The sequence below is a fragment of the Streptomyces toyocaensis genome, assembly GCF_000725125.1.
In the GTDB taxonomy this organism is placed as follows: Bacteria; Actinomycetota; Actinomycetes; order Streptomycetales; family Streptomycetaceae; genus Streptomyces; species Streptomyces toyocaensis.
In genome coordinates this window covers 57,041-113,445 of record NZ_JFCB01000001.1, presented here as the reverse complement: position 1 = coordinate 113,445, position 56,405 = coordinate 57,041, and the positions used below count along the sequence as shown (strand labels likewise).

General features: G+C 73.3%; 50 protein-coding genes and 2 pseudogenes (2 of these 52 running past the window's edge). 28 read left to right on the top strand and 24 right to left on the bottom strand.

Going from position 1 to position 56,405, the window contains the following annotated elements; all coding sequences use genetic code 11:
• A protein-coding gene (locus BU52_RS00495) for an AlkA N-terminal domain-containing protein (protein ID WP_235216229.1) crosses the window boundary here: on the bottom strand, positions 1–766 show its 5' portion. Its footprint begins 677 nt before the window's first position; only the first 766 of its 1,443 coding nucleotides appear in the window; the start codon lies at positions 764–766; its stop codon lies off the left edge, out of view.
• Between the two features lie 9 nt (positions 767–775).
• Positions 776–1,873 carry a ribosome small subunit-dependent GTPase A gene (gene rsgA / locus BU52_RS00490; RefSeq protein WP_037926035.1) on the bottom strand — a complete coding sequence of 366 codons (1,098 nt, stop codon included), beginning with the start codon at positions 1,871–1,873 and terminating at the stop codon, positions 776–778.
• Positions 1,874–2,688: 815 nt separating this feature from the next.
• Here rsgA and BU52_RS00485 point away from each other — a divergent pair.
• Positions 2,689–6,030, top strand: a complete 3,342-nt coding sequence (locus BU52_RS00485; protein WP_167343488.1) for an NACHT domain-containing protein — start codon at positions 2,689–2,691, stop codon at positions 6,028–6,030.
• A 289-nt stretch (positions 6,031–6,319) separates the two neighbouring features.
• Here BU52_RS00485 and BU52_RS00480 read toward each other — a convergent pair whose 3' ends face one another.
• Together BU52_RS00480 and BU52_RS00475 are read right to left on the bottom strand one after the other, a co-directional pair.
• Positions 6,320–7,822, bottom strand: a complete 1,503-nt coding sequence (locus tag BU52_RS00480; protein ID WP_037926031.1) for a cellulose-binding domain-containing protein — start codon at positions 7,820–7,822, stop codon at positions 6,320–6,322.
• Between the two features lie 216 nt (positions 7,823–8,038).
• Positions 8,039–9,361 carry a radical SAM protein gene (locus BU52_RS00475; RefSeq protein WP_037926029.1) on the bottom strand — a complete coding sequence of 441 codons (1,323 nt, stop codon included), beginning with the start codon at positions 9,359–9,361 and terminating at the stop codon, positions 8,039–8,041.
• A 153-nt stretch (positions 9,362–9,514) separates the two neighbouring features.
• On the opposite strand from BU52_RS00475, the gene BU52_RS00470 reads away from it, so the two are divergent.
• Both BU52_RS00470 and BU52_RS00465 read left to right on the top strand, forming a co-directional pair.
• Entirely contained in the window at positions 9,515–10,768 is a 1,254-nt protein-coding gene (locus tag BU52_RS00470; protein WP_037926026.1) for an FAD-binding protein, read from the top strand.
• A 139-nt stretch (positions 10,769–10,907) separates the two neighbouring features.
• Positions 10,908–11,504 carry a TetR/AcrR family transcriptional regulator gene (locus BU52_RS00465; RefSeq protein ID WP_037926021.1) on the top strand — a complete coding sequence of 199 codons (597 nt, stop codon included), beginning with the start codon at positions 10,908–10,910 and terminating at the stop codon, positions 11,502–11,504.
• On the opposite strand, the gene BU52_RS00460 is transcribed toward BU52_RS00465, so the two are convergent.
• The 6 genes from BU52_RS00460 to BU52_RS00435 form a co-directional block, all read right to left on the bottom strand.
• A complete protein-coding gene (locus BU52_RS00460; protein WP_037926018.1) occupies positions 11,449–12,243 on the bottom strand; it encodes an isocitrate lyase/PEP mutase family protein in 795 nt (264 codons plus the stop codon). The genes BU52_RS00465 and BU52_RS00460 overlap by 56 nt on opposite strands.
• The gene (locus BU52_RS00455) at positions 12,240–12,701 is read right to left on the bottom strand and encodes a hypothetical protein (protein ID WP_037926017.1); all 462 of its coding nucleotides are present in this window, start codon (positions 12,699–12,701) and stop codon (positions 12,240–12,242) included. The genes BU52_RS00460 and BU52_RS00455 overlap by 4 nt, the downstream gene beginning before the upstream one ends.
• A 423-nt stretch (positions 12,702–13,124) precedes the next feature.
• Positions 13,125–13,952, bottom strand: coding sequence for a class II glutamine amidotransferase (locus BU52_RS00450; RefSeq protein WP_037927678.1), 828 nt, complete (start codon positions 13,950–13,952; stop codon positions 13,125–13,127).
• 266 nt (positions 13,953–14,218) lie between these two features.
• Entirely contained in the window at positions 14,219–14,656 is a 438-nt protein-coding gene (locus tag BU52_RS00445) for a DUF7144 family membrane protein (RefSeq protein WP_037926016.1), read from the bottom strand.
• A 28-nt stretch (positions 14,657–14,684) separates the two neighbouring features.
• A complete protein-coding gene (locus BU52_RS00440) occupies positions 14,685–15,155 on the bottom strand; it encodes an SHOCT domain-containing protein (protein ID WP_037926013.1) in 471 nt (156 codons plus the stop codon).
• A gap of 112 nt (positions 15,156–15,267) precedes the next feature.
• Positions 15,268–15,927, bottom strand: coding sequence for an HdeD family acid-resistance protein (locus tag BU52_RS00435; protein WP_037926010.1), 660 nt, complete (start codon positions 15,925–15,927; stop codon positions 15,268–15,270).
• 178 nt (positions 15,928–16,105) lie between these two features.
• Here BU52_RS00435 and BU52_RS00430 point away from each other — a divergent pair, with 178 nt between their 5' ends.
• Positions 16,106–17,509 (top strand): DUF2252 domain-containing protein, encoded by a 1,404-nt coding sequence (locus tag BU52_RS00430; protein ID WP_037926004.1) that lies wholly within the window; start codon positions 16,106–16,108, stop codon positions 17,507–17,509.
• A gap of 15 nt (positions 17,510–17,524) precedes the next feature.
• On the opposite strand, the gene BU52_RS00425 is transcribed toward BU52_RS00430, so the two are convergent.
• The 3 genes from BU52_RS00425 to BU52_RS00415 form a co-directional block, all read right to left on the bottom strand.
• Positions 17,525–17,722 (bottom strand): hypothetical protein, encoded by a 198-nt coding sequence (locus BU52_RS00425; RefSeq protein ID WP_037926000.1) that lies wholly within the window; start codon positions 17,720–17,722, stop codon positions 17,525–17,527.
• Between the two features lie 128 nt (positions 17,723–17,850).
• A complete protein-coding gene (locus tag BU52_RS00420) occupies positions 17,851–18,378 on the bottom strand; it encodes a hypothetical protein (RefSeq protein ID WP_037925997.1) in 528 nt (175 codons plus the stop codon).
• A 147-nt stretch (positions 18,379–18,525) separates the two neighbouring features.
• A complete protein-coding gene (locus BU52_RS00415) occupies positions 18,526–21,183 on the bottom strand; it encodes a LuxR C-terminal-related transcriptional regulator (RefSeq protein ID WP_037925995.1) in 2,658 nt (885 codons plus the stop codon).
• Between the two features lie 97 nt (positions 21,184–21,280).
• On the opposite strand from BU52_RS00415, the gene mmuM reads away from it, so the two are divergent.
• Positions 21,281–22,195: a homocysteine S-methyltransferase gene (gene mmuM / locus BU52_RS00410; RefSeq protein WP_037925993.1), complete on the top strand. Its 915-nt coding sequence runs from the start codon at positions 21,281–21,283 to the stop codon at positions 22,193–22,195.
• A gap of 95 nt (positions 22,196–22,290) precedes the next feature.
• Here mmuM and BU52_RS32665 read toward each other — a convergent pair whose 3' ends face one another.
• The gene (locus tag BU52_RS32665) at positions 22,291–24,783 is read right to left on the bottom strand and encodes a SpoIIE family protein phosphatase (protein WP_051857773.1); all 2,493 of its coding nucleotides are present in this window, start codon (positions 24,781–24,783) and stop codon (positions 22,291–22,293) included.
• A gap of 342 nt (positions 24,784–25,125) precedes the next feature.
• Between BU52_RS32665 and BU52_RS00400 the strand changes: the two genes are divergently transcribed.
• The gene (locus BU52_RS00400) at positions 25,126–27,552 is read left to right on the top strand and encodes a SpoIIE family protein phosphatase (protein WP_037925991.1); all 2,427 of its coding nucleotides are present in this window, start codon (positions 25,126–25,128) and stop codon (positions 27,550–27,552) included.
• A 69-nt stretch (positions 27,553–27,621) separates the two neighbouring features.
• On the opposite strand, the pseudogene BU52_RS36075 reads toward BU52_RS00400, so the two are convergent.
• Both BU52_RS36075 and BU52_RS00395 read right to left on the bottom strand, forming a co-directional pair.
• A pseudogene (locus tag BU52_RS36075) lies at positions 27,622–27,702 on the bottom strand (ATP-binding protein); the annotation flags it as partial.
• Between the two features lie 116 nt (positions 27,703–27,818).
• Positions 27,819–28,397 (bottom strand): TetR/AcrR family transcriptional regulator, encoded by a 579-nt coding sequence (locus BU52_RS00395; RefSeq protein ID WP_037927670.1) that lies wholly within the window; start codon positions 28,395–28,397, stop codon positions 27,819–27,821.
• 90 nt (positions 28,398–28,487) lie between these two features.
• Here BU52_RS00395 and BU52_RS00390 point away from each other — a divergent pair, with 90 nt between their 5' ends.
• The 3 genes and pseudogenes from BU52_RS00390 to BU52_RS36070 all read left to right on the top strand — a co-directional run.
• Complete coding sequence (locus tag BU52_RS00390; RefSeq protein WP_037925989.1) at positions 28,488–28,904, top strand: nuclear transport factor 2 family protein; 417 nt, start codon at positions 28,488–28,490, stop codon at positions 28,902–28,904.
• Positions 28,905–28,906: 2 nt separating this feature from the next.
• Positions 28,907–29,116, top strand: coding sequence for a heavy-metal-associated domain-containing protein (locus BU52_RS00385; RefSeq protein WP_235216227.1), 210 nt, complete (start codon positions 28,907–28,909; stop codon positions 29,114–29,116).
• Positions 29,117–29,156: 40 nt separating this feature from the next.
• A pseudogene (locus BU52_RS36070) lies at positions 29,157–29,421 on the top strand (DNA alkylation repair protein); the annotation flags it as partial.
• Positions 29,422–29,424: 3 nt separating this feature from the next.
• On the opposite strand, the gene BU52_RS00380 reads toward BU52_RS36070, so the two are convergent.
• Positions 29,425–30,969, bottom strand: a complete 1,545-nt coding sequence (locus BU52_RS00380; protein WP_037925983.1) for a carboxylesterase/lipase family protein — start codon at positions 30,967–30,969, stop codon at positions 29,425–29,427.
• Positions 30,970–31,487: 518 nt separating this feature from the next.
• On the opposite strand from BU52_RS00380, the gene BU52_RS00375 reads away from it, so the two are divergent.
• Positions 31,488–32,714, top strand: a complete 1,227-nt coding sequence (locus tag BU52_RS00375) for an MFS transporter (RefSeq protein WP_037925974.1) — start codon at positions 31,488–31,490, stop codon at positions 32,712–32,714.
• 20 nt (positions 32,715–32,734) lie between these two features.
• On the opposite strand, the gene BU52_RS00370 is transcribed toward BU52_RS00375, so the two are convergent.
• Positions 32,735–34,312, bottom strand: a complete 1,578-nt coding sequence (locus BU52_RS00370) for an erythromycin esterase family protein (RefSeq protein ID WP_235216226.1) — start codon at positions 34,310–34,312, stop codon at positions 32,735–32,737.
• Between the two features lie 85 nt (positions 34,313–34,397).
• A complete protein-coding gene (locus BU52_RS00365; protein WP_037925972.1) occupies positions 34,398–34,736 on the bottom strand; it encodes a YciI family protein in 339 nt (112 codons plus the stop codon).
• A 552-nt stretch (positions 34,737–35,288) separates the two neighbouring features.
• On the opposite strand from BU52_RS00365, the gene BU52_RS00360 reads away from it, so the two are divergent.
• Complete coding sequence (locus BU52_RS00360; protein WP_037925970.1) at positions 35,289–35,690, top strand: VOC family protein; 402 nt, start codon at positions 35,289–35,291, stop codon at positions 35,688–35,690.
• Here the strand turns inward: BU52_RS00360 and BU52_RS00355 are convergent.
• Both BU52_RS00355 and BU52_RS00350 read right to left on the bottom strand, forming a co-directional pair.
• Positions 35,673–36,359, bottom strand: a complete 687-nt coding sequence (locus BU52_RS00355) for a helix-turn-helix domain-containing protein (RefSeq protein ID WP_037925968.1) — start codon at positions 36,357–36,359, stop codon at positions 35,673–35,675. The two genes, BU52_RS00360 and BU52_RS00355, sit on opposite strands and share 18 nt — an antisense overlap.
• Before the next feature lie 10 nt (positions 36,360–36,369).
• Entirely contained in the window at positions 36,370–37,305 is a 936-nt protein-coding gene (locus tag BU52_RS00350) for an AraC family transcriptional regulator (RefSeq protein ID WP_037925966.1), read from the bottom strand.
• Positions 37,306–37,386: 81 nt separating this feature from the next.
• On the opposite strand from BU52_RS00350, the gene BU52_RS00345 reads away from it, so the two are divergent.
• Positions 37,387–38,232 carry an NmrA family NAD(P)-binding protein gene (locus tag BU52_RS00345; RefSeq protein ID WP_037925961.1) on the top strand — a complete coding sequence of 282 codons (846 nt, stop codon included), beginning with the start codon at positions 37,387–37,389 and terminating at the stop codon, positions 38,230–38,232.
• A 33-nt stretch (positions 38,233–38,265) separates the two neighbouring features.
• Here BU52_RS00345 and BU52_RS00340 read toward each other — a convergent pair whose 3' ends face one another.
• Positions 38,266–39,408, bottom strand: coding sequence for a YihY/virulence factor BrkB family protein (locus tag BU52_RS00340; protein ID WP_037925958.1), 1,143 nt, complete (start codon positions 39,406–39,408; stop codon positions 38,266–38,268).
• A gap of 89 nt (positions 39,409–39,497) precedes the next feature.
• Between BU52_RS00340 and BU52_RS00335 the strand changes: the two genes are divergently transcribed.
• The 15 genes from BU52_RS00335 to BU52_RS00270 all read left to right on the top strand — a co-directional run bounded on the left by BU52_RS00335 (position 39,498) and on the right by BU52_RS00270 (position 54,436).
• Complete coding sequence (locus BU52_RS00335) at positions 39,498–41,132, top strand: acyl-CoA dehydrogenase family protein (protein WP_037925956.1); 1,635 nt, start codon at positions 39,498–39,500, stop codon at positions 41,130–41,132.
• A gap of 354 nt (positions 41,133–41,486) precedes the next feature.
• Complete coding sequence (locus BU52_RS00330) at positions 41,487–42,761, top strand: GAF domain-containing protein (protein ID WP_078903093.1); 1,275 nt, start codon at positions 41,487–41,489, stop codon at positions 42,759–42,761.
• Positions 42,762–42,958: 197 nt separating this feature from the next.
• Positions 42,959–44,230, top strand: a complete 1,272-nt coding sequence (locus BU52_RS00325; RefSeq protein ID WP_037925953.1) for a hypothetical protein — start codon at positions 42,959–42,961, stop codon at positions 44,228–44,230.
• 72 nt (positions 44,231–44,302) lie between these two features.
• Positions 44,303–44,875, top strand: a complete 573-nt coding sequence (locus BU52_RS00320) for a GNAT family N-acetyltransferase (protein ID WP_037925950.1) — start codon at positions 44,303–44,305, stop codon at positions 44,873–44,875.
• 127 nt (positions 44,876–45,002) lie between these two features.
• Entirely contained in the window at positions 45,003–45,086 is an 84-nt protein-coding gene (locus tag BU52_RS37065; RefSeq protein WP_310887545.1) for a putative leader peptide, read from the top strand.
• Between the two features lie 128 nt (positions 45,087–45,214).
• Positions 45,215–46,930, top strand: coding sequence for a nitrite/sulfite reductase (locus BU52_RS00315; protein WP_037925942.1), 1,716 nt, complete (start codon positions 45,215–45,217; stop codon positions 46,928–46,930).
• A complete protein-coding gene (locus BU52_RS36065) occupies positions 46,927–47,106 on the top strand; it encodes a hypothetical protein (protein WP_078903049.1) in 180 nt (59 codons plus the stop codon). Before BU52_RS00315 ends, BU52_RS36065 begins: the two co-directional genes overlap by 4 nt.
• Complete coding sequence (locus BU52_RS00310) at positions 47,103–47,813, top strand: phosphoadenylyl-sulfate reductase (protein WP_037925939.1); 711 nt, start codon at positions 47,103–47,105, stop codon at positions 47,811–47,813. Before BU52_RS36065 ends, BU52_RS00310 begins: the two co-directional genes overlap by 4 nt.
• A 35-nt stretch (positions 47,814–47,848) precedes the next feature.
• A complete protein-coding gene (gene cysC, locus BU52_RS00305; RefSeq protein ID WP_037927665.1) occupies positions 47,849–48,385 on the top strand; it encodes an adenylyl-sulfate kinase in 537 nt (178 codons plus the stop codon).
• On the top strand, positions 48,382–49,317 hold the full coding sequence (gene cysD, locus BU52_RS00300) for a sulfate adenylyltransferase subunit CysD (RefSeq protein ID WP_037925937.1): 936 nt from the start codon (positions 48,382–48,384) through the stop codon (positions 49,315–49,317). The genes cysC and cysD overlap by 4 nt, the downstream gene beginning before the upstream one ends.
• A 2-nt stretch (positions 49,318–49,319) precedes the next feature.
• Positions 49,320–50,654, top strand: a complete 1,335-nt coding sequence (locus BU52_RS00295) for a sulfate adenylyltransferase subunit 1 (RefSeq protein ID WP_037925936.1) — start codon at positions 49,320–49,322, stop codon at positions 50,652–50,654.
• A gap of 224 nt (positions 50,655–50,878) precedes the next feature.
• A complete protein-coding gene (locus tag BU52_RS00285; RefSeq protein ID WP_037925929.1) occupies positions 50,879–51,982 on the top strand; it encodes an aliphatic sulfonate ABC transporter substrate-binding protein in 1,104 nt (367 codons plus the stop codon).
• Positions 51,983–52,018: 36 nt separating this feature from the next.
• The gene (locus BU52_RS00280; RefSeq protein ID WP_037925926.1) at positions 52,019–52,807 is read left to right on the top strand and encodes an ABC transporter ATP-binding protein; all 789 of its coding nucleotides are present in this window, start codon (positions 52,019–52,021) and stop codon (positions 52,805–52,807) included.
• Entirely contained in the window at positions 52,794–53,690 is an 897-nt protein-coding gene (locus BU52_RS00275) for an ABC transporter permease (protein ID WP_037925923.1), read from the top strand. Before BU52_RS00280 ends, BU52_RS00275 begins: the two co-directional genes overlap by 14 nt.
• 8 nt (positions 53,691–53,698) lie before the next feature.
• Positions 53,699–54,436: a sirohydrochlorin chelatase gene (locus tag BU52_RS00270; protein ID WP_037925921.1), complete on the top strand. Its 738-nt coding sequence runs from the start codon at positions 53,699–53,701 to the stop codon at positions 54,434–54,436.
• A 51-nt stretch (positions 54,437–54,487) separates the two neighbouring features.
• Here the strand turns inward: BU52_RS00270 and BU52_RS00265 are convergent, their stop codons facing one another.
• Together BU52_RS00265 and BU52_RS00260 are read right to left on the bottom strand one after the other, a co-directional pair.
• The gene (locus BU52_RS00265) at positions 54,488–55,105 is read right to left on the bottom strand and encodes a mycothiol-dependent nitroreductase Rv2466c family protein (RefSeq protein WP_037925918.1); all 618 of its coding nucleotides are present in this window, start codon (positions 55,103–55,105) and stop codon (positions 54,488–54,490) included.
• Between the two features lie 92 nt (positions 55,106–55,197).
• Positions 55,198–55,746: a DUF1697 domain-containing protein gene (locus tag BU52_RS00260; RefSeq protein WP_037925916.1), complete on the bottom strand. Its 549-nt coding sequence runs from the start codon at positions 55,744–55,746 to the stop codon at positions 55,198–55,200.
• Between the two features lie 374 nt (positions 55,747–56,120).
• Here BU52_RS00260 and BU52_RS00255 point away from each other — a divergent pair, with 374 nt between their 5' ends.
• Positions 56,121–56,405, top strand: the beginning of a protein-coding gene (locus BU52_RS00255) for an MMPL family transporter (RefSeq protein ID WP_037925913.1). The gene runs 1,965 nt beyond the window's last position; 285 of the gene's 2,250 nt are visible here — the first part of the coding sequence; the start codon lies at positions 56,121–56,123; its stop codon lies off the right edge, out of view.

The window sequence follows — 56,405 nt, the reverse complement described above, 5'->3', positions numbered from 1 at the left end:
GGCTGCCGGGGGTTCCGCTCATCTCCTCGACGCCGGGGACGGCCTCGCGCTCCAGCACGTCGAAGACGGGCCCCGCCTGGTAGGGGCCCCGGTGGGCGAGCCGCAGGGGGATCCCGGCGGACGGTGTGCCGGCCCGTGCGGCGGTCCGCCCGCCCCGGGGCGCCGAGGCGCGCAGGCCACTGGGGGTGGTGGCGTACACGGCCCGCACGGTGTCGTTGAACTGCCGGACGCTGGCGAATCCGGAGGCGAAAGCGATCTCGGTGACGGGCAGGCCGGTGGTCTGCAGCAGCACCCGTGCGGCGTGCGCCCGCTGGGCCCGGGCGAGGGCGACGGGCCCGGCGCCGAGTTCGGCGGTGAGCTGGCGCTGCACCTGGCGGGCGCTGTAACCGAGCCGTGCGGCGAGTCCGGCGACGCCCTCGCGGTCGACGACGCCGTCGGCAATCATCCGCATGGCCCGGCCCACGACGTCGGCCCGCACGTTCCACTCGGCCGAGCCGGGCACGGCGTCCGGGCGGCACCGCCGGCAGGCCCGGAACCCGGAGCCCTGCGCGGCGGCCGCGGTCGGGAAGAACCGCACGTTGTGCCGCTTCGGGGTGACGGCGGGGCAGCTGGGCCGGCAGTAGATGCCGGTCGTTGCCACGGCGAAGAAGAACGCCCCGTCGAACCGGGCGTCCCGGCTGCGCACCGCCTCGTACCTGCTGTCCTCGTCCATCACACCGTCCAGTCTCCGCCACCCGGGGAGCCCCGGCTGGCGGAAATCGGACATGGCGGTGCGCTAGCGCAGGCGGCCCCGCTTGGCCTCCATCGCGGCCCTGCCGATCGCGTGCTTGCGCTTCCAGTCCTTGCGGATCTCGGCACGCAGGCGCGCGTCGGTCTTGGCGACGATGTACTGGTTCTCCCGGAGCAGCTTGCGGTAGCTCTCCAGGCGGCGCTGCGGCAGCTCACCGGTCTCCACGGCTTCGAGGACGGCGCATCCCGGCTCGCTCTCGTGGGCGCAGTCGTGGAACCGGCAGCCCTCGGCGAGTTCCTCGATCTCGGGGAACACCTGGCCGACGCCGGTTCCGGCGTCCCACAGGCCGACGCCCCGCAGTCCCGGGGTGTCGATGAGGACTCCCCCGCCGGGCAGCGCCAGCAGGTTGCGGGTGGTCGTGGTGTGGCGGCCCTTGCCGTCGACGTCCCGGGTGGCCCGTACGTCCATGACGTCCTCGCCGAGGAGCGCGTTGGCCAGGGTGGACTTGCCGGCGCCGGACTGACCGAGCAGCACCGACGTACCGCCGGAGACCAGCGCGGTGAGGACGTCCAGTCCGTCCCCGTCGACCGCGCTCACGGTGAGCACCGGAACGCCCGGTGCGCTGGTCTCCACGTCCTGGACCAGGTGCGCCCTGGTCACCGCGTCCGGCACGAGGTCGGCCTTGGTGAGCACGACCACGGGCTGCGCCCCGGACTCCCAGGCGAGCGCCAGAAATCGCTCGATCCGGGCCAGGTCGACCTCGACGGCGAGCGAGACGGCGACCACGGCGTGGTCGACGTTGGCGGCGAGGATCTGCCCCTCGGACCGCTTGGAGGAGGTGGAGCGCACGAACGCGGTGCGGCGCGGCAGGCAGGCGCGGACGTAGCGGGGGTTGCCGCCGGCTTCGACGGCGACCCAGTCGCCCGTGCACACCACCCGCAGCGGGTCGTGCGGGGTGACGAAGGCGGTGTCGGCGCGCAGGACCCCGTCGGCGGTGACGACGTCGCACTGGCCCCGGTCGACCCGGAGGACGCGCCCCGGCAGCAGCCCGTGCGCGTCGTGGGGGGCGAACGCGTCCGCCCATGCGTCGTCCCAGCCGTACGGGGCGAGCGCGGAGGAAGTGGCAGGAGAGAGGTGACTCAAGGGGGTGACCCTTCAGGTGGGTGGCCCCGGCGGCCGCGCGTACGCAGGCGCGTACGCGGGCGGAGAAGGAGAGGTCAGCCGGTGGCCAGGGAGGTGGACGTGACGGATTCGCGCATGCGGGCAGCGCCCAGCTCAACGACAGTCATCGGTCAACACCTCCCACTCCTCGCTCGAATCGGCACCATCGACGGCCGGCGACCCCGGTCGCCGAACACCGCAGACACACACTAGGGGTACCGCCGGCCCCGGTGCCACCGCTTTTCTCCTCACCGGCCGGAAGGTGGGCGGGGAGTGGAGCACCCCCGCCTGAGTGGCACGATCCGTCGGCCCTGACGACTATGGAAGGCAGAGGGCGCTTGCGCCGGCTTCTGCGTCCGGGGCCGAGACGAAAGGCCGCGACCGGGCGGTCGCGTCGCGGCACGCCGACCGCCCGGGAAGTTCCCCAGACGAGCAAGCGGAGGGGCTCTATGAGGAGCAGCATCCGGCCTCCGAGGTTCAAGCTGGTCACGGGAGAGAAACAGGAGGAAGGCCCGTTCCACCGGCAATGGGCCCATCTGAAGCGTCCGTTCGTCTCCGGTTTCTGGCACGTCCGCGCACGGATGCTCCTCAAGAGGGGCGTCACGGAGCCGAAGAGGTGGCGGAGCCGTCGCCTCAGCCTGAACCTTGGGCTGATCGTGCTCACCGTGATTCTTCTGCTCTGGTTGACCAGGGCGGTGTGGGCGTTGGTCGCCACCTCCCTGACATCGCCGACAACGCCTGGTCAGGCGGCTCCGCTCCCGGGGTGGAAGGGGCCGGGGGGATTCGACCCCGACCGGGTGTGCAGCACCATCGGAATGTCCTGCGGTGCCGTCACCGGTGTGGTGACGCCGCTGGTGGTGCTGGCGGCGTCGACGATGCTGTTCCTGGTCTGGAGGGTGATGCTGATCCGCAGGTACTGCCGGCACGAGGTCAAGCGCCACCCCGCACGCTACGTTCCGACGGCGGGCAGCCTTCTGGGAGAGGTCGTGGGCCGCGACCGGCTCTGCACCGCGATCATGAACAACCTGCGGGACAACGCCATTCGCCGCCCCCATGTCGTGGTCGGAGAAGTGGGAACCGGCAAGACCGCGGTACTGGTCAGACTCGCCCAGAAGCTGGCGGAGAAGAGGGCTGTCCCCATTCCGGTCCGACTGCGCGACGCACAGAGGGAACTGGACTTCTCGGAACTGGCACGGACGCGCTTCGAGGAGATCGTCAAACCGAAGGCCCGGTCCAGTGGCGAGGTCGACCGCATCTGGCGTTGGCTCCGGCAGCGTCAGGACCGGATCGTGGTGCTCGCCGACGGTCTGGAGGAGGCGCTGAACCACGAGGAGGTGAGGGGAGAACGTGACAACCTGATCCGTAACGCCATCCGGAAAGCGGGCGAGGAAGGCCTCCCCCTGGTCATCGCCTCCCGGCCGCACGATCCGCTGCGGGCCGTGCAGGCGGCCATCACGGAGCTGGAGCCACTGAACGCGGAGGCCGCGCTCGAATACATCTCCGCCAACGGGACCTGGCGTCAGGACATCCCCGTCCTTGACGAGATCGTCGAGGTCGCGCGCATGGCGGACTCTCCTCTGTACATGCGTGTCGCGAGGGACCTGCACGAACACGAGCTCCTGCAGAGCCTGTGGCAGGGCTTCGACAGTGACGCACGGGGGGACAGCTGGGACCTGCGCGCGGGTCTCCTCGACCAATGGGTGGAGGCCCTGGCCGAGGGCACGGTGCACCCGGAGCTGCCGCTCAACGAGGGGACGAGGAGGGCGGTGATCGCCCATGTGTCCGCGCTCGCCTGCATAGGCCTCGCCTCGGACCGTGCCGACATCGCCCTCGCGGAGCTCGATCCCACGGCTGCCGGCGCCGTCGACGCCCGGCCGGACGGTCTGTCATCACCGCAGCCGCATGAGAGGCGATGGAACGACCTCGTCGCCGCGGAGCTGGACCGGCACATCCAGGAACTCCTGTGGGTACCGCACTGCTTCTCCGGCACGGCGGAGTGCCTGGAGGGGCCGTCGATGGACGTCCAGCTGGCAGCGACCTGGGGAACCCGCATGGGTCTCCTCCAGGAGACCGGACGATCGGTTCGCTTCCAGCACAGTGTTCTTCAGGCCTACCTCGGCTCCCGCTATCTGCACTCGATCGTCGAAGCGGCACTGCCGGTGCCGGAATCCGCCGGTGGGCGCATGCGGCACGCCTCCGCCCACCTCGCGTCCCAAGGCAGTGCCGGGACACTGGTGGAGTCGTACTGGGACTCCAGGGCCATCCGTGAGGCCGTACGTCTCGGCGGCCGGGAACTGCTCATCGCGCTGACCCTCTACTCCCGTTCGGCGCGCCGTCGTTGCGGGTGCTCCGACGGCCAGGTGCAGCGGGACTGTCCGGTCGCTCTGATGCGCGAACTCCTGGTCGACGAGGCGCGGAAGCTGCTCGGGGACGCCGATGCCGCGGAGCAGTTGGCTGCGCGGCGCAGCCGCCAACTCCGCGACCAGCTCCATCTCGCCGAACACGGAAGCCCCAGGGCGAGGGCCATGGAGCTCTACGGCACCGCCGTGGAGATCGACAGTGTCGACGCCGTCCCTCAGCACGAGAAGGTGACGAAGGTGCTGTGCCATGACTGGCTGCGGCTGAGCCGGGGAGAGGACGCGGCCAGACTGCGCGAGGCGAAGCTCTCCGCCGTCGTGAAGTGCGGGGCGGCCGCGCGCCGCGTGGGGCGCTCCGGCCGTCGGGTCGACTACACGCGGCTCATGGAGATCTGCCGAAAGGAGCCCGATGACCAGGTGCGGGTGGCCATCGCCCAGGAGGTCGGAAGCGGGGGGCAGCAGGCCTACGCCTCCCTTGCCGACCAGCTTCGCCGGCTGCCCAGTGCGGTGAAGGTGAAACGGGCGGCGAACGAGCCGGAGAGCGACGGCCTCGACGGCCGGCCTCGGGGGTTCTCCGCCCGTTCCGGGTGTCCAGGTGACGACGGGCGCGACACGGACCAGGGCCGAGCCCGGTACGACCGCATCCGGGTCGAGGACGAAACGCTGGGGGAACTCCAGGAGTGGCGCGGTGAGACCGCCCAGGCCTCGCTCCTTCCCCTGCTCGCTCTCTCGTCGGGACGGGCCGACCACGCCCACAGCCCTCTGAACGACTTGCAGAAGTGGATCGACGTGGCCATCGGGGAGGAACGGGGCCGCAACCGGCTGTTGGTGTCGGGCCATCACACGGAGCTCGGTATGGCGCTGGCCCAGGGTTTCAAGTACGCCGCGAACCGCCGGCCTCTCAAGAGTGCGGGAACGGACGTCGTCCGGGACAGCTTGAAGGAGAAGGCGCGGAACATGCTGAACCGCACGTCGTTCTGGTACACGCGGCTGACACTCGTCCAGGCCCTTGCCCTGTGGGAACTGCCGGACGATGTCTCCTCGGACCAGCGGATGAGCGGCAAGGGATCGATCGATGCGTGGCGGCCCGACACGTCGGGCCGTCAGGAACATCCGCTGGTCCGTGCGGCCACGGGTCTCGCGGTCCACGCCCTCCAGACCCGGCGCCCGGAACGGTTCCTGTGGATCGACGAGGCCGCCACGGTCGGTGTGATCGGCACCGAGGTGTGTCTTCCGTACGAGCAGCGCGCCCACAACCTCTGGATCCCGCCGTCGACGGGATGGAGCACACTCGATCCCACGGCTCAGCAACTGCTGGCGGACGTCGTGCTGCTCCTCGGCCTGGAAACCGGCCGCCACCGGCCCACGCGGCAGTTCCGTGCCCTGGGAGAGCGGACTGCCCGCCGCTCCCCTGCGAAGCTCCCCTACTGCCTGGCGGGGGACCGTTCCCTTCTCGACCCCGCGCCGTCGACGGCGGGCGACTCGAACAGGTCCCGGTCGGGCGCCCCGGACGCGGGGCGGCACTGCGCGGAGAACAAGTGCGGCATGCGGATGTGTCCGTACCCGAGGAAGGTGGAGGCGCTGAGCATCGAGTTCAGCGAGGTCTTCTGTCTGCACCAGCGAGAACTGCTGGAGCTGGTGCAGCTGCGGTCGTGGCTGTACTGCCGCTTGCGGCGGGCGCCCTGGCAGCGCCACGTCCGCATCACCGGCATGCGTCACTTCTGGGACCGCATGCAGGACCGGGCACGGGACATTCCGTCCGAGGAGGACGACAAGGTCTGACCTGCCGGGCCGGCAGCCACTACAGCCACCTGACGTCACGAGGAGGTGGCGTCGCCGGCGGGCAGAGCCTCCCGTACCGCCCCGTGTTCGGCGACGATGACCGGGCGCCGCACGGTCCCTGCCGGCCGTGCGGCATCCACGTCCCGTGCGGCCCTCGGGCTGTCGCCCGGAAGCTCCGGCGCCGGGCACGCGCCGGGGCGCGCGCCGGGTTCCGGACGGGGCGGCGGGAGTGCGGGCCAGGCGGGACGGCGTCGCGCGGCAGACGCCGTCGCCACGACAGGTGCTCTGTCTAGCGGTGCGCGCAGGGGAGGCCGTTGAGCGTGAAGCCGGACGGCGGGGTGTTGGTGCCGCGCCAGGAGGCGAGGAAGCCGAAGGCGAGCTTCCCGCCCGCGGCGACCGTCCTGTCGTAGTCGGCGGCGGTGGCGGTGACGTGGGAGCCGTCCTGGCGCACCGTTGCGTCCCACATCTGGGTGATCCGCTGGCCGTCCTCGAAGGTGAAGCCGACGCGCCAGGAGTCGAGCGGTTCCCGCGTGGTGACGGTGACGGTGGCCTGGAAGCCGTCGGGCCACTGGTTGGCCAGGTGGTAGTCGACCCGGCAGGCGGCGGGTGCGCCGCGGCCGGTGATCCCGGGCGCGGCCGTCGCGGAGGAGGTGCCCTGCGGTTCCGGGTCGGGGTGCTCGCGGTCCGGTGTGCTGCCGGGGGTGTCCCGGGCGGACGGTTTCGCCGGAGCCGGCGCCGGGGAACGCGGGGAGGCGTCGCCGGCGGGCACCGTGGGGGCGGACGGCAGGGAGGGCCCGGGGTCGGCCACGGGCAGGCGGTCGGCGTCGCGCCGTGCGGCGCGTTCCTCGGCCGTGTCGCCGAACGGCATCAGCGAGACCGCGAGGGCGAGCCCGGAGACGAGGACGGCGGTGACGAGCAGCGCGTTCCGGGCGACGCGTGCGCGGCCGGGTCCGTGCGCGGGGTCGTCGGTGTCCGGGTCGGCGCGGTCCGGGCGTCCGGCGCCGAGCCGCACCTCGGCGGCGCGGCGGCGGCGCTCCAGATAGGCGAGGCCGCCCCAGCCGATCACTCCGCCGGCCAGCGCCCCGGGCAGTCCCCCGCCGTGCAGGCGCAGACAGGCGGCGGCCTCGGCGCACGGGTGACAGGTGGCGAGGTGCCGGGAGAGGTCGTCGGGGGTGTCCGCGGCGGGCGAGCGGGTGACGGCGTCGAGGAGCCGGGCGTAGCTGCGGCACTCGGCGTCCAGCGGGGAGTCGAGGTGGTTGCGGTGGCAGCGGTCCCGGAACAGGCGGCTCACCTGGGCGAGTTCGTCGGCCGCGGTGGCGGGGTCGAGGCCGAGCCGGCGGGCCACCAGGGGCAGCGGCAGGGCCTCCGCCTCGGCCAGCCAGAGCAGTTCGGCGTCCGCCTGCTGCAGATCGCGCAGTCCGCGCACGGCGACCGGGCGTCGCAGCGGCGGGCCGGTGTAGCGGGCGGCCTGGCCGGAGTGGAGCCACAGCCGGAGATCGGGATCGAGCTTGTGCCCCTGTCCCGCTTCCTCCCAGGCGGCGGCGGTGCTGCGAACGGCGGTCAGCAGCAGGGGTATCCGGGGCAGCCGGGAGGATCGGCGGCCGGTCCCCCGCGCGGTGCCCGTCTCGGCCGCGCGGAGTTCCCCTATGCCCTGGGCGAAGGCCTCTCGGGCCAGTTCGGCGGCGGCGGTGGATCCCGCCGTGCACAGGTCGGCGTAGGAGAGCACCGCGTCCCAGCACTCGGAGAACAGCGCCGCCTCGGTGGCGTCCTGGGGGCTCGGCAGGTCGGGCATGAGACTCCTGCATCACGTGCGAGGTCAACTCGACATAAGGGCCTTGGAGTTGGGGGAAACCTCGCGGCAGTGGCCGAGCTTTTCACGGACTCGACACAACTGACAAGCGCCGTCCTCACTTTGTGTGGCGGCACCGCGACCCCTCGCGGTGACCATACGCAAGGAAGGCCGGAACGTCTCGGTTCCGGCCTTCCTCGTTCTCTTTCCCGGTGTCCCTCAGACCGTCCCGGCGGGCTCCTGCGCGGGGAGGCTGTCCATGAAGGAGCTGACGGAGAACACCGCCTGGCCGGGTCCGGGAGGACCGTACCCGGGGGGCGAGGACAGCCCGAAGTCCTCCATGGTCCGCCGGTACGCCTGGAGCAGCCGGATGTGGTACTCCAGCGGCGCGCCCTGCGGATTGGCCTTGCCGAGCGGGGTGGTCGGCTCCGGGCACCAGGTGGTGAAGCGGGGCGTGATGCCGTGGGACATGAAGAAGCGCAGGCCCTCGGTGGTGGACTCGATCGCCTCGTCGACGGTCTTGAAACCGAACGGCTCGGCCATCTCGACGCCCGCGACGAAGTTGGGGATCACGTTGCGCGCGCCGAAGACCTCGGCCGAGTCGAGGACCCGCCGGTGCCACTCGTCCCGGCCGACGTAGCGCTCCTTGCCGGGGCAGTACATCTTGAACAGGTACTCGTCCCACACCTCGTAGTTGGGGTGGTAGATCTGCACGCCGTAGTCCTTGAAGCGCTGCACGTCGTCCTTGGGCAGCGCCTGGGCGACGACCTTGCCGATCCAGCGGCCGGGGAAGCGCTCCTCGATGGCCTTGGCGTAGTGGCCGTAGAAGTCGGCCTCGTCACGTCCGGAGACCGTCCGGGTGATGGCGCCGCCGGTGAGGGTGTAGGCGGTGGACGCCTTCGCCGTGTCGTACCGGTCGATGATCTCCAGGGCCTCGAGGACCTCCTCGACGTCCTTCACCCCGGTGTAGGGCCGGCCGGCCGCCTTGTGCTGGCGCCAGTTGTGGTTGATGTCGCAGTACTGGCACTCCTCCTTGGCGCCGAAGTACTGGCAGACCCGGAAGACGGTCAGGTAGATCAGGTAACCCCACTGGATGGTGGGGGCGACCTCCATGACCGACTTCCCGTTGGACAGGGTGTGCCGGTAGTACTCGGGCATCGGCGGCACACCGACGTCCGAGATCCGCCTGCCGTCGAGGTAGAGGCCGAGCACGCCGTGCTCGTCGGCGGCGACGCGGTAGGGGGAGGCCGGGTTCACACGGACCGACACCACCGTCCGGCGCAGGTCGTACGGACCACCCGTGAGGATGATCTCCTCCGGCGGCCGCCGCAGCGCGGCCTCGCCCAGCTCGGGCAGGGTGCCGTGGTCGAAGGAGAAGATGAAGTACGACTTCGGTTTGACCTCTCCGCTCTCGTTGTCACTGAGCGCCGAGGGGTCGAAGGCCACACCGCCGCGCAGCAGGTCCTCCTTGAAGACGGCCTCGCGCGGCACGTGCGGAAACCGCTCCATCAGATCCTCGACCAGCGCGGTACGGCTGCCCATCCCGTGTTCTCCTCCCGGTTCGGACGTACGACTCCTCACGGTATGCCCCCGGTCGGACGTCCGGGCCGCCGGGGCCCCTCACGTGGCGTGGGCCACTGGCGGGGTAGGTTCCGGCGAGGGCCCTTTCCGGCCCGGTGGCCGGAAGGGCGAGGGATGACCGAGAGCGTGACCAACTGGGCGGGCAACATCACGTACGCCGCCAAGGAGCTGCACCGCCCGCGCACGCTGGACGCGCTGCGCGCACTGGTCGCGGAGAGCCCCCGGGTGCGGGTCCTCGGCAGCGGTCACTCCTTCAACGAGATCGCCGAGGCCGGCGAGGACGGCGTGCTGCTGTCCCTCGGCGGGCTGCCCCCGCGGATCGACGTGGACACGGCGGCCCGCACGGTGCGGGTCGGGGGCGGGGTGCGCTACGCGGAGCTGGCCCGGGAGGTGCACCGGCACGGGCTGGCGCTGGCGAACATGGCGTCGCTCCCGCACATCTCGGTGGCCGGCTCGGTCGCCACCGGCACGCACGGCTCGGGTGTCGGCAACGGCCCGCTCTCCTCGTCCGTGCGCGCGGTGGAACTGGTCACGGCGGACGGTTCGACGGTGACCGTCGAGCGCGGCGACGAGCGGTTCGGCGGGGCGGTCACCTCACTCGGGGCGCTCGGTGTCGTGGTCACGCTCACCCTCGACCTGGAACCGGCGTTCGAGGTGGAGCAGCGCGTGTTCACCGAGCTGCCACTGGAGGGGACGGACGCCGGCACGTTCGAGAAGGTGATGGCGTCGGCGTACAGCGTGAGCCTGTTCACCGACTGGCGGTCGCCGGGCTTCCGGCAGGTGTGGGTGAAGCGGCGCACCGACCAGCCGCTGCCGGACTTCCCCTGGGCCGCTCCCGCGACCGAGAAGATGCACCCGGTGCCGGGGATGCCGGGGGTGAACTGCACCGAGCAGTTCGGGGTGCCGGGGCCCTGGCACGAGCGGCTGCCGCACTTCCGGGCGGAGTTCACCCCGAGCAGCGGCGCGGAGCTCCAGTCGGAGTACCTGGTGCCGAGCAGGTCGGCCGCCCTGGTGCTGGGCGCGCTGGACGGGATCCGGGAGACGGTCGCGCCCGTGCTGCAGACCTGCGAGGTGCGCGCCGTCGCCGCGGATGACCAGTGGCTGAGCCCCTCCTACGACCGGGACACGGTGGCCGTCCACTTCACCTGGATCGAGGACACCCGGACGGTCCTGCCCGTGGTGCGGCGGGTGGAGGAGGCGCTGGCGCCGTTCGACACGCGTCCGCACTGGGGGAAGGTGTTCACCACGCCGGCGGCGGAGCTGCACGCCCACTACCCGCGCCTGCACGACTTCCGGGCCCTCGTCCGTGACCTCGACCCCCGGGGCACGTTCACCAACGCCTTCGTACGGGACGTACTCGCCGGCTGACCCCACGCGTTCGTGTCAGCCCGCCGGCGGCCCCGGCGGGCTCCGGCAGGGCCGGCTCCCGTTCGTCCTCTCCGCGACCGCGTGACGCTGGGTAGGCTGGGCGGCCCCCGGATCCCCCAGGCGCCCCTCGGAGGTCTCCATTCCCCGCGCCGGACTGACCGCCGGACGTCTCGTCGCGGCCGCCGCCGACCTCGCCGACGAGGCGGGCTACGAGAACGTCACCCTGTCCGCGCTGGCCCGCCGTTTCAACGTCAGGGACGCGAGCCTGTACGCCCATGTGCGCGGCCTGCACGACCTGCGCGTGCGGATGGCGCTCCTCGCGGGCGGCGAGATGATCGACCGGATGGCGGCGGCGGTCGCCGGCCGGACCGGCAAGGAGGCGCTGGCCGCGTTCGCCGGCGCGTACCGCGCGTACGCCCTCACCCACCCCGGCCGCTACGCGGCGACCCAGATCCGCCTGGACCGGTCCCTCGCCACCGACTCCCCCGCGATGCGCCGCACCGCCGAGGTCATCTACGGCCTGCTCCGCGCCTACGGCCTGGACGAGCCGGACCTCACCGACGCGGTCCGTCTGCTGCGCAGCACCCTTCACGGCTACTGCTCCCTGGAGTCCGCCGGTGCCTTCGGCGCGCCCCGCGACCTCGAGGCGTCCTGGGACCGGGCGGTCGAGGCCCTGGACGTCACCCTGCGGAACTGGCCCCGCCGGCAGGCGGGACGACCCCGCTCAGGGCGTTGATCCGCTCGTACGAGGGCGTCGTGCCCTCCGGTGCCCCGTGGCCCGACCGGATCGCGACCGCCGTCTCCACCGCCGCGCCGAGCGCCCGGCGGTACAGGAGCGAGCCCAGGCTGACGCGGCGGACGCCGAGGCGGGCGAGGCGGGGGACGGACGGCCCGGTGGGCGAGTGGAGGACGTTGAGGGGCAGGCCGTCCAGGTCGCGGACGAGGGCGGCGATGGCGCGGGGGTCGGTGAGGCCGGGGACGAAGACGCCGTGGGCGCCTGCGTCGCGGTAGGCGCGGGCGCGGGCCAGGGTGTCCTCCGGGTCGCCGTCACCGAGCCAGTACGTGTCCGTGCGGGCGTTGACGAAGAGGCCCGGGGCCGCCGCACGGACGGCGGCGATCTTCGCGGCGTGCCGGTCGGCGGGCCCGAGCCCGTCCTCCAGGTTGATGCCGGCCGCGCCCAGCGCGTACAGCTCCCGGGCGAACTCGGCGACCTGGTCCGGATCGTCGCTGTAGCCGCCCTCCGCGTCCACGGACAGCAGGAACGGGGCCGGGCCGAGGGTGAGCGCGAGCCGCAGCGTCTGCTCACGGGTGGCCGCGGCGCCGTCCGGCAGTCCGGCCGCCGCGGCGACGCCCAGGCTCGTGGTGCCGACGGCCCGGAAGCCGTGTGCGGCCAGCAGGACGGCGGAGGCGTGGTCCCAGGCGTTGGGCAGCAGCAGGGGTTCGTCCGCGTGGTGGAGCTCGGCGAAGGGGGTCACGACAGGTCTCCCACGGCGTCGGCGTAGTAGGCGGACTCCAGTACGTGGCCGGCGAGTTCGCGGAAGCTCCAGCCCGGGCCGGGTGAGTGGTCGAGCTGCTCGTCGGTGAGCGCGTCGAGGCGGTGGGCCCAGATCCTCGCCAGCCGGGTCAGGCGGCTGCGGGCCTCGTCGAGGTCCTGCGGGGTGAAGGGGGCGAGGTCGGCCCCGGTGGTGATCTGCGAGGCGTGCCAGTGGTCGGGCTGCGGTTCCTCGCCGGCGAGGCGTGCCTCCAGTTCCGCGAGGTGGTCGATCAGGTGGTCGGCGACACGGCGGATCGCCTTGTGCGGGGTGTGGACGCGGCCGTCGGCGTGCACGGGCTCGCCGTTCCAGCGGGTCCAGCCGGCGGCCAGCGCGAGGACGTGGTCGACCATGCCGGTGACGGCAGCGGCGGGGGTGGGTGTCTGCGTGCTCTCGGTCATGGGGGGAACGTTAGGAGCGCGACGCTTCGGCGCCGGCCGAACGGTCCGTGCCCGCGGGGAGGCGCGGGCCTGGGGCGCCCCGGTTCCGGTCGGAACGCCCCAGGGGCTCACCCCACCCCGGCCGACCGGGACGTCCCGGTCGGCCGCGACGGCGCGAATGACGGCCGGATGGTCGGCTCCGAGCCCGTCGACCGGCGCCGTATCGTGTTCAGGGTGCCGTCGGCGTCGAACCGACGTCGCACGACGGACGTCACGAGCACCGGGCTCGCCGCCCCACTCCCGCACGCCCGCCGCCGGACGGTGTCCCGAAGGAGCGGGTTCCCGGCACAGTTGACCGTACTCTCCCCGGAACCCGCGTAGGTGGCCACAGACAGGGACGAGCGGGTTAGCGTGCCGGGCGGCCCTCGGGCGTGAAGCCCCGTCCTACGCGGGCGCGAACGTGTGCATCCGGTCCCCGTCGGGCTGCACCACGCCGTAGGTGCCCTCGGGGACGGCGTTCCAGGCACCGGGCAGATCACCCAGGGGCTCGGAGACGATGAGGCGGGCGTCGTCGGCGATCTCGCGCAGGAAGGCGACGTCCGGGTGGAGGGACCGCAGCGTCTCGACGCGCGTGCTGTAGAACAACGAACGCGACTTCTTCTGCGTGGAGTAGCGGAACGCCCACAGACTCACCCCGTCGGTCACCGCGACGGACATCTGCAGCGGGAACTCCACGCCGTGCTCGTGGCCGACGCGTTCCACCAGGCCGGCCATCCGGGCCACGGCACCGGGCGGGTCCTCCTCCAGGCCGAAGGTCAGCGCCAGGTAGAACATCATCTCCGAGTCCGTGGACCCCTCCATGGACGGGAACAGCTCCGGCGCGACGGACAGGGCGAGGTCACGGCGGAGCCGGTGGAACTCGGCGATCGCCCCGTTGTGCATCCACATCCAGCGGCCGTACCGGAACGGGTGGCAGTTGGTCTGCTGCACCGCCGTGCCCGTCGAGGCCCGGATGTGGGCGAAGAAGAGGGGGGAGACGACGTGTTCGGCGATCTCCCGCAGATTGCGGTCGCTCCAGGCAGGACCGGTGTCCCGCACGACGGCCGGGGTGTCCTTGTCCGGCACGTACCAGCCGACGCCGAACCCGTCGCCGTTGGTGGTCTCGACGCCCATCTTGGCGTGCAGGCTCTGGTCGATGAGCGAGTGGACCGGTTTGTACAGAATGCTGTCCAGCAGGATCGGCGTGCCCGAATAGGCGAGCCAACGGCACATCTCCACCGCCTTCCCGGCCCACGGGGGCCGTGTCCCGTCGTTCCCCCTCACGGACCGGGCGTCCCGACCGCCGTCCCGGCGCCGCCCTGGCCGCACGCGGCCGCTCGGAGGCACCGCTGCCCCACCGCGTACCCACTCGGCCGCGCGGGACGCGGACCCGGGGACCGGCCGCCGCGCGTGGGACCGGCGCTCCGGCCGCGCAGGCCGGGAGCGCCGGTCCCACGTCGCGTCCCTCCGGGCGCCGGTCCGCGACCCCTCGGCGGGGCTCAGCGCCCGGAGCGGGAACCCGGACGTGCCACGCACAGTGCCCAGACGATGAACCCGGAGAAGGCGATCATCACCACGGACCAGACCGGGTAGTACGGCAGGGACAGGAAGTTGGCGATGATGAGGAGCCCGGCGATCACCACGCCGGCGACGCGGGCCCACAGCGCTCCCCGGACCAGTCCGAGGCTGACGAGCACCGCGAGGGCGCCGAGCACGAGGTGGGTCCAGCCCCAGGCGGTGAGGTCGAACTGGAAGACGTAGTCCTGCGTCGTGACGAAGACGTCGTCCTCGGCGATGCCCATGACGCCCCGGAGGATGTCGAGCACCCCCACGATCATGAGCGAGACGGCGGCGAAGACCGTCAGGCCCTCGGCCCACTGCCGCTTCGCCGACGGCGCGTGGGTGCCCGCACCCCGCGCTCCGTGTGTCGTTGCCATGGCCGTGCCTCGATTCCGTGTCGTGCGGTCAGCGCCCCGCGGACGAGGTGGACGGGCCCGGGTGTCCCGCCGGGCCGTGGCCGCTCAGGACCAGCTCCTTGGCCCTGCGGAACTCGTCGTCCGAGATGTCTCCGCGTGCCTTGATCTCGGACAGCCGGGCGAGTTCGTCGACGCTGCTGGTCCGTCCGCCGGTGCCCTTGGCGGTCTCGCGGACATAGCTGTCGAACGCCTCCTGCTGGGCGCGGGCCTGTGCGATCTCCCGGCGCCCCATGTTCTTGCCCCGGGCGATCACGTAGACGAAGACACCCAGGAAGGGCAGGACGATCGTGAACACCAGCCAGCCGGCCTTGGCCCAGCCGCTCAGCTCGTCGTCGCGGAAGATGTCGACGACGACCCGGAAGAGCAGGACCAGCCACATGATCCACAGGAAGAGGATCAGCATGGTCCAGAAGGCGCTCAGCAGCGGATAGTCGTACGCGAGGTACATGGCGCCGCTCATCTCTGTCCTCCGTCCCGGGCTTGCGCCCGACATGTCATCCCCGTTGTCAGCGTCCGCCCGCCGGTCCCCCGCTGCCTCACCCGGGACGGGTGAAGCGTGGGACGGTGGTCTCTCAGTCCGTGCTCGCCGGGCCGTGGGACCCGATGCCCGACCTGCGCAGTGCGGAGCGCCAGGCCAGGGCGACGGCCGCCTCGACGAGTCCGAGGAGGACGAGCCACAGGCCGAGGAGCCGGGTCAGGGCGCGGGCCGACTCGGCGGGCAGGGCCAGGACCACGATCCCCGCCACGACGGCGAGCAGAGCCGCCCCGAGGACGACGGCGCGGTGCGGGAGGTCCCGCGAGGCGAGCGCCGTGAAGAGGGTGAGCATCCCCGACACCAGCCAGACGACCCCGACGATCAGGGAGAGGGCGGCGATGGTCTGCAGCGGGTTGCGCAGGCACAGCACCCCGGCGAGTACGTACAGCACCGCCAGCAGGAGCCCGGGCAGCCGCTCGCCCTGCTCCTCCCGCCCGAACACCCAGACGAACCGGAAGGCCCCGGTCACCAGCAGGTACAGGCCGATGAGCACGGCGAGGACGTGCAGCGTGGTGTCCGGCCACACCAGCAGGATGATGCCCGGCACGAACGTGGCGACCGCGGAGGCGAGCATCCACGTCCACGAACGCCCCAGTGCCGCCAGGACGTCGGCGGGACCGCCCGGTGGACCCAGGGCGGCACCGCCGGGCACGGACCCGCGTCCGGCCCCCGGCGCCGGACCACCTGTCAGGGCCATGGCTCCTCCTCCCGCGCGGATGCGGCAGCGCGCCCGGGCGCGGCGCGAGCGCACGACCAGCCTTCCGCCCGGCTCCCGTCACCGGGTCACCCCCGGCGGGTGATCCGGTCGTGGGGCGGGCGCGGTGGACTGGGCGGCGTGCAGGCGTCGTCCGGGGCAGGCAAGGCGGGAGACAGCGATGGCCGTACCGAGTCCGTTCAGCGGCTTCCTGTCGCCCGCCGAGCGGGCCGCGCACGGCAGGAACGCGCGCGGTCGCGCCCCGCGCGGCTCCCACGGCTCGTTCAAGGAATCCCGGAACCGGCCCGACCCCGTCGACGTGATCGAGCGGCAGTCCGCGACCCGGCTGCCCGAACTCGTGCCGATCCGCTACGGCCGCATGCTCGAGTCCCCCTTCAGGTTCTACCGGGGTGCGGCGGCCGTCATGGCGGCGGACCTCGGTCCGGCCCCGGACACCGGGCTGACCGTACAGCTCTGCGGTGACGCCCATCTGCTCAACTTCCGCCTGCTGGCCTCCCCCGAACGCCGTCTCGTCTTCGACATCAACGACTTCGACGAGACCTTCGCCGGTCCCTTCGAATGGGACGTCAAGCGGCTGGCGGCGAGCTTCGCCGTCGCCGGGCGGGCGAACGGCTTCGCCCTCGACGAGCAGGACGACGCGGTGCGCGCCTGCGTGGCCGCGTACCGCCGTCGCATGCGGGAGTTCGCCGGGATGCGCACCCTCGACATCTGGTACGCGCAGGACGACGCCGACCGGCTGCGCGAGCTCATGGCCTCGTCGCTGGACGCCGAGGCCCGGCGCCGCACCACCGAGGCGACGCGGCGCGCCCGGACCCGGACGCATCTCCAGGCGTTCGCGAAGCTCACCCGTGTCACGCCGGAAGGGCGGCGCATCGCCGGGGATCCGCCGCTGGTCACGCCGCTGCGCGACCTGCTGGACGACCCCTCCACCGAGGAGAAGGCCCTGCGCCAGGTCCTGGACGGTTACGCGCGTTCGCTCTCGTCGGAGCGCCGGCACCTGCTGGGCCGCTACCACCTGGTCGACGTGGCGCGGAAGGTGGTCGGCGTCGGCAGTGTCGGCACGCGCTGCTGGATCGTCCTCCTGCTCGGCAGGGACGACGACGACCCCCTGCTGCTGCAGGCCAAGGAGGCGCAGGAGTCGGTGCTCGCCCCGTACACGGACGGCGAACGCTTCGACAACCAGGGCCGGCGCGTGGTGGCCGGGCAGCGGCTGATCCAGACGACCAGCGACATCCTGCTCGGCTGGACGCACGCCGTGGGCCTCGACGGACGCCCCCGTGACTTCTATGTGCGCCAGTTGCGCGACTGGAAGGGCATCGCCCGCCCGGAGACCATGGACCCGGGCCTGCTGCGGCTGTTCGCCCGCCTGTGCGGGGCCGGCCTGGCGCGGGCGCACGCCCGCTCCGGCGACCCGGTCGCCATCGCCGCCTACCTGGGGCGCGGCGACCGCTTCGACCGGGCACTCACCGGGTTCGCGCAGGACTACGCCGACCGCAACGAGCGTGACTTCGAGGCGCTGGGCGCCGCCGTCCGGTCCGGCAGGGTGCACGCCCGGACCGCGTGACCACCGGCCGGGGGCTCACTCCGGCACCTGGCGCATCTCCAGGATGCGCAGGCCGAGGGACTGGCAGCGGGCCAGCAGCCCGTACAGGTGCGCCTCGTCGACGACGTACCCGAACAGCAGGGTCTGTCCCGGGACCGTGACGTGGTCGAGTTCCGGGAACACCTCGATCAGCGCCTCCGAGAGATGCCCCTCCACACGGATTTCGTAGCGCATGAGCCGCTCCCCGGGTGGCCTGGAACAGGCGGACCGCGCCCGTACCCCGCAATCGTCGGCGCCCGGGCGGCGGCCCGGCTCACCCCGTACAGGTGAGAGGCTCCCCGGCCCTGCCACGACTGACTCCCTCAGCGCTTCAGCCAGAGCTTGCACGACAGGATCACCAGGCCCAGAACGAGGTTCACCAGAGCCGACAGGACCAGCAGACGCCGCGTCGCGCCCGCCTGCCGGGCCGCCGCGACGGACCAGCCCACCTGCCCCGTCACGGCGACGGCCAGCGCGAGCCACTGGCCGCCCTGCACACCCAGGCCCAGCAGAGGACCGACCGCCACGGCGGCCGCGGGCGGCACGGCGGCCTCGACGATCGTCCACTCCTCCCGGCACACCCGCAGGACGACGGCACGGTCGGGGCCGTGCTGTGCGAGCCGCGCCCCGAACAGCTGAGCGTGCACGTGCGCGATCCAGAACACCGCGCCGGTGAGCAACAGCAGCAGCACCAGCTCCAGACGCGGGAACGAGCCGAGCGTGCCGGCCCCGACGATCACCGAGGCCGCGAGCACGGACCCGTAGACGCCGCCCGCGCAGTCCGCGTGCGCCCCGTCCTCCGCGGTCCGTGCGACGCGGCCCGGGGACGTGTGCCCGGCGCCGGCCGTCACGGCGCCCTCCGGCCGGCCCCGCCCCGCCCGCCGGACCGGACGGGTCCGCACGCCGGGCCCCGACGGACGGACGTGCCGAGGACCATCGGGAACGGCGCGGTCCCCGGGACGATCAGTGGCCGCCCTCGAGTCACGGTGGTCCTCCCGTCACAACAGGTCCAGCTCGCGGGCGCGGCGTACCGCCTCGTTGCGGCGGTTGACCGACAGCTTCCGGTAGACGCTCTTGAGGTGGGTCTTCACCGTGTTGACCGACACGTACAGATCGGCGGCGATCTCCTCCGTGGACATCGTCAGCGCCAGGCGCCGCAGCACGTCGCGCTCGCGTCCGCTCAGCTCCTCGACGACCGGGGGCGGCGGCTCGCGCCGGGACGGACCGAAGCAGGGTGCGGGCCGGCCGGCCGCCGGCCGGTGCGGGGCCTCCGACCGCAGATAGGGCCGGATCCACGGCCCGGCCTCGGCGAAGGGCCGTCGCAGCCGCTCCCGTCGGGCCTCCGCGAGCGCCCGTCCCACCAGTCTGCGCGCCGCCGCGCCGTCTCCCGCCTCGTCGGCGGCCCGCGCCCGCACCAGCGCGGCCCGCACGGTCACCGCGGGACCGGCCCGCCCCTCCGGGCGCACCCGGTCCAGCAGGCGTACGGCCGCCGCGGCCCGCCCGGCGGCGAGCTGGACCCGCGCGGCCTCCACGGCGCACGCCACCTGGTCGTCGGGCACCCGCGCGAGCAGCCCGGCGGCCGTCCGCGCCCGGCCACCGGCGAGGTGAGCGGCGGCCGCGACGAGCGCGGTCTCCCCCTGTACCCACGGCGAGGCGACGTCGGCCCGCACCTCCTCCTCCACGGCTCTCAGCGCGGCACCGGGATCGCCGCGCGCCAGGTGCAGGCGCGCGGTCGTCAGCGCCCGGCAGGCCGCCAGGACGGGATCCCGCAGCGCGGGGTGCGACTCGGCGGACGCGTCGAGCAGGGCCCGCGCCCGCCCCGGCTCGTCCCGGTCCACGGCGACGGCGGCCAGCACGACCCGGTCCACACCGGCGCCGGCGGACGGGGACAGACCGAACCGCTCCGTCTCCGCCAGGGCCTCCCGCGCCCTGCGTTCCGCCCTGCCCGGCCAGCCGTCGAGCTGGTCGATCAGGGCGAGGCGGGCCAGCGCGTCCTCGCGCACGAGTGCGGTGACCGCTCCCGGGGCGCACTCCGCCACCGTGGACAGGGCGGCCCGCGCCTCCTCGAAGCGCCCGGCCCACAGCCGGGTGGAGCCCAGATGGTCCAGCAGCAGCGCGGGGATCTCCGGGTGCCGCTCCAGCTGCTCGGGGACCGCGTCCCACAACCCCTCGGCCGTCCGCGCGGCGTCCTCCGCCCGGTCCGGCGCACCGGCCAGCCGGGCGGCCAGGGCCTCCAGCAGGGCGCAGCTCAGCCGGGCCGCCGCCCGGTCCGCGGTGCCGTCGTGCTCCGCGAGGTCGTGCCGTGCCCGGCGCAGGTGGGCCAGAGCGCCGTCGACGTCGCACCGGGCCAGCCGGCCGGCCGCCCGCACCAGTTCCTGGGCGGGTCCCGTGCCGTCCCGCCCCATCGCCGCGAACAGCCCCGCCGTCGTGTCGGAGCGCGGCCCCGTGAAGAACTGGCCGATGGCGAGGTCGTCGATCAGGGCACCTGCGGTGAACTCCCAGTCGCCGGCGGCGGCCCCGTGTGTGAGGGCCTCCGCGAGGGCCCCGGACCGCCGCAGCCACGCGGCGGCGGTCCGATGGAGTCCGGGTTCGGCTCCGGGCCGGCGCATCCGCAGATGGGCGCGGAGTATCTCCGCGAACAACGGGTGCAGGCGGTACAGGCCGTGCCCCAGGTGCTCGACGAAGGCGTTCTCCCGGCTGAGCCGGGCCAGGGCGGCCTCGGCGTCGTCGCGTCCCGTGACCGCGTTCGCCAGCCCGGGCCCGAACCGGTCGAGCACGCTCACCCGCAGCAGCAGCTCCTGGGTTCCGGCCTCCTGCCGCTTGAGCACCTCCGCCAGCAGGAAGTCGGCAATCGTGCTCCGGTCGGCCTCGAACTCCTTCAGGTAGAGCTCGGGGTCCGGGCTCTGTCCCGCCGCCAGCGCACACAGCCGCAGCCCGGCGGCCCACCCCCGGGTGCGCTCCACGAGCGCGCGCACCGCGGCCGGGGGCAGGCGCAGCCCGTGCAGGTCCAGCAGCCGGGCCGCTTCGTGGGGGGTGAAGGCCAGTTCGGCGCCCCTGATCTCCGTCAGTTCGCCCGCGGCCCGGTAGCGGTGCAGGGGCAGCAGCGGCTCGGTGCGGGTGACGAGGACCAGGCGCAGCCCCGGACCGGCGTGGCGCAGGACGAACTCCAGCTGCTCGGCGATCTCCGGGGCGGTGACGCGGTCGAACTCGTCGAGCACCACGACCACCGGCCGCTCCCGGCCGCTGAGCTCCGCGGCGAGCCGCACGAGCAGGGCCGGTCCCACCCGGCTGGCCTCCGCCGGGGCACCGATGCCGGCGGACAGGGGCACACCGGCCGTCCGCAGGGCCCGCAGCAGGTACGCCCAGAACACCCCGGGCCCGTCCCCGGCCGCGTCGGCGGTGAGCCAGGCCACCGGCAGCCGGCCGCGACGTGCGGCCCAGTCCGCGACCAGCAACGTCTTCCCCGCGCCGGCCGCCCCGTTGACCATGGTCAGCGGGGTGGTCAGGGCCTGGTCGAGATGCCTGGTCAGCCGCTCCCGCCGCAGATACGTCGCCGGGCGCGCGGGTACGGCGAACCGGGTGCGCAGAAACGGGTCGCCGCGCGGGTCGGCGCGGCCTCCCGCCACCGGCGATTCGTCCTCTTCCGGCCCGGTCATGCACTCACCGCCCCTGTTCGGCTGTGCCCCCTCCCAGCATCCCAGCAGCGGGGCGGGAGGGCGCGCTGTGGCGGGTGGCTCCGCTAGCGTCGCCGGCATGAGCACCGTTCCCCCACTCGCCGAGGCGCTCGCGGACGGCACGGTCGTCCTCGACGGCGGCCTGTCCAACCAGCTCGCGTCGGCCGGCCACGACCTGAGCGACGAGCTGTGGTCGGCCCGGCTGCTCGCCGAGGACCCGGAGGCGGTGACCGGCGCGCATCTGGCGTACTTCGGGGCGGGCGCGGACGTGGCGATCACGGCCAGTTACCAGGCGACGTACGAGGGCTTCGCCCGGCGCGGGACCGGCCGTCAGGAGGCGTCCGCGCTGCTCGCGCTGAGCGTCGGGTGTGCCCGGGAGGCGGCCCGGCGGGCCCTGGCGTCCCGCCCGTTGTGGGTGGCGGCCTCGGTCGGACCGTACGGGGCGATGCTCGCGGACGGCTCCGAGTACCGCGGCCGGTACGGGCTGTCGGTCGCGGAGCTGGAACGCTTCCACCGCCCCCGCATGGAGGTCCTGGCCGCCGCCGCGCCGGACGTACTGGCCCTGGAGACGATCCCCGACACGGACGAGGCCGAGGCCCTGCTGCGGGCCCTGCGCGGCCTCGGCACACCGGCCTGGCTGTCCTACTCGGCGGCAGGCGGCCGCACCCGCGCGGGGCAGCCCCTGGAGGACGCCTTCGCGCTCGCCGCGCGGGCGGACGAGGTGATCGCGGTCGGCGTGAACTGCTGCACCCCGCGGGAGGCCGACCACGCCGTCCCGCTCGCCGCCCGTGTCACGGGCAAACCGGTCGTGGTCTACCCCAACAGCGGGGAGACGTGGGACGCGGGCGCGCGGGCCTGGACCGGCCGGCCGACGTTCACCGCCGGACGGGTGACGGGCTGGCGCGCTTCGGGGGCCCGGCTGATCGGCGGGTGCTGCCGGGTGGGGCCGGAGACCATCTCGTCGGTCGCGGAGGTGCTGCGGGTGCGGCCGTAGCGACCTCGCACAGGCGGCACCCCGCTCCCCGTTCCCCGCTCCCCGCTCCCCGTTCCCCGCACCCCGCCCCCCGCTCCCCAGGGCCTGCCACCCCGTCAGTGGTCGGGGTCCGGCCCGTGCGGACCGGGCACGCCGAGCAGGAGCAGGGTCACGTCGTCGTCGTGGTCGGCCGGGGCGGTGATGAGGGCACTGATCAGCCGGTCCGCCGCCCGGTCGAGGACCTTCGGGTCCGCGCGGGCACCCTTCAGCGCGGCACCGGCGGTGCGGGCGAGGACGTCGATCCGCGCCTCGATGTCGGTGCCGGGCTGTTCGACCAGCCCGTCGGTGTAGAGGGCGAGGACGCTGCCCGGCGGCAGCGGCAGGGTCACCTCCTCGAACGGCACCCCGCCGCCGCCCGGGTCGTTGACCCCCAGGGGCACGCCGACCGGTGCCCGCAGCCGGCCGGGGGGCCCGCCGGGAGGCAGGACGACGACGGGCGGGTGGCCCGCCGAGCAGACGGTGACCTCGCACGCGTCCTGGTCGAGGACCAGATAGAGGCAGGTGACGAGCTGGCCGGCCAGGTCGCCGACGAACGCGTCCAGTGAGGTCATCAGCCCGCTGGGGGTAGCGCCCGTACGGGCCAGCGCGTGGGAGGCGGCGCGCAGCTGCCCCATGACGGCCGCCGCCTCCAGCCCCCGGCCCATCACGTCGCCGATGACGACGCCGGTGCGGCGGCCGCCGAGGGGGATGACGTCGAACCAGTCGCCGCCGACCCCGGGGTCCTGGACGGAGGCCAGGTACCGGTGCGCGCTGGGCAGATACGCGAGGGTGGGCGGCTCCCCCATCAGGCTGTGCTGCAGGGTGTAGGCGATGTGCCGGTGCTGCTCGTAGCGTTCGGCGCGCTCGGCCTCCGCCCGCCTGCGCTCGGTGATGTCCCGCACGAACAGCACGGCGAGGGTCTCCCGCTCGGCCTGGAGGCTGCTGACACTGACCTCGACGGGGAAGGTGGAGCCGTCGTCGCGCAGCCCGTACAGGTTCCGGTCCACGACCGCGGGCCGCGGGTCGCGCCGTCGCAGGTAGGCGTCGAGGAGGGCGCCCTGCCGCCGGCGTTGCGCGCCGGGCGCCAGATCGGCGACCCGGGTGCCGACGAGGTCACCCGGCGTTCGGCCGAACACGCGCTCCACCTGCGCGTTGGCCATGACGACGGTGCCGTCGCCGTCGGTGATGAGGGTGGCGTCGGGTGCCGACTCCAGCAGCGCGCGGAACCGCCGCTGTGCCCGCTCCACCTCGCGCTGGGCGGCGACGCGTTCGGTGATGTCGGTGACCACGCCGCACAGGGCGTAAGGAACGCCGGACGCGTCGTTGAGCGGGAACAGGGTGGTCAGGAACTCCCGCGGACCGCCGGGCAGGTCGAGCAGTTCCTCCCGCTGCACGGGCCTGCCCCCGGCCAGCATCGCGAGGTCGGCTTCCCGCGCGTGACGGCCGAGGCCCTCCGGCATGACGTCCAGGTCGCGGCGGCCCAGTACCTGGTCGCGGCCCAGCCCCAGGCTCTCCTCGAACGTCGTGTTGACCGCCAGGTAGCGGCCCTCCAGGTCCTTGATGAACACCAACGCGGGGGTGTGGTCCATGAAGGCCTGCAGCAGTTCGTTCTGGCGCACCTGCCATTCGAGACGGGCATGGGACACCTCGACGCGACGGCCCATGGCCAGGGCGGCGAAGATCACCACGGTGAAGGCGGCCACGTGGCCCCACACCAGCAGGGCGGTCCCCAGCCGCGGCCCGAACACCCCCGCGCTCTCACCCGCCAGCACGCCCCAGCCCAGCAGGGGCGGCACGACCACGGCGGTGACGAGCATGCGGCGTCCCAGCGCGCCCGTCGCACCCGCGTTCGTGAGCAGTCCCGTCAGTCCCTCGCCCGGCCGGGCGAGGCAGGCGGCCACACCCAGAAGGACCAGGGCCGGCGCGGTGTGCAGGGCCATGCCCGTGTAGGCGCCGAACCGCTCCAGCTCGGGCACCGCGTAGGCGGCCCCGTACAGCCGCAGCATGCCGATGGCTCCGACCAGGAGCCCCATGACCTGGCCGGTCCACGCGGGGATCCGGCGCGTACTCGCGCACAGGGACGCCGCACCGGCGAGCGAGATGGCCACGGCCGTGTTCGGCCCCATCCGCCCCGGCATCCCCGTCTGGACATCGGCGGTGTCGTCCTCGAAGAGCAGCTCGTCGATGCCGAGGCTCACCCCGGTGAGGTACTGCACGAGCGTGAGCACCCCGATCAGCAGCGCCAGGGCTGCCGTCGCACGGGCCGCCGCGGTCGTCCACCGGCGAGCCGGGCCGCGTGCGACGAGGAACAGCGAGACGCCGAGCGCCACGAGGGCGACAGCGGCGTCGGGCTTCATGGACACCGAGGTACGGGGCAGCACGCTCTTCAGCACGTCGACGTCGAGGATCCACCCGGTCAGGCCCGTCAGGCCGAGGAGAGCGGCCAGCAGCGCGGCGGCCCCGGCCGCCGCGCGCGCGGCGGCCAGAGCGGACGGGTGGAACGGCAGGCCGTCGGACCGCGCCGCGCCATGTGCTCCGGGCAGCCCGGGGACCTGCTGCTCTGTCGCCACCGCGTTCTCATCCCTGACGGAGGGGCGTTCCCACCACGTCAATCGGTTCACATCATGCTAAAGAACCCGGAAGCCGCAGGCATGTGCCCGACGCGGGAGGAGGCCCCGACGGCCCGGGCGCCTTGTGACCGGGGGCAGGTGCGGCGTGACCGGTCGTGGGGCGTCGCCCCGCTCCCATGACGCGCGGTCGTGGGCGAAGAACGGTAGAAGTGGAGTGAGGGGTGGGACGCCGGGCGTCGGGACGACGGCGGGCTGGGATCGCCGCGGCGGGGCGGTCCACGACACCACCGGTGCCCCGGCCCCGGGCGCGGCGGCCCCGACGGCAGAACGGGCGATGATCAGATGCACGACGCCAATCCGCTCGACGGCGGCACCGGCGACCCCCCGGACCGGGCGGCCGCGGCCACGGCCGTCATCGACGGCCGGGGCGTCGTGGTGGGATGGAGCCCGGGCGCCGAGCGTATGCTCGGCCACCCGTCCCAGGCGGTCATCGGGCTCCCCGTGGACCGTCTGCTCGGCGCGGACGCAGGCAGGGGCGCGGCGGTCCGCGCGGTCCTCGACGACGGGCGGACCGCGACGACACTGCTCCGGCACCGGGACGGCCGGCGGATGGAGGTACGGCTGCGGGCGTATCCGTGGGTGGACGGCGAGGGCCGTACGCAGCACCTCGTCGTGGCCACCCCGCTCGAGGGGCCGGACGCGGACCCGACCACGGAAGAGGCGGCGTTCGCACAGTGCCGTCTTCCGGTCATCGTGTTCGACTCCGCGCTGCGAGCAGTGCGGGCGAGCGCCGGCGCCCGGCACGAGCTCGGCCTGAGCGAGCGGCGGATCACGGGCCGGCGGGTCACCGACGTCCTGCCTCCCCACGTCTGCCGGCACGTGGAGGACAGCATGCGCCGGGTGCTCGGCACCGGTGAGACCGAGCAGTTCCGCGTGCGGGGCAGAGCCCGGCCGGCAGCGCGGGAGGGGGTCTGGGCCATCACCGTGTCCCCGCTCAGGGGCCCCGACGGACGGGTACGGCAACTGGAGGTGTCCGCCCTCGACGTCACCGAGCAGCACCTGGCCCGGGAGCGGCTCACCCTGCTGAACGACGTGAGCACACGGATCGGCACCACCCTGGACGTGATGCGGACGGCGCAGGAGATGGCCGACCTGGTGGTGGGCCGGCTGGCGGACTTCGTCACGGTCGACCTGCTGGACTCCCTGTTCCGCGGGATCGAGCCGCGCCCCTCCCCCACCGGCGCCGTCACACTGCGCCGGGTGGCGCAGCAGTCCGTGCTGCCCGGGGTGCCCGAGGCCCTGGCCCGGCCCGGCGACGTGGACGACTACCCCCCGTCCACGCCCCCCGCCCGCTGCCTGGCCACCGGCGAGGCCTCGCTGCACCGCACCATCGACCCGGCCATCAGGGCCTGGCAGCGGGTCGACGCGGCCCGCTCGGGAGTGCTGCGGGCCTTCGGGGTCCATTCGGTCATGGTCATCCCGCTGCGGGCCCGCGCCATCACCCTCGGCGTGGCGCTCCTCGTCCGGCACCGGCGCGAGGAGCCCTTCACGGAGGACGATCTGGTGCTGGCCGAGGAGATCGGCGCGCGGGCCGCCGTGGCCGTGGACAACGCCCGCCGCTACACCCTCGAACGCGAGACCGCGCTGGCCCTCCAGCGGAGCCTGCTGCCTCGGCGGATCGCCGCCCAGGAGGCGGTCGAGGTGGCCCACCGCTACCTTCCGGCCCGCACGCGGGCGGGGCTGGGCGGTGACTGGTACGACGTCATCCCGCTGTCCGGCGCCCGGGTCGCGCTGGTCGTGGGGGACGTGGTGGGCCATGGCCTGCGGGCCTCGGCCACCATGGGACGCCTGCGGACCGTGGTCCGCACCCTGGCCGAGGTCGACCTGCCCCCCGACGAGCTCCTGACGCAGCTCGACGACCTGGCGACCCAGGTGGTGGCCGAGGAGGAGGCCGTGGTGCCGCGCGGGTCCCAGCTCGACGTGCCCACCGGTGTCATCGCCAGCTGCCTGTACGTGATCTACGACCCGGTGACGCGCCGCTGCACGGCCGCCTCCGCCGGCCATCCGCCGCCCGCGGTCGTCGCACCGGACGGCACGGTGGACTTCGTCGGCATCCGTCCCGGCCCGCCGCTGGGCCTGGGCGGCCTGCCCTTCGAGACCCGTGAATGGGAAGTGCCGCCGGGCGGTGTCCTCGCGCTGTTCACGGACGGGCTCCTGCAGGGCGCGGGGCACGATCTGGGCAGCGGGCTCGCGCGGCTGCGCCGGCGCCTGGAGCAGCCCGCCGCATCGCTGGAGGCCATGTGCGACGACCTGTTCCGCGCACTGCTGCCGACACAGCCCCAGGACGACGTCGCCCTGCTCGTCGCCCGCACCCGGACCTTCGACGCGGGCCACGTCGCCACGTGGGACCTGCCGTCCGACCCCGCCGCGGTGGCCGACGCCCGTGCGGGAGTGGGAGCCCGGCTGGCCGCGTGGGGCCTGGAGGACGTGGCGTTCACCGCCGAACTCGTGGTGAGCGAACTCGTCACCAACGCCATCCGCTACGGGCAACCGCCGGTCCAGCTACGGCTGATCCGCGGGCAGGCCCTGATCTGCGAGGTGTACGACAGCAGCGGAACCTCCCCGCACCTGCGGCGGGCCCGCACCCTCGACGAGGGCGGCCGGGGCCTGCTGCTGGTCGCCCAGTTCGCCCGGCGCTGGGGCACGCGCCACCGTGCCGAGGGGAAGACCATCTGGGCGGAGATCGAACTGCCGGGCGGCGCCGCGTGACGACACGGCGGCCGTACCCGGACCGGCCGGACGGCCGCTTCTGTCGCGGGGCCCTGCGGAAGCCGTGACGAACTCGCACCACACGACCTTGCCCGGGTCCCGCTCTCCCACGCCCCAGGTGTCCGCCAGCCCGGCCACGAGCAGCAAGTTCAACGTCTCGGCGGGATCAGGCGTGGACCACTTCGAGTAGGCGCGGCCTTCACCGGTAGGGAGTCACACCGGCTCCGGCGCGTTCACCAACGCGGAGGTGAGGGATCTGCCTCTTCTCAGGTGGCACCGAGGATGCGCAGAAGGCTGAGGCGGAGGGCATCCTGTGCGGCCTTGGCGGGTACGCGGCCGGCGTCCGCCTCCTCGCTCGCCACATGGCCGAGGCTGATCGTCGCCGCGACCAGCCAGTCGACGGGGAGCCGGTCGTCGAACTCCCCGGACTGCCGGCCACGTTGGATCACCCGTCTGATCCGGTCGGCAACGGGCGCATGCCGGTCGTGGTCGGCCTCCGGCGGGACCGTGTGGGCGCTGATCAGTTGCACGAGTACGGGATAGCGCCCGGTGACCTGTGCGCCGGCGTCGAGCATGCGCATGAGGGCATCCACTGCGGGTCCGGCGTCGAGGTCGGCGGCATCCATGGCGACTACCACCTCGTGGGTGATCCGCTCGACCACGGCCAGAAGCAACCGCTCCCGTGAAGGGAAGTGGGCGTAGACGGTCGGGCGGGTCACGCCCGCAGCGCAGGCGATCGTCTCCATGCCTGCGTCGGGTTCGACGTTGAGGACCTGGGTCGCGGCATCCAGGATGGCGGCTCTGCTGCGACGGGCGTCAGCACGACGGTTTCGGGTGGGAGACATCATCTCTTACATGTTGCCAAACTTGTCAGGGCCTAGATATTTTACAGGATGTAAAAGATCGTAGGTGGACACCAGACTGGCGGGAGTGACATGCGCACACTCGGCTCCGACCCCGAGCGGTTCCTCATCGACTTCTACACCTCGTTCACCGAGGACTTGCTGCAGACGGACGAGGACGCGGCACTGATCGTGGACCGCTATCACACCCCGGACATCGTTGAAATCGCCGACGGACACCGACTGGACCGCGACAGACTCATCGCGCACACCCGCCCGGTCCGCAAGAACCGGCCCACCCTCCGCATGGAGGTGCACGACGCCGTCGCCGAGGGCGACCGGCTCGCTGCCCGCTACACCCTTCACTCCTCCCAACGCGGCAAAGACCTGGCCATCGAGGTCTACTTCTTCGGCCGGTTCGCCCCCGACGGGCGTATGCGTCAGGCGCACATGACCACCCGCTCTGTTCCCGTACAGGGCAGCGGCGAGCGGGGACAGGCGACGCCGTGACCGTGAGCACGTACTCCGTCACAGGCATGGCCTGCGGACACTGCGCGGAGTCGGTCACCGAGGAGCTCAAACGCATCGCCGGCGTCACTGCCGCAGTGGTGGACGTCGACAGCGGCACAGTGGCGGTGACCAGCGACGGGGTTCTGCAGGCCGCGGACGTACGCGCCGCGATCGAGGAAGCAGGCTACGAACTCAGGACCGAGCAGATGTAGACCGTCGCAGGAGGGCCTCCACGCCGCCGGCCTTCTTTGCCACGGTGTGAACCTCGGCACGCTGCGCGCGCTCGCGAAGCGGCTGAAGACGAGGCAAGCCTCGCGCGCCGGCCCGGGAGGCCGGTGACAGCGCGGCGAGGCTGCTGGCGCTGCTGGTGGGCCGCCCGGAGGCGTTCGAGCGGGACGAGTGCGACGGCATACTGCGCGAGGCGTGCCCGCCCACGGTGCACGACCGGCTCGTGAACCACGCGGTGAAGAAGGACCCGCACACCGAGGAGCGGCGCCTCGCCCGGACCGCCGGCCCGGCGTCAGGTGCGGCGGAGTGCGCCGTTGCGGCGCAGGCGGCGTATGACGGAGCGGAGTTCGGGGGGCGGCGCGGGCTCCTCGGGGGCGGGCGCGTTCCACAGGGCGAGTTCACGGTCGCGGGGGCCGTGGCGGGTGTGCGGGTCGCCGTCGCCGAAGATCCGCACCGGGTGGCGGGTGTCCCACCTCTCCCATCCCGGCGAGCCGTCGGTGACGAACCGTACCCACGCGCCGTGCATCGCGTCGGCCAGCTCCTGGGGCGCACCCTCGCCGGCGAGTTTGCGGGCGTCGGGCTCGTGACCGCTGTCGAAGACGAAGCCCAGTTCCAGGGCGTGGCAGGCGCCCATGCCGGGGCGGTTCGAGGGCCACGCGAACTCGTAGACGTACGACGGCTCCCGGCGTTCGTCGGCGAGCCGGTGCAGGGGGGCGCGGAGCAGGTGGTCGGTGACCATCTGGCCGACGAGTTCCGCGGTGCCGGCGTCCGGGCGCAGGGCGCGGTAGCCGCGCGGTACCTCGCCGCCGCAGCGGCAGCGGGCCATCGCACCGGCGACGGCGACCGCGCCGAGTCGGTCGAGGCGTTCCACGAGGCCGCCGGGGACGAGCCACAGGCGGTACTCGTCGCGGGTCCAGCCGGTCAGGAGGCCGACGCCGGGGGCGGCGCCGTCGGTGAGGGCCTCCAGGGGGTCGCGCGGCACCAGGTCGCCGTCGACGACGATGCCGAAGGCGGGGCCGCCGAGCACCGGGCTGCCGCGGCGGCCGATGTCGGCCTGGACGCGCAGCAGGTGTCCGCGGTCGACGCCGGTGAAGGCCTCGGCGGTGGCGGGCACCTTCAGACGGTTCGCCATGCGCCGGACCATGCGCCGCACCTTGTCGCGGTCGGTGGTCTCGGGCGGGCCGCTCTGCAGGACGGCGCGGCGGACCAGTCCCCGGGCCCGCGGGGCGGCGACGAGTGCCGCCGCGCTGATCGCCCCGGCGGACTGGCCACCGAGGGTGACGCGGTCCGGGTCGCCGCCGAAGGCCGCGATCGAGTCGTGGACCCACTGGAGCGCGGCGAGCTGGTCGCGCAGTCCGGGGTTGGCGGGGGCGTCGGGGAACAGGCCGTAGCCCTCGACGCCAAGGCGGTAGTTGAGCGAGACGAACACCACGCCGTCACGGGCGAACGTGTGGCCGTCGTAGACGGGGACCGCCGACGATCCCCTGGTCAGGGCACCGCCGTGGAGCCATACGAGGACCGGGAGGCGGGCGCCGGGGGCGGGGTCGGGGGTCCAGACGTTGAGGTTGAGGCAGTCGTCGCCGGGGACGTCCGGGTCGGAGAGGTACGGAGCGAAGGCCGCCGAGTACGGGGGCTTGGGGGCCGTCGGCCCGAAGGCGGCGGCTTCGCGTACGCCGTCCCAGCGCTCCGGTGGGACCGGCGGGCGGAAACGGCGGGGACCGAACGGGGGTGCCGCGTAGGGGATGCCGCGGAAGACGGCCACGTCACGCTCCCAGCGGCCGCGTACGGCTCCGTACGGGGTGCCGACCACGGGGTTGTCCCGGTCCGCTGCCGTCATGAGCCCACCAGCCCTTCACCGCGCCACCACGTCACGCACCGGGGGGCTAACCCGCCGGTAACTCAAGAGCACCACAGGGCCGCTGGGTATTCCTGACGGCCGGGGGGAGTAGGGGAGTCCTTCCCGCCCCGATGTGGCGGATCTCCGGCAGGAAGCACTTTCTGTCCGGTGGCGAGGCGGGTGCCCGACGGCTCCGTGCGGGAAGCGCCGAGGTGCCGGCCGGGCCGACACCGGCGGTGGTGCCCCGGGAGCGTGCGCGTCCGGCGGACGGCACGCCGCCCGGTACGCCGTGACACAGCTCACGGCGATGTGCGGCCCGATCTTGGAATGCGCGGCCCGCCGTTCTTGCTGCCCTTCTTGTGGGCGCGCTCCGCCCATGGGCCTGCCCTGCCCCCGGGGTGCGCCGGGCAACGGTGCTCAGCGCGACCGGCCACGAGAGCCGGGGACGACCTCGGTCCTTCCCCCTCCCTCGCATCCGGCCCGCTGTCCTCGAAAGTTCCGAAAGGTTGCCTCGCACCATGCCCCTGGCTCTGCTGGCCCTGGCCGTCGTCGCGTTCGGCCTCGGCACGACCGAGTTCGCCACGATGGGGCTGCTGCCCCAGATCGCCGACGGGGTCGGCGTCTCCGTGCCGGACGCCGGCAACCTCGTCTCGGCCTACGCGCTCGGTGTCGTCGTCGGCGCCCCCGTACTGACGGGCATCGGTGCGCGCGTGCCCCACAAGCGGCTGCTGCTGCTCCTGACCGGGCTGTTCGTGGTCGGCAACATCGCGTCCGCGCTGGCCCCCACGTACGGCACGCTCTTCGCCGCGCGCCTCCTGACGGGGCTGCCGCACGGGGCGCTGTTCGGCGTGGGTGCCGTCGTGGCCTCCCGGCTGGTCGCCCCCGGCCGGGCCGCGCGGGCGGTTTCGCGCATGTTCCTCGGACTCACCGTCGCGAACATCGTCGGCGTCCCGGCCGGCACGGCCCTCGGCCAGCAGCTGGGCTGGCGGTCCGCCTTCCTCGCGATCGCCGTCATCGGTCTCGCCGCGCTCGCCGCGCTGGCCCTCTTCGTCCCCCACCAGCCCCGCGGCGGGCAGTCCGGCATCCGCCACGAGGTGCGGGCGATGGGCAACCTGCAGGTGGTGATCGGCCTGGCCGTCGCCGTGGTGGGATTCGGCGGCTTCTTCGCCGTCTACAGCTACCTGGTCCCCGTCCTGACCAACGTGACGGGTCTCTCCGACTCCTCGATCACCCTGGTGCTCGCGCTCTACGGCGTCGGCATGACGCTCGGCACGCTGATCGCGGGCCCGCTCACGGACCGCGCCCTGCGCCCGACGCTGTACGCGGGGCTCGCCCTGCTCGCCGGGGCGCTGGTGACGTTCTCCTTCACCGTCCACAGCACCTGGCCCGCGCTGGTGACGATCACCTTCATCGGCGCGCTGGGCTCCTTCATCACCACGCCCGTCCAGATGCTGCTCATGGCCAAGGCGAAGGACGCCCCGACGATGGCGGCGGCCTCCAACCACTCCGCCTTCAACCTGGCCAACGCGGGCGGCGCCTGGCTCGGCGGGCTGGCCCTCTCGGCGGGCTGGGGCTGGACCTCCCCCGCCCTGGTCGGCGCCGCCCTCGCCGTGGCCGGCCTCGGCCTCGCCGTCACGGGCGGCCTGCTGAACCGGGACGGCCGCCGCTCCGAGGTGATCACGTCGTCCGGCACCGGTGCCGCGGCGGAAAGCGACCAGGTGACGGTGGCCCGGCACCCGGACTGACCTGCTCACCCGCCCCGGGCTCAGGGGAGGGGAGCCGGGGACGGTGCCCGGAGTCCGACGCCGAGGAGCCGGGGGTCCCCGGACGTCCTCCCCAGGGGGGCCGGGTGGTCGAAGGGGCCGGTGGGCTCGGCGGTGCGCGGGGGACGGGCGGCCGCCCGAAGGACGGGGAGCGGGCCGGCGGGTGTCACCGTGCGGCCGGGCCGGCGCGAGGCGGCGCTCCGGGCCAGTCTTCCGCTCGGGTGGATCTCGTGCAGGTGCACCACGACGTCCGCGGATCTCAGCAGGCCGACCCGGTCACCGGGCGGAGGGAAGTCCGTGCCGATCTCCCGTTTGGGCCGGGAGGTGTCCAGCCAGGCGCGGACGGCGGCGGGTGCGGTGCGCAGGTCGAGATACCAGTCCGGGTGGCTGACGCGGTCCAGGGTGTGCTCGACCGAGCCGGGGGCGGCGGGCTCGACCTCGAACCGCCTGACGTCCTCGTCGACCGGGTTCTGCAGGCCCTGCTCGGTGGCGTGCACGACGCCCCGGCCGAAGGAGAGTCCCACCGCCAGGTAGCCGTCACCCAGCCGCCGCCGGAGCACCTCGCCCTGGGTGAGAGGGAGGTTGGGGGTGGAGGAGGCGGTGTACAGGTGGCTGTTGTGCCCGCCGAGCACCAAACGGTGGCCGGTGCGGCGGTGCCACCAGACGGTGTTGTCCGCCATGACGGTGTCCCGGTAGGCCATGGCCTCCCGCACGGCGCCGGGGTCCGTGAAGTCGAAGGCGTACAGGCGCGCCACCTGGTCGATGACGGTCGCGTGCTGGACCGCCCAGGCGTGCTCGTCGTCCGTTCCGGTGTGTGGGCGGGCGCTCAGCAGCGCGAGGACGCGGCCGGTGCGCTCGGCCCGTGCACGGCGCTCGTCCAAGGGTGCGGACGTGGCGGCGCGGATCCACTCGCCGACGGACGGGGTGGGAGCCGGCCCCCGGTACAGCTCGGTGACGGCGGGCAGCAGATCGGGGTGGGAGCGGCGGACGTGATCGACGACCCGGTCGTACAGCTCAGGTCCGGCATAGGCGTTGTCGTTACCGGCGAACCTCAGCGGGTCGCCGGGGTGCTCGACGTTGTACGCGCGCATCCAGCGGATCATGTCCAGGTACTCCCGGCTGTGCAGCAGGAGGTAGGCGTTCTGAAACTCCTCGGACATGATCCGGGCGGGATCGCCGCGACCGGTGAGCAGATAGCGGTCGAGGCGCAGTCCGGCACTCCAGTTGGCCTCCAGGACGAAGGAGCGGAAGCCCTTCTCCTCGACCAGGTACCGCAGGGCCCGGTGCCGGAAGGTGACGAAGTCGCGCGAGCCGTGGGCGGCCTCGCCGATGCCGACCAGCGCGGCGTCACCGATCGCCTGCCCGAGGGCCCGCAGGTCCGTGAGGGACCCGGTGGGTTCGGTGGTGCGCAGGGGACGCGCGGCCTTCTCGAGGGCCGGCAGCGGATCGTCGGCTGTCGTGGACGGCCCTTCGGGGGTGCCGGGTCCCCCACCGGCCGGGGACGACGCCGCCGTTGCGGTGAGAACGGCGAGCCAGACGAGCAGTGCGGCGGCGAACCGTCTTGACGTGGTGGGTGCCATGACGCCCAGCGTCGCCGCCCCGACGGCGGACCGCGCTCCGTGTGTCACCCGGCCGGAGCAGCGCAGCGCCGCAGCACGTCGTCGGTCAGTCGGACGGGTCGGGCATGATCTCCCGGACCTCCTGCGCACAGCGGCACGCCGCAGCGATCCTGGCGGCCCACTTCAACGCCTCCGCACGTGAGGGCACCTCGATGACCGAGAACCCGCCGATCACCGCCTTGGTCTCCGGGTACGGGCCGTCGGTGACGGTCCCGTCGGTGGACACGACGCTCGCCTGCTGGCTCTGAAGTCCACCACCGAAGACCCAGACACCGGCGGCCCGGGCCTCACGCACCACCTCGAGCGAGGCCTCGGCCACCTCGGGCAGTTCCTCCTCGGGGAAGGTCATCGCGCCGTCGTCGAACGAGATCAAGTACCGCGTCATGCGTGGCTCCTGTGGTCGTTGGCCCGGTTTCCGGCGCCTCTCACCCTAGGAGCCGGTACCGACACTCCCCCCGGCTTCCGAAACGGGCCGGGTGTTCCGTGCGCCCGTCCAGGTGATCCCGCCGCGCAGGTGGGCGCGGAAGGCGGGGTCGGCGTAGGACGCGGCGGTGTGGCCGAGGGCCGTGCAGGGCGGCGACACCGGCCGGGATGGAGTCGTGCCGGTAGTCCGTGGTGCGGGTGTGGACGAGGAGCGCGGGGCCGGCCATGCGTCCGGAGCCTACGCGAGCGCGCCGGCCCCCGGCCCGCGTCGGGCGCCGGGGCCCGACGCCGCGTCCGGGCGGTCGCCTACGACGGCGGCGGTCGCGGCGGGCGAGGTCACGGTGCGTGCGTCGCGCCGGGCACGGGCCGGTGCCGACGAACCGGTGGGCGGCGAGACACAGGACCGAGATTCCAGCAGGGGGTACAGGCGTCTCCCGGAGCACGGGGGTCCGGTCAGCGGCGATGTCCGATTTCTTCAAGACCGGGCCGGCGGGGCGGCCGTAGCGTGGCGCTCATGAGTGCACGATTCGATGCCATCGGGATGGTCGTCTCGGACATGGCCGCCTCCGTCGCCTTCTACCGGCGGCTCGGGTTCGCCTTCCCCGAGGGGTCCGAGGTCCACGAACACGCGGAGGCCGAACTGCCGGGCGGGCTGCGGCTGATGCTCGACACGGAGGAGGTGGTCCGGTCCTTCCATGCGGGATGGGAGCCGCCCTCGGGCGGGGGCAGGACCTCGCTGGCGCTGCGGTGCGGCAGTCCCGCGGAGGTCGACGCCCTGTTCGCGGAGCTGGCCGGGGCCGGGGCCCGTGTCGGGGTGAAGCCGTGGGACGCGGTGTGGGGGCAGCGGTACGCCGTCGTCCTCGACCCGGACGGGAACGGGGTGGACCTGTACGCTCCGCTACCCGCGGGCGAGTAGTTCGCCCAGCGCGGCTCCCGCCAAGTCCCTCACGTCACGCGCCATATGGGGCTGGTCGGCGTAGCCGGCGCGGGCCGCGGTCTCCGCGAGGGGGACGCCCGCCCGCGCCAGGGCGAGCGCGCGGCGCATCCGGAGGATGCGGGCGAGGGTCTTGGGGCCGTAGCCGAACGCCGCGAGGGACCGGCGGTGCACCTGACGGGCCGACACGCCCAGTTCGTCGGCGGCCACGGCGACCGGACGGCCGGCGTCGAGGGCGGTGACGAGACGGCCGAGCACCGGGTCGGGCGGGGCGGTCTCGGCCGCCCGGCCGAGGGCCACGTCCTCCAGGCCGCGCGCCGGGTCGTCCGCGGCGTTGACGCGGGCGGTGACGCGGCGCACGACCGCCGCCGGCCACAGCTCGGCCAGCTCCACGCGGCGGTCGCGCAGTTCGTGGGCGGGGACGCCCAGCAGGGCGGGCGCGGTGCCCGGGTGGAAGCGGATGCCGGTCCAGGTGCCTGGCGGCCCCCCGGTGAGGTGTGCGCGGGTGTCCGGGCCTGCGACCAGGAGGCGCCCGTCGTGCCAGAGCAGGTCCATGCAGCCGTCGGGCAGCACCCTGCCCTGACCGTTCCCGGACGGGGTGTGGGTCCACACGACCGCGCCCGTCAGCCGCGACGCCCGCTCCCTGTACACGTCCTCCAGGCTACGCCGCGCGGGTCCGCCACTCCTGGGGGCTGACGCCGTAGGTCCGTTTGAAGGCGGTGGACAGGGCGAAGGCGCTGCCGTAGCCGACCTGGCGGGCGATCGCGCCGATGGTGTCGTCGGTGTCGCGGAGGCGGTCCGCGGCGAGGGCGAGGCGCCAGCCGGTGAGGTACGTCATCGGGGGTTCGCCGACGTGTTCCGTGAAGCGGCGGGCCAGGGCGGCCCGGGAGACGCCGGCCTTCGACGCGAGGGCGGCGACCGTCCAGGGGTGGGCCGGGTCGTCCTGCAGCAGGCGGACGACGGGGCCGACGACGGGGTCGGACAGGGCCAGGTACCAGGCGGGCGGTTCCGCCTCCGGCCGGTCGAACCAGGCCCGGAGCGCGGCGATGAGCAGCAGGTCGAGCAGCCGGTCCAGGACGACCTCCTGACCGGGTGCGTCGCGCACGATCTCCTCCATGAGGAGGGGCGTGAGCGGGCAGTCCCACACCTCGGCGGTCAGGGAGAGCAGCGGCGGCAGCGCGTCCAGCAGGCGGCCGCCGATCTCACCGCGCATCCGGTAGGTGCCGATCAGCATCACCGCCGCGCCGTCCGGGCGGTCGCCCCAGGTACGGACACCGAGGTCCATGACGCCGTTCAGGGGCCGTCCGTCGGGGTAGTGGCACTCGCCACCGGGCAGGATCAGCGCCTGCGGGACCGTGTCCGGGTCGTCGGCGCAGGTGTACGGGTCGGGGCCGCGTGTGACGGCGAGGTCGCCGGGGCGCAGCAGGAGCCGCTCTCCCGCGTCGGACAGCAGCCACGCCTCGCCGCGCGCGAGGAGCATCAGCGTCAGCGGGGCGCGGTCCTCCACGCGGACCGCCCACGGCGGGTCGAAGCACGCCCGGATCATGAACGCCCCGCGGGCGCGCGGACCCTCGAGCAGGCCGGTGAGAGCGTCCATGGGGTCAGCCTAGACGCGGGCTTATGCGCCTGAGCCCTTCGGCGATGGTTCCGTGCGGTGCGCGGCGGTTGACTCGAGGGCATGACGGAGAACACGAAGAGTGCGAAGGACACGACCCTGGTCGTCACGGGCGCCTCCGGCCGTACGGGGAGCCGGGTGGCACGGGCCGCCGGGGCGGCGGGGCTGACCGTGCGGGCGGCGTCGCGGGCGACCGGGTTCGACTGGGCGGACCGGTCGACCTGGGCGGACACCCTGCGGGGCGCCGACGCGGCGTACCTCGTCCACCCGGCCGACGTGGGCGCTCCCGGTACCGCCGAGGCGGTCGGCGAGCTCGCCCGGGTGGCGCTGGGGCTGGGGGTGCGGCGGCTGGTGCTGCTGTCCGCGCGGGGCGAGGACCAGGCGCTGCCCACCGAGGAGGCGCTGCGCGCGTCGGGCGCGGACTGGACGGTCGTACGGGCCGCCTGGTTCGCGCAGAACTTCAGCGAGGGACCGCTGCTCGAGGAGGTGCGGCGCGGGGAGCTGGTGTTTCCCGCGGGCGAGGTCGCGGAGCCGTTCGTGGATGTGCGCGACATCGCGGAGGTGGTGGTGGCCGCGCTGACGGACGGGGAGCGGTACGCGGGGCGGACGATCACCGTGACGGGGCCCCGGCTGCTCACCTGGCGGGAGGCGGTGGCGGAGATCGCGGTGGCCACGGGGCGGCCGCTGACGTACCGGCCGGTGCCGGCGCGTGACTACGGCGAGGCGCTGACCGGCCTCGGGGTGCCGCCGGAGGAGGCCGCGTTCCTCACCGAGGTGTTCGGGACGCTGCTGGACGGGCGCAACGCGCGGGTGGAGGACGCCGGGGTGTGGCAGGTGCTGGGGCGCGGGCCGCGGGACTTCGCGGAGTTCGTGGCCCAGGAGGCGGCGGCCGGGACGTGGACGGTGTGAGCGGGGGGCCGTGCCTGGTGGGGAGGACGCGGCTCACTTCTCCTCGTGCTCCGGTCCCTCCCCGTGTCTCGGGTGGGTGGTCTTCACATGGGCGCGCAGGCGCGCCGTGACGTCCTCCGGGGGGAGGAAGCGGGACCAGCGTTCGGGGAACTCGGAGGGCATGTCGGGGTCGGCCTCGCCGGTCGACGCCGCGGTCCGGGCGACGTACTCGGCGACCTGGGCCTGGCGCATCCGCTCGTTGGTCTCGCGGGCCGCGGCGGTCGCGGCGGCCGGCCAGACCCGGTCGATGGCCGCGTTGACGGCGGCGCCGACGAGCACGGCGAAGGCGGACACACCGATCCACAGCAGCACGGCGACGGGAGCCGCGAGGGAGCCGTAGATGGTCGGCCCCTCGACGGTGTTGGTCAGGTAGATCCGCAGCAGGAAGCTGCCGAGCACCCACATGCCGAGGGCGACCAGCGCGCCGGGCACGTCCTCGATCCACGGGGAGCGCACGGGTACGGAGACGTGGTACAGCGTGGTCAGGAAGGCGATGGAGAGCAGGATCACGACCGGCCAGTAGAGGATCTGCACGACCGTCGTCGACCAGGGCACGATCCGCACGACCGCGTCCGGCCCCGCCACCATCAGCGGCAGCGCGACCGAGCCGATCAGCAGGGCCACGAGGAACAGCAGGAACGCCAGCAGCCGGGTCTTGACGATGCCCCGGACGCCGTCCAGGCCGTACATGACGGTGATGGTGTCGATGAAGACGTTCACCGCGCGGGAGCCCGACCACACGGCGATCAGGAAGCCGAGGGAGATGACGTCGGGCCGGCCGCCCTTGGTCACGTCCCGCAGGATCGGTTCCGCGATCTGCGTGACACCCCGGTCGGAGAGCACGGTGCGGGAGGCGTCGAGGAGGTTGCGCTGCAAGCTCTGGATGGTCTCGGCGCCGGTCCAGGCGTCGACGTAACCGAGCAGTCCGATCATGCTGAGGAGCAGCGGCGGGACCGACAGCAGCGTGAAGAACGCCGCCTCGGCCGCCAGCCCCAGGATGCGGTACTCCATGCAGGAATTGACGGTGTCCTTGAGCAGCAGCCAGGCGGTCCTGCGTTTGGAGACGTTCCGGTAGAGGGCCCGGGCCCGGTGGAGGCGGCCGGAGGGCTCGTCGGGGGATTCACTTGCTGGCTGCACGAACCAAAGGTATCCGTCGTGCCTGGTCGCACTCACCCAGAGGCGGAATCACCGGTTGAGGAGGCCGGAGGGCGGGGTACGTTCGGGGCATGGCAGGCACCACGCACACCGTGACCAACCAGGCTCCCCCGCTGGTGCAGTACGACGTCTTCGGCGCCGACCGGGCTCTGGTGGAGGCGGTCGAGCGGCATCTGGCGCCGGAGGTGCTGGACGAGGGGCTCTCCGAGCTGTCGGGGCTCGGGCGGACGGTGGGGTCCGCGCAGGTGCAGGAGTGGGGGGTGCTGGCCAACGAGCATCCGCCGCGGCTGCGCACGCACGACCGCTACGGGCACCGGATCGACGAGGTCGAGTTCCACCCGTCCTGGCACCGGCTGCTCGGCAAGGGCGTCTCGGCGGGGCTGACGGCGGCGTGGGGCCGGCCGGGCGGGCATGTGCGGCGGGCGGCGGCGTTCCACTTGTGGACGCAGGTCGAGGCCGGCAACGGGTGCCCGCTGTCGATGACCCACGCCGCGGTGCCGGCGCTGCGCGCCGAGCCGGAGCTGGCGGCGGTGTGGGAGCCCCGGCTGACGTCGACGGTCTACGACCCCGCCCTGCGGTCTCCCGGCCGGAAGCCCGGTGCGTTGTTCGGAATGGGCATGACGGAGAAGCAGGGCGGCAGCGACGTCCGGGCGAACAGGACGGCCGCGCGGCCGCTGTCGGAGGACGGCGCCTACGAGCTGACCGGGCACAAGTGGTTCTGCTCGGCTCCGATGTCGGACGCCTTCCTGGTGCTGGCGCAGGCGCCCGGGGGTCTCACCTGCTTCCTGGTGCCGCGCGTGCTGGAGGACGGCACGCGCAACGTGTTCCTCATCCAGCGGCTGAAGGACAAGCTGGGCAACCGGTCCAACGCGTCCGCCGAGGTCGAGTTCGCCGGGACCTGGGCGCGCCGGGTCGGGGAGGAGGGGCGCGGGGTGCGCACCATCATCGGGATGGTGGCGGCGACCCGGCTCGACTGTGTGCTCGGTTCGGCGGGGCTGATGCGGCAGGCGGTGGCGCAGGCGGTGCACCACTGCACGTACCGGGAGGCGTTCGGCGGCAGGCTCGCCGACAAGCCGCTGATGCGCAACGTGCTGGCCGATCTGGCGCTGGAGTCGGAGGCGGCCACCGCGCTGGCGCTGCGGCTGGCGGCCGCGTACGACGACGGCGGTGAGCAGGAGCGGGCGCTGCTGCGGATCGCGGTGCCGGCGGCGAAGTACTGGGTGACCAAGAGGTGCGCGCCCGTCGCGGTGGAGGCGGCGGAGTGCCTGGGCGGGAACGGGTACGTCGAGGAGTCGGGGATGCCGCGGCTGGTGCGGGAGTCCCCGCTGAACTCGATCTGGGAGGGGGCGGGCAACGTCCAGGCGCTGGACGTGCTGCGGGCGCTGGGCCGGGAGCCGGGGGCTCTGGACGCGTACCTGCGCGAGGTCGGGCAGGCCCGCGGGGCGGATCACCGGCTGGACGGGGCGATCAAGAACCTGCTGACGGAGCTGGCGGATCTGGAGGGTGCCGAGGGGCGGGCGCGGCGGCTGGTGGAGCGGCTGGCGCTGGTGCTCCAGGGGTCGCTGCTGGTGCGGTACGCGCCGCCGCAGGTGGCGGACGCGTTCTGCGCGGCACGGCTGGGCGGGGACGCGGGTTCGGCGTTCGGGACGCTGCCGTCCACGCCTGCTCTGGCATCGGTGGTGGAGCGGGCCCGGCCGGTGTCCTGAGCGATTCACCCCGGGGCGCGGGGAACTGCGCGACCGGCCACCCACGACCGGACAGCCGCCGGCGCGCGTCACGTCGCATCCCGTGCCGCGCACACCGTCCTGCTGCCACGGGCATGACGCGGGGGTGGTGCTGCGCCGACACGGCACCACCCCCGCACCACAGGCCCGTTGAGAGCCGTGGACGCCGCTCGGGACGGCGTCGCTCAATCTTCAAACAGTCCTCAGGCCGCCCACCAGGGTTGCAGGGGGTTGCAACCTGCTGTTCCCGCGCCGGTACCGAGGGTCCCCGTCCGGGGCAGGCGGCAGTATGGGTCGGACAGTCTTTCTCGGGGAGGTCCGGTGGCGCTGTCACCGATGGACGTGACGCACCTGGCGGCCGTCGACACGGCGCGCGCGGCGCGGGTGCTCGACGAGGTCCGCTCCGCCGCGCTGTCGGGGCAGCGTCTGCCCGTCGCTCCCCGCCCGGTCATCGGGCAGTCCTGGGAGCGGATGCTGCGCAGCGGTGTGGACCCGGACCACGACGTCCGCAGCGGCACGCTGTCCCGCGAGGAGGTGCAGCGGCGGCGGGAGTCCTCGACGCTGCGGCACGTCCTGCCGGTGCTGCGGGAGGGGCTGCTGTCGGTCGCGGACGTCGCGCACCACATCATGGTGGTGGCCGACGAGGAGGGCCGGGTGCTGTGGCGGGAGGGCAGCGCGCCGGTGCTGCGCAAGGCGGACGGGCTGGGCTTCGAGGTCGGCGCGGACTGGCGTGAGGACGTCGTCGGCACCAACGGGGTGGGCACGCCGGCGGTGACGGGGCGTCCCGTGCAGGTGTTCGCGTCGGAGCACTTCGTACGGTCGCACGCCGCCTGGACGTGTGCCGGGGCGCCGATCACCGATCCCCGGGACGGACGGCTGATCGGCGTCGTGGACGTGAGCGGGCCGCTGGAGACGATGCACCCGGCCACGCTGGCGTGGGTCGACTCGGTGGCGAAGCTGGCCGAGGCACGGCTGCGGGAGCGGCACGTGCGGTCGCTGGAGCGGCTGCGGGCGGTGGCCGCGCCGGTGCTGGCGCGGCTCGACGGGCGTGCGCTGGTGGTGGACCGGCACGGGTGGACGGCGGCGGTGACGGGGATGCCGTACACGGAGCGGCTGGCGCTGCCCGCGTCGGTGTCGGCGGGCATGCGGTGGCTGCCCGCGCTGGGGCGGTGCTCGCTGGAGCCGCTGGCCGGGGGCTGGCTGGTGCGGGTGGCGGACGAACCGGTGACACGTGACGCCGTGCGGGTCGTGCTGGATCTCAGGGAGCCGCGCCGCCGGTCGGTGGAGGTCTCGGGCCAGGCGGGGTCCTGGACCCGGGAACTGAGCCCCCGGCACGCCGGGTTGCTGTACCTGCTGGCCGTGCACCGTGCGGGGCGCAGCGCCGCCGACCTGGCCCGGGAGGTGTTCGGGGACCCGGCCCGTACGGTGACGGTCCGCGCCGAGATGTCCCGCGTACGCCGTTACCTGGGCTCCCTGCTGGACCACCGGCCCTACCGCTTCACGGAGTCCGCCGAGGTGGAGGTCCTGCTCCCGGACCACCCGGACGAGCTGCTCCCCCGCGCGGCGGCCCCCGTCCCGGGCCGTCGGCGGCGGCCGGCCCCGGATGCCTGAGGGCCGTCCGTCAAGAGTGCGCGGGGTCGTACAGGAGTGCCCTGGAGCGCCTCGGAAGGTCGCCGTTCCGCATATTTGCAGGGTCTTCGCCTCCTGGGCCGGCCGGCTGTCGTAGCATCCCGGTACGGGCCACCCCAACTGCTCCACGGTCAACCCGCAGATCACCGGACGCAGTTGGCTCGCCCCGGGAGGACGGTATGAAGCATCGCGGCAGACACCGCCGGCGCAGACGGGGCAGGGCGCTGCGGGCTGCGCTGGCCGGAACCGCCCTCGCGCTGACCGCGGCCGCGACCATGATCAGTGCCTCGCAGGCCACCGACGCCGACGACCCCGGGGCGCTGAGGCCGCTGACCGCGTCCGCCGAGACCGCGCCGCTGCGGCTGACCGAGCAGGCCGTCCGGGGCGACGCGCTCGACCGCCTCTCCGCCGGTATGGGCCGGCCCGTCGGCATCGGCGCCGTGCTCGCCGACCCCGACGGCTCGCTGCGCGACGCGGAGGAGTGCCCGGACGACGACCGGCGGGCACTGCCCGTGGAACCGGCCGCGACGCGGGCGTACTGCTGGCCGGGCCGGGACACCGTCGGCTGGCGGGCCGGCGCGGTCACCACCTCGGGGGACGCGGACGACGACGGGCGCTGGGGCGCGCACCGGGTGATCCTCTCCGGGTGGAGCCGGACCGCGGGTTCCGTGGCCGAGCAGGGGCTCGCCAGGGTCGCCTTCGTGGACGCCGGCGACCCGGGCGCACCGCGCTACACCTGGGCCCTGCTCACCGTTCCGGTGGACGACGGCCGCGACTACCGCGGGCTGGGCTCCGCCGTGTCGGGCATGGTCTGGTACCAGGACAAGCTGCTGGTGACCACCGGCCGGGGCGAAGGCGCCGCACTGTACGTGTACGACCTGGACCGGGTGCAGCGGGCCACCGTGGAGGGCAGGTCGGTGGGCAGGGTGCCCGGCGGCTGGTCGGCGGCCGGGGCGCGGTACGTGCTGACGGCGGTCGCCTCCTACCGGACGAGCGGTGCCGGCGCCCCGCGGCCGGACGGCATCGCCCTGGACCGCAGCACCGCGCCGGACAGCCTGGTGGCGCACGGCGCCTCCTCCCCGGAGGACGGGCCGACCCGGCTGTGGCGGTACTCGTTCAGCACCGAGCCGCATCGTGCCGGGCTGCTCGACCCCGATCCGGTCGCGGTGTACGAGACGGAGCTGACCCGGGTGCGCAGTGTGCTGTCGTACCGGTCGGGCTGGTACCTGGGCCGGATGACCGGGACCCCGGACGAGCGCGGCACGCTGTGGCGGCAGGACGCCGACGGGGCCCTCCCCACCCGCTGCGGGGCGGACGAGACGCACCGCTGCTGGAGCGCCGGGGCGACGTCCCTGTCCTACTGGCAGGAGACCGGCGACGTGTGGTCCCAGTCCGGGCGCATGCTGTTCGCGCTGCCGCTGGCCTCGGTCGACCGGTCCCTCCACCGGTAGCCGGATGGGGCGGCCGTCCGCGCCCTGACAGGCGTTCGACAGGAACGTGCCCTGGATGGTTCCCTTTCGGACATGACGACCATCTCCGTGACCACCTGGTCCCTGGAGCAGACCGCGCCCACCGATCTCCGTCCGGCCGCCGTGCCCGGGGGAGACGTGCGGGTCGTCCGCTCCGAGGTGCCCTCCCCCGAGTTCAGCCGTTTCCTGTACGCCTCGGTCGGCGGTGACATCCGCTGGACCGACCGGCTGGGCTGGACGTACGCGCAGTGGCTGGAGTACCTGGACCGGCCCGAGGTGGAGACGTGGGTCGCCTACGACCGCGGGACCCCGGCGGGTTACGTGGAGCTGGAGGCACAGGAGGACGGGGTCGTCGAGATCGTCTACTTCGGTCTCCTCGCCGCCTTCCGCGGGCGGCGCATCGGCGGGCACCTGCTGTCGTACGGGACGGCCCGCGCGTGGGACCTGGCGGACCGCCGGCCGGGACTGAAGCCGACCACGCGGGTGTGGCTGCACACGTGCAGCAAGGACGGCGAGCACGCCATGGACAACTACCTGCGCCGGGGCTTCACCCTGTTCGACACCAAGGTCGAGGACGAGCCGCAGGTGCCGACGCCGGGCCCGTGGCCGGGTGCCCGTCCGGCCTGACCGGCGCGGGCAGGACCGCCCGCGACGCTTGTGACCAAGGACACCCTTGTCTCTCATTTCGAGACAAGGGTGTCTGCATTGTGGACAAAGCTGGACTGTGTCCAGAACGCCGTGCCAGGCTTCCGCCATGCCTGGAACTGGAATCGCCTTGGTGAGTCGGCGGCACGTCGACCTCGGCCGCATGTCCAGCGCCATCTGTCCGGCGCGCTGAGAGCACCCAGCACCGCCCGGCCCCCTTTCTTCACCCCACTCCCCGCGCAACGACGCGCACTCCCTTTCGTGTGCCTGTATGCGCAGGTCAGAGCACTCTTCCCGCCTGTCCCGAAGGACGTATCAACCATGGCCGCCACCCCGCAGAAACCTGCCGTCGCGCAGAATGCTGCCGCCGCGACTCCCCGCCGCAAGGTGAGCCGTCACCGCGGCGAGGGACAGTGGGCCGCGGGACACTTCACCCCGCTCAACGGCAACGAGCAGGTCAAGAAGGACGACGACGGTCTCAATGTGCGGACACGCATTGAGACGATCTACTCCCGGCGCGGTTTCGACTCGATCGACCCCAGTGACCTGCGCGGCCGGATGCGCTGGTGGGGCCTCTACACCCAGCGCCGCCCCGGGATCGACGGCGGCAAGACCGCGATCCTGGAGCCCGAGGAGCTGGACGACGAGTACTTCATGCTGCGGGTGCGCGTCGACGGCGGTGCGCTGACCACCCGGCAGCTGCGGGTGATCGGTGAGATCTCGCAGGAGTTCGCGCGCGGCACCGCGGACATCACCGACCGGCAGAACGTCCAGTTCCACTGGATCCGTATCGAGGACGTGCCCGCGATCTGGGACCGCCTGGAGGGTGTCGGCCTCTCCACGGTCACCGCCTGCGGCGACACCCCCCGCGTGATGATCGCCTCACCCGTCGCCGGCATCGCCGAGGACGAGATCATCGACGGCACCCCGGCCCTGGAGGAGATGAAGCGCCGCGTCCTGGGCAACAAGGCGTACTCGAACCTGCCCCGGAAGTTCAAGACGGCCATCTCCGGCTCGCCCGTCCTCGACGTGGTGCACGAGATCAACGACGTCGCGTTCGTCGGCGTACGCCATCCCGAGCACGGGCCGGGCTTCGACCTGTGGGTCGGCGGCGGCCTGTCCACCAACCCCAAACTGGGCGTACGGCTGGGCACCTGGGTCCCGATCGAGGATGTTCCCGACGTCTACGAGGGCGTCCTGTCGATCTTCCGCGACTACGGCTACCGCCGGCTGCGCAACCGGGCGCGGCTGAAGTTCCTGGTCGCCGACTGGGGTCCGGAGAAGTTCCGCCAGGTACTGGAGGACGAGTACCTCCACCGCAGGCTGACCGACGGTCCGGCACCCGAGCAGCCGGTGCAGCAGTGGCGCGACCACATCGGCGTGCACCGCCAGAAGGACGGCCGCTACTACGTCGGCTTCGCCCCGCGCGTCGGCCGCGTCGACGGCACCACGCTCACCAAGATCGCCGATCTCGCGGAGGCCCACGGCTCGGGCCGGGTGCGGACCACCGTCGAACAGAAGATGATCATCCTCGACGTCGAGGAGGCCCGGGTCGGCTCCCTCGTCGAGTCCCTGGAGGCACTGGACCTCAGCGCCAGGCCCTCCCCGTTCCGGCGTGGCACGATGGCCTGCACCGGCATCGAGTTCTGCAAGCTCGCCATCGTCGAGACCAAGGCGCGCGGCGCCTCGCTGATCGACGAACTCGAGCGCCGCATCCCGGACTTCGACGAGCCGATCACCATCAACCTCAACGGCTGCCCGAACGCCTGCGCCCGCATCCAGGTGGCCGACATCGGCCTCAAGGGCCAGCTGATGCTCGACGAGCGCGGTGAGCAGGTCGAGGGCTACCAGGTCCACCTCGGCGGCGCGCTCGGCCTCGAGGCCGGCTTCGGCCGCAAGGTGCGCGGTCTGAAGGTCACCGCGGACGAACTGCCGGACTACGTCGAGCGGGTGCTGAAGCGCTTCCAGGCGGAGCGCGAGGACGGCGAGCGGTTCGCCGCCTGGGTCGGCCGCGCCTCGGAAGAGGCCCTGTCGTGAGCGAGCGGGCCGCGCCGTTCCACTGCCCCTACTGCGGCGACGAAGACCTGCGTCCGGGGGAGCAGGGCCACGGGGCGTGGGAATGCGGCGCGTGCAACCGAGCATTTAAGCTGAAGTTCCTCGGGCTGCTCGCCCGGGGGCTCGAGCGATCCGACACGGGAGGGGTCCGGACGTGACGGCTGTTCAGGAAGAGCGTTCTACGGACGACTTGAGGGAACTGGCCGAGCGGGCGGGCCGCGATCTGGAGGATGCCTCCGCGCGGGAGATCCTCACCTGGGCCGCCGAGACCTTCGGCGACCGCTTCTGCGTGACCTCCTCGATGGAGGACGCGGTGGTCGCCCACCTCGCCTCCCGGGTGATGCCCGGCGTGGACGTCGTGTTCCTCGACACCGGCTACCACTTCCCGGAGACCATCGGCACCCGGGACGCGGTCGAGGCCGTGATGGACGTCAACCTCATCACGCTCACCCCGCGGCAGACGGTCGCCGAGCAGGACGCCGAGTACGGCCCGAGGCTGCACGACCGCGACCCCGACCTGTGCTGCGCGCTGCGCAAGGTGCAGCCGCTGGAAGAGGGCCTGACGGGCTATCAGGCGTGGGCGACCGGCCTGCGCCGCGACGAGTCCCCGACCCGGGCGAACACCCCGGTCGTCGGCTGGGACGAGAAGCGGCGGAAGGTCAAGATCTCCCCCATCGCCCGCTGGACCCAGGACGACGTGGACGCCTACGTCGCCGAGCACGGCGTCCTCACCAACCCGCTGCTGACGGACGGCTACGCCTCCGTGGGCTGCGCGCCCTGCACCCGCCGCGTGCTGGAGGGCGAGGGCACGCGCGCCGGCCGCTGGTCGGGCCGCGCCAAGACCGAGTGCGGGCTGCACGGCTGACCATGACCGCGCCTTCGACGAACCAGGAGAACCACGTGACGACCGGAGCCACCGTCTGGCTCACGGGTCTGCCGAGTGCGGGCAAGACCACCATCGCCCACGAGCTGGCCGCCGCACTGCGTGAGCGGGGCCGGCGGGTCGAGGTGCTCGACGGCGACGAGATCCGCGAGTTCATCTCGGCGGGCCTCGGCTTCAGCCGCGAGGACCGGCACACCAACGTGCAGCGCATCGGCTTCGTCGCCGAACTGCTCGCCCGCAACGGCGTCACCGCGCTCGTCCCGGTCATCGCCCCTTACGCGGACAGCCGGGAGGCGGTCCGGGGGCGGCACGCGGCGAACGGCACGCCCTACGTCGAGGTGCACGTGGCCACCCCGGTCGACGTGTGCTCCGTCCGCGACGTGAAGGGCCTGTACGCCAAGCAGGCCGCGGGTGAACTCACCGGACTCACCGGCGTGGACGACCCGTACGAGGAACCAGAGAAGCCCGATCTGCGGATCGAGTCGCAGAACCAGACCGTGCAGGAGTCCGCGGCGTCCGTGTACGCCCTGCTCAGCGAAAGGGGACTGGTATGAGAGCCGCCGCCACCGCCGAGGAGGGCACGGCCAGTCCGTACGCCCTCTCCCACCTGGACGCCCTCGAGTCCGAGGCGGTGCACATCTTCCGCGAGGTGGCGGGCGAGTTCGAGAAGCCGGTGATCCTGTTCTCCGGCGGCAAGGACTCCATCCTCATGCTGCACCTGGCGCTGAAGGCCTTCACCCCGGCGCCGGTCCCGTTCTCGCTGCTGCACGTGGACACCGGACACAACTTCCCCGAGGTCCTCGACTACCGCGACCGCACGGTGGCCCGGCACGGGCTGCGGCTGCACGTCGCCTCCGTGCAGGACTACATCGACCGCGGGGTGCTCAAGGAGCGCCCGGACGGCACCCGCAACCCGCTGCAGACCCTGCCGCTGACCGAGAAGATCCAGAGCGAGCGGTTCGACGCCGTGTTCGGCGGCGGGCGCCGCGACGAGGAGAAGGCCCGCGCGAAGGAGCGGGTGTTCTCGCTGCGCGACGAGTTCTCCCAGTGGGACCCGCGCCGCCAGCGCCCCGAGCTGTGGAACCTGTACAACGGCCGGCACGCCCCCGGGGAGCACGTCCGCGTCTTCCCGCTGTCCAACTGGACCGAGCTGGACGTGTGGCAGTACATCGCCCGCGAGGGCATCGAGCTGCCGGAGATCTACTACGCGCACGAGCGTGAGGTGTTCCGGCGCGGCAGCATGTGGCTGACCGCCGGTGAGTGGGGCGGCCCCAAGGACGGCGAGAGGGTCGAGAAGCGGCTGGTGCGCTACCGGACCGTGGGTGACATGTCCTGTACCGGCGCGGTGGACTCCGCCGCCGACACCATCGAGAAGGTGATCACCGAGATCGCCGCCTCCCGGCTCACCGAGCGCGGTGCCACCCGCGCCGACGACAGGCTCTCCGAGGCCGCGATGGAAGACCGCAAGCGCGAGGGGTACTTCTAGACATGAGCACCATCACGACCGAGGAACTCGCGGCCACCACCCTGCTGCGGTTCGCCACCGCCGGTTCCGTCGACGACGGCAAGTCCACCCTGGTGGGCCGGCTGCTGCACGACTCCAAGTCGGTCCTCACCGACCAGTTGGAGGCCGTGGCGCGCGCGTCGGCCGACCGTGGCCAGGAGGCGCCCGACCTCGCGCTGCTCACCGACGGCCTGCGGGCCGAGCGGGAGCAGGGCATCACCATCGACGTGGCCTACCGCTACTTCGCCACGCCCCGGCGCCGGTTCATCCTCGCCGACACCCCGGGGCATGTGCAGTACACGCGGAACATGGTCACCGGCGCGTCGACGGCCGAGCTGACGGTGCTCCTCGTCGACGCCCGCAACGGCGTGGTCGAGCAGACCCGGCGGCACGCCGCCATCGCGGCCCTGCTGCGGGTCCCGCACGTCGTCCTCGCCGTCAACAAGATGGACCTGGTCGACTACCGGGAGTCCGTGTTCGCCGCGATCGCCGAGGAGTTCACGGCGTACGCGACCGAGCTGGGCGTCCCCGAGGTCACCGCGGTCCCGATCTCGGCGCTGGCCGGCGACAACGTGGTGGAGCCGTCCGCGCACATGGACTGGTACGGCGGCCCGACCGTGCTGGAGCACCTGGAGACCGTCCCGGTCAGCCATGACCTGGCGCACTGCCACGCGCGGCTGCCGGTGCAGTACGTGATCCGGCCGCAGAGCGCCGAGCACCCGGACTACCGGGGGTACGCCGGCCAGATCGCGGCGGGCACCTTCCGGGTGGGCGACGAGGTGACCGTGCTGCCGTCCGGGCGGACGACGGCGGTCACCGGGATCGACCTGCTGGGCAGGCCCGTCGACGCCGCGTGGACGCCGCAGTCGGTGACGCTGCTGCTGGCCGACGACATCGACATCTCCCGCGGTGACCTGATCGTCCCCAGCAAGGACGCGCCGGACACCTCGCAGGACATCGAGGCCACCGTGTGCCACGTCGCCGACCAGCCGCTGGCCGTCGGCCACCGGGTCCTGCTCAAGCACGGCACCCGTACCGTCAAGGCGATCGTGAAGGACATCCCGTCCCGGCTGACGCTGGACGACCTGTCCCTGCACCCGCACCCGGGCCGGCTGACCGCCAACGACATCGGCCGGGTGAAGATCCGTACCGCCGAACCGCTGCCCGCCGACTCCTACGCGGACTCGCGGCGCACCGGCTCCTTCATCCTCATCGACCCCAGTGACGGCACCACGCTCACCGCGGGCATGGTCGGCGAGTCGTTCGCCGCGCCGGAGCCCGTCAAGGCCGAGGCCGACGACGACGGGTGGGACTTCTGAGCATGAACTCCACCGATTTCTACACCGGGTTCGCGAAGGAGGGCGGCCGCGTCGGCAGCGGGTCCCTCGGCGCCGGGCAGGGCGGGGTCGACCGATGTGTGCGCTGACGTACGCGCACCGCTCGCGCGCCCTCACCCCCCACCGCCGTAGACGAAAACCCGCCGACTTCCCGGCCACGACCTGAGAGGCCGTGACCGCCGGGCCTTGCGAGAGGAACACCTCCCGTGCCTGCCACGACCGCCCTGCGCCGCACCCTCGCGGTGATGGCCGTGCTCCCGCTGCTCACCCTGGCCGCCTGCGGCTACGGGTCCCAGGCCAAGCACGACGACACCGCGAAGGTCGCCGCCGGGGCGAAGAAGACCGACGGCCTCGATTCCGTCAGGATCGGCTACTTCGGCAACCTCACCCACGGCACCGCGCTGGTGGGCAACAAGAAGGGCCTGTTCCAGAAGGAACTCGGCGCCACGGAGGCGAAGTACGCCGTGTTCAACGCGGGGCCGTCGGAGATCGAGGCGCTCAACTCCGGTTCCGTCGACATCGGCTTCATCGGCCCCTCCCCCGCCGTCAACGGCTACACCAAGTCCGGCGGGAAGAACCTGCGCATCATCGGCGGTTCGGCGTCCGGCGGGGTCAAGCTCGTGGTGAACCCGGACAGGGTGACGTCCCTGGAGGACGTCGAGGGCAAACGGATCGCGACCCCGCAGCTCGGCAACACCCAGGACGTCGCGTTCCTCAACTGGGCGGCCGGGCAGGGCTGGAAGGTCGACGCGCAGAGCGGCAAGGGCGACGTCACGGTCGTCCGCAGCGACAACAAGGTCACCCCGGACGCCTTCAGGGCCGGATCGGTCGACGGCGCCTGGGTGCCGGAACCGACCGCGTCGAAGCTGGTCGCCGAGGGTGGCAAGGTGCTGCTGGACGAGGCGTCCCTGTGGCCGGACGAGAAGTTCGTGATCACGAACATCATCGTGCGCCAGGAGTTCCTGGAGGAGCACCCGAAGGCCGTCGAGGCGGTGCTGAGGGCGTCCGTCGACACCAACCGGTGGATCAACGCCCACCCGGACGAGGCGAAGACCCTCGCCAACGAGCAGCTGGAGGCCGACTCCGGCAAGCCGCTGCCCGCCGAGGTGCTGGACCCGGCGTGGGATTCCATCCGGTTCACCGACGACCCGCTGGCCGCCACGCTCGACGCCCAGGCGGAGCACGCCGTGAGGGCCGGCCTGCTGGAGCAGCCGGACCTGGACGGCATCTACGACCTCACGCTGCTCAACAAGGTCCTGAAGGCCGCGGGCGAGCCCGCCGTCGACGACGCCGGACTCGGCGCCAAGTAAGCCCGGACAACGCAGAGTTCCCAGGAGGTGACGACCATGGCCACGACCCTCGCCCAGGCCGCCGACGGCACCGAGGCGGTCACGCACGCCGCACGGATCGAGCACGTCTCGAAGTCGTTCGCCGGCCCGGCCGGGCAGCAGCTCGTGCTGGACGACATCACGCTCGACGTCGCGCCCGGCGAGTTCGTCACCCTCCTGGGTGCCTCGGGCTGCGGCAAGTCCACGCTGCTCAACCTGGTCGCGGGCCTGGACCGGCCCACGGCCGGCACGATCGTCACGGACGGCCGGCCGGCGCTGATGTTCCAGGAGCACGCGCTCTTCCCGTGGCTGACCGCGGGCAAGAACATCGAACTCGCCCTGAAGCTGCGCGGCGTGCCGAAGAACGAACGCCGCGGGCGGGCCGAGGAGCTGTTGGAGCTCGTACGGCTGAAGGGCGCGCACGGCAAGCGGGTGCACGAGCTGTCCGGCGGCATGCGGCAGCGGGTCGCGCTGGCCCGGGCGCTCGCCCAGGAGAGCAGGCTGCTGCTGATGGACGAGCCGTTCGCGGCCCTGGACGCCATCACCCGGGACGTGCTGCACGACGAGCTGACCCGCATCTGGCGCGAGACACGGCTCTCGGTCCTGTTCGTCACGCACAACGTGCGCGAGGCGGTCCGGCTCGCGCAGCGTGTGGTGCTGCTGTCCTCCCGCCCGGGCCGGATCGCCCGTGAGTGGACCGTCGGCATTCCGCATCCGCGCCGCATCGAGGACACCGCCGTGGCGGAACTGTCCGTCGAGATCACCGAAGAACTCCGTGGGGAGATCCGCCGTCATGGCCAGCACTGAGACGACCGCGAAGGACAAGGACGGGGGCGACCTCGCCGGTCTTGAGGCGGGGCTCGACGCACTGGAGACGGTGCAGACCGGTCGCAGGCCGCTGCGGCTGACCCTCAGGGAGAAGGTCCTGCCGCCGGTGGTGGCCGCCGTGCTGGTGCTGGCGGTGTGGCAGGCCCTGGTCTCCTTCGAGATCGTCGACGATCCGACCAAACTGCCCTCGCCGGGCGCGGTGTGGCACGTCCTGCGCGAGGCGTGGCTCCAGGGCGAGCTGCTCGGCTACATCTGGACCTCCGTCTCGCGCGGCCTGCTCGGCTTCTTCTTCGCGCTGCTGATCGGCACCCCGCTGGGACTGCTGGTGGCGCGGGTGAAGGTGGTGCGCGCCGCGATCGGGCCGATCCTGTCCGGTCTGCAGTCGCTGCCGTCGGTGGCGTGGGTGCCGCCGGCGGTGATCTGGCTCGGCCTGAACAACTCGATGATGTACGCCGTGATCCTGCTCGGCGCGGTGCCCTCGATCGCCAACGGTCTGGTCTCCGGCGTCGACCAGGTGCCCCCGCTGTTCCTGCGGGCCGGGCGGACCCTGGGCGCGACGGGGCTGAAGGGCACCTGGTACGTGGTGCTGCCGGCCGCGCTGCCCGGCTATGTGGCGGGCCTGAAGCAGGGGTGGGCGTTCTCCTGGCGTTCGCTGATGGCCGCGGAGATCATCGCGTCCTTCCCGGACCTGGGAGTGGGCCTCGGCCAGTTGCTGGAGAACGGCCGCAACGCCAGCGACATGGCCATGGTCTTCGAGGCCATCCTGCTGATCCTGACCGTCGGCATCGCCATCGACCTGCTGATCTTCAGTCCGCTGGAGCGGTGGGTGCTGCGCAGCCGCGGTCTGCTGGTGAAGGGCTGAGTCACGTCATGCGCCGTCCCGTTCTGCTCGTCGTCGCCCACGGCAGCCGCGACCCGCGGCACGCCGCGACCGTGCACGACCTGGTGCGGCGGGTGCGGTCGCTGCGTCCGGGGCTGCGCGTGGAGACGGGGTTCCTGGACTTCACCATCCCCTCGGTGAAGGGCGTGCTGGAGTCCCTGGACGCGGAAGGCGTCCGCGACGTGGTGGCCCTCCCGCTGCTGCTGACCCGGGCGTTCCACGCCAAGGCGGACATCCCGGCGGTGCTGGCGCAGGCACCGCGGCGGATGCGGATCCGCCAGGCGGGGGTGCTGGGCCCGTCCCCGCTGCTGCTGGCGGCGCTGGAACGCCGGCTGTACGAGGCGGGCCTGACGCCCGCCGACAAGTCCTCGACCGGGGTCGTGCTGGCCTCGGCGGGGTCCTCCGACCCGGAGGCGATCGCAGTGATCGCAGACATCGCGCGGGAGTGGCGGCACACCGGTTGGTGCGCCGTGCGGCCTGCGTTCGCCTCCGCTTCCCTCCCCCGCACCGAGCAGGCGGTCAGTGAACTGCGCGCCCTCGGGTGCGCGCGCGTGGCCGTCGCGCCGTACGTCCTCGCTCCCGGCTTCCTGCCGGACCGCATCGCCCGGGGCGCGGCGGAGGCCGACGTCCTGGCGGACGTGCTGGGCCCGGCACCCGAGGTGGCACAGGTGCTGCTGGAGCGGTACGACGAGGCCCGGGTGCCGCTGCTCGCAGCGGTCGGCGCCTGACCGGTCCGGCCCCGGGCGACTCGTTCGGCCCCCGCCCGCGGTGACGGGTCCTCAGTCGAAGGACAGGCCGCCCGTCCGGGTCCGCTTCAGCTCGAAGAAGTCGGGGTCGGTGGCCAGCACCCGGTAGCTGTCGAACAGCCGGGCCGCGCGCTCGCCCCGGGGTACGGCCCGCAGCACCGGTCCGAACCACACCGTTCCGTCGACGTGCAGGGTCGGCGTCCCCACGTAGGCGCCCGAGTCCGGTTCGGCGCCCGCCTCGTGGCTGCGGCGCACGGCGTCGTCGTACGCCGGGTCGTGCGCGGCGGCGGCCAGGCCCCCGGGCAGGCCGAGTTCGGCGAGGGACTCGGCGATCACGGTGTCGAAGTCCTTCGTGCCACGCTCGTGGATCCGGGTGCCGAGTGCGGTGTAGAGGTCGCGCAGCACCTTCTCGCCGTGCCGTTCGGCGGCGGCCACCTCCACCCGTACCGGGCCGACGGAGCGGTCGACCAGGTCCCGGTACCAGTCGGGCAGCTCGTTGCCGAGGTTGTGCAGGTGGAGGCTCATCACGCGGAAACGCAGGTCGAGCGGGCGCTGCCGCTCGACCTCCAGCAGCCAGCGGGAGGTGATCCAGGCGAAGGGGCAGGCGGGGTCGAACCAGCAGTCGACGCGGGTGGGTGATCCGTTGCTCATGCCGTCGACCGTACGGGCGGTGCGGGGCGGGTTCCTGGTCCACTTGGCGGCCCCGGCGCTGGTCCAATCCCGGCGCCCGCCCACCTTCCCGGTCAGCCCTCGGTGAGTTCCACCAGCTTCGTCACCGTGTTCCAGTTGCGGGTGGTGGCGACGACGCCCTTGTTGATGCGGGGCCTGGCGAGGTGCTCGGCGAGCCGGGAACGGCCGAGGCCGTCCGGGGCGTACAGGTACAGCACGCGGTCACCGAGGCGGAACTCCTCGGGCAGGTGGGCCGCCGGGTCGATCTCGGCGAAGCGCTCCGGGGTGACGGGCGCGGAGAAGTAGGTGACGTGGAGCTGCTTGGGCTCCAACGCGCCGGCCGGGAAGGGGCAGTGGTCGACGACGGCCCTCACATAGGCGTGGTCGCGCACGATCACGTCGACGCCGAACCCGAAGTGCCGCTCGAGTGCCCCGGCCAGCTCGGCGGCGAGTGACTCCTCGTCGCCGTGCCCGGAGGTGAACACCGCCTGGCCGCTCTGCAGATGGGTGCGCACCCCCTCGTGGCCGAGCCCCTCCATCAGGGCGCGCAGCTCGGCCATCGGCACCTTCCTGCTGCCGCCCACGTTGATCCCGCGCAGCAGCGCCGCGTACCTCGTCGTCATGGGGACACGATAGAACGGCCGTCGTGCCCCGTGGGGGCGGGCACGACGGCCGGTCCGCGTGGGGCGGACCCGTGCGGAACTCTGGCGGACCGGTGGGGTCCGGATCAACCGGAACACTCGTCTGTGACGTGTTCAACAGGGTCGCGAAAAGGCGGACGGCGCCCCGCAACCCTGATCACCGTCCCCCACATCCCCGGGTACGTGTAGGGGACCGCTGTCCTCCCCAGTGGTGAGGAGGCCGACGCCGATGGGATGACTCGGCGCCCCGCAGCTTCACCGGACAGCACGACGAGACGGGCTGATCCGGCCCCTACCGTCGAAAGGGTCAGGTGGCGGCAGGGGGTCGCCGCCGAACACGAGGGAGCGAGCCCGTCATGGGGAACGGAGATTCGCGGGTACGGGGCCTCGCCGCCCGGGCCGGCGGCTGGAGCGCCCGGCACCGCTGGGCGGCCGTCGGCATCTGGGTGCTGTTCGTCGTGCTGGCGATGGGACTGGGGTCGGCCGCAGGCCGGGTCGACGTCGGCGACAGCGATCAGCTCAAGGGGGAGACCAGCACCGCCGCCCGCATCATCGAGGACGCCGGCATCGAGGAGCCGGCCAGTGAGACCGTGCTCGTCCAGGCGAAGGACGAGGGCCTGACGGCCACGGACGAGGAGTTC

Bases quoted from the DNA above. Each gene is read 5' to 3' on its own strand.
- BU52_RS00480 (WP_037926031.1), bottom strand. From the start codon at position 7,822: ATGCCCGACCTGCCGAGCCCCCAGGACGCCACCGAGGCGGCGCTGTTC.
- BU52_RS00475 (WP_037926029.1), bottom strand. From the start codon at position 9,361: ATGGGCAGCCGTACCGCGCTGGTCGAGGATCTGATGGAGCGGTTTCCG.
- BU52_RS00470 (WP_037926026.1), top strand. From the start codon at position 9,515: ATGACCGAGAGCGTGACCAACTGGGCGGGCAACATCACGTACGCCGCC.
- BU52_RS00455 (WP_037926017.1), bottom strand. From the start codon at position 12,701: ATGACCGAGAGCACGCAGACACCCACCCCCGCCGCTGCCGTCACCGGC.
- BU52_RS00450 (WP_037927678.1), bottom strand. From the start codon at position 13,952: ATGTGCCGTTGGCTCGCCTATTCGGGCACGCCGATCCTGCTGGACAGC.
- BU52_RS00445 (WP_037926016.1), bottom strand. From the start codon at position 14,656: ATGGCAACGACACACGGAGCGCGGGGTGCGGGCACCCACGCGCCGTCG.
- BU52_RS00440 (WP_037926013.1), bottom strand. From the start codon at position 15,155: ATGAGCGGCGCCATGTACCTCGCGTACGACTATCCGCTGCTGAGCGCC.
- BU52_RS00435 (WP_037926010.1), bottom strand. From the start codon at position 15,927: ATGGCCCTGACAGGTGGTCCGGCGCCGGGGGCCGGACGCGGGTCCGTG.
- BU52_RS00430 (WP_037926004.1), top strand. From the start codon at position 16,106: ATGGCCGTACCGAGTCCGTTCAGCGGCTTCCTGTCGCCCGCCGAGCGG.
- BU52_RS00425 (WP_037926000.1), bottom strand. From the start codon at position 17,722: ATGCGCTACGAAATCCGTGTGGAGGGGCATCTCTCGGAGGCGCTGATC.
- BU52_RS00415 (WP_037925995.1), bottom strand. From the start codon at position 21,183: ATGACCGGGCCGGAAGAGGACGAATCGCCGGTGGCGGGAGGCCGCGCC.
- mmuM (WP_037925993.1), top strand. From the start codon at position 21,281: ATGAGCACCGTTCCCCCACTCGCCGAGGCGCTCGCGGACGGCACGGTC.
- BU52_RS00400 (WP_037925991.1), top strand. From the start codon at position 25,126: ATGCACGACGCCAATCCGCTCGACGGCGGCACCGGCGACCCCCCGGAC.
- BU52_RS00395 (WP_037927670.1), bottom strand. From the start codon at position 28,397: ATGTCTCCCACCCGAAACCGTCGTGCTGACGCCCGTCGCAGCAGAGCC.
- BU52_RS00390 (WP_037925989.1), top strand. From the start codon at position 28,488: ATGCGCACACTCGGCTCCGACCCCGAGCGGTTCCTCATCGACTTCTAC.
- BU52_RS00380 (WP_037925983.1), bottom strand. From the start codon at position 30,969: ATGACGGCAGCGGACCGGGACAACCCCGTGGTCGGCACCCCGTACGGA.
- BU52_RS00375 (WP_037925974.1), top strand. From the start codon at position 31,488: ATGCCCCTGGCTCTGCTGGCCCTGGCCGTCGTCGCGTTCGGCCTCGGC.
- BU52_RS00370 (WP_235216226.1), bottom strand. From the start codon at position 34,312: ATGGCACCCACCACGTCAAGACGGTTCGCCGCCGCACTGCTCGTCTGG.
- BU52_RS00365 (WP_037925972.1), bottom strand. From the start codon at position 34,736: ATGACGCGGTACTTGATCTCGTTCGACGACGGCGCGATGACCTTCCCC.
- BU52_RS00360 (WP_037925970.1), top strand. From the start codon at position 35,289: ATGAGTGCACGATTCGATGCCATCGGGATGGTCGTCTCGGACATGGCC.
- BU52_RS00350 (WP_037925966.1), bottom strand. From the start codon at position 37,305: ATGGACGCTCTCACCGGCCTGCTCGAGGGTCCGCGCGCCCGCGGGGCG.
- BU52_RS00345 (WP_037925961.1), top strand. From the start codon at position 37,387: ATGACGGAGAACACGAAGAGTGCGAAGGACACGACCCTGGTCGTCACG.
- BU52_RS00335 (WP_037925956.1), top strand. From the start codon at position 39,498: ATGGCAGGCACCACGCACACCGTGACCAACCAGGCTCCCCCGCTGGTG.
- BU52_RS00330 (WP_078903093.1), top strand. From the start codon at position 41,487: ATGGACGTGACGCACCTGGCGGCCGTCGACACGGCGCGCGCGGCGCGG.
- BU52_RS00325 (WP_037925953.1), top strand. From the start codon at position 42,959: ATGAAGCATCGCGGCAGACACCGCCGGCGCAGACGGGGCAGGGCGCTG.
- BU52_RS00320 (WP_037925950.1), top strand. From the start codon at position 44,303: ATGACGACCATCTCCGTGACCACCTGGTCCCTGGAGCAGACCGCGCCC.
- BU52_RS37065 (WP_310887545.1), top strand. From the start codon at position 45,003: ATGCCTGGAACTGGAATCGCCTTGGTGAGTCGGCGGCACGTCGACCTC.
- BU52_RS00315 (WP_037925942.1), top strand. From the start codon at position 45,215: ATGGCCGCCACCCCGCAGAAACCTGCCGTCGCGCAGAATGCTGCCGCC.
- cysD (WP_037925937.1), top strand. From the start codon at position 48,382: ATGAGAGCCGCCGCCACCGCCGAGGAGGGCACGGCCAGTCCGTACGCC.
- BU52_RS00295 (WP_037925936.1), top strand. From the start codon at position 49,320: ATGAGCACCATCACGACCGAGGAACTCGCGGCCACCACCCTGCTGCGG.
- BU52_RS00280 (WP_037925926.1), top strand. From the start codon at position 52,019: ATGGCCACGACCCTCGCCCAGGCCGCCGACGGCACCGAGGCGGTCACG.
- BU52_RS00275 (WP_037925923.1), top strand. From the start codon at position 52,794: ATGGCCAGCACTGAGACGACCGCGAAGGACAAGGACGGGGGCGACCTC.
- BU52_RS00270 (WP_037925921.1), top strand. From the start codon at position 53,699: ATGCGCCGTCCCGTTCTGCTCGTCGTCGCCCACGGCAGCCGCGACCCG.
- BU52_RS00265 (WP_037925918.1), bottom strand. From the start codon at position 55,105: ATGAGCAACGGATCACCCACCCGCGTCGACTGCTGGTTCGACCCCGCC.
- BU52_RS00260 (WP_037925916.1), bottom strand. From the start codon at position 55,746: ATGACGACGAGGTACGCGGCGCTGCTGCGCGGGATCAACGTGGGCGGC.